The sequence below is a fragment of the Methanoculleus sp. genome (assembly GCF_035363275.1).
Taxonomy (GTDB): domain Archaea; phylum Halobacteriota; class Methanomicrobia; order Methanomicrobiales; family Methanoculleaceae; genus Methanoculleus.
The window spans coordinates 1-43,606 of record NZ_DAOSET010000022.1 but is presented as its reverse complement, the minus strand read 5'-3'; the positions used below and the strand labels follow the sequence as shown (position 1 = coordinate 43,606).

At 59.7% G+C, this 43,606-nt stretch carries 49 protein-coding genes and 2 tRNA genes; 13 read left to right on the top strand and 38 right to left on the bottom strand.

The window, feature by feature from the left end; all coding sequences use genetic code 11:
- From pstC to PLN84_RS06505, 3 genes are all read right to left on the bottom strand, one after another.
- Positions 1-799 (bottom strand): phosphate ABC transporter permease subunit PstC (pstC, locus tag PLN84_RS06515; RefSeq protein WP_348531975.1); only part of this gene is annotated, 799 nt, incomplete at its 3' end.
- 49 nt (positions 800-848) lie between these two features.
- Positions 849-1,724 carry a phosphate ABC transporter substrate-binding protein gene (locus PLN84_RS06510; protein WP_292383818.1) on the bottom strand — a complete coding sequence of 292 codons (876 nt, stop codon included), beginning with the start codon at positions 1,722-1,724 and terminating at the stop codon, positions 849-851.
- A 313-nt stretch (positions 1,725-2,037) separates the two neighbouring features.
- Positions 2,038-2,877: a class I SAM-dependent methyltransferase gene (locus PLN84_RS06505; RefSeq protein WP_292383820.1), complete on the bottom strand. Its 840-nt coding sequence runs from the start codon at positions 2,875-2,877 to the stop codon at positions 2,038-2,040.
- Positions 2,878-3,010: 133 nt separating this feature from the next.
- Between PLN84_RS06505 and PLN84_RS06500 the strand changes: the two genes are divergently transcribed.
- Positions 3,011-3,667, top strand: coding sequence for a hypothetical protein (locus tag PLN84_RS06500; protein WP_292383822.1), 657 nt, complete (start codon positions 3,011-3,013; stop codon positions 3,665-3,667).
- A gap of 296 nt (positions 3,668-3,963) precedes the next feature.
- Positions 3,964-4,995, top strand: a complete 1,032-nt coding sequence (locus PLN84_RS06495; RefSeq protein WP_292383823.1) for an inorganic phosphate transporter — start codon at positions 3,964-3,966, stop codon at positions 4,993-4,995.
- Positions 4,996-5,240: 245 nt separating this feature from the next.
- On the opposite strand, the gene PLN84_RS06490 is transcribed toward PLN84_RS06495, so the two are convergent.
- From PLN84_RS06490 to PLN84_RS06465, 6 genes are all read right to left on the bottom strand, one after another.
- A complete protein-coding gene (locus tag PLN84_RS06490) occupies positions 5,241-5,963 on the bottom strand; it encodes a 2-thiouracil desulfurase family protein (RefSeq protein WP_292558532.1) in 723 nt (240 codons plus the stop codon).
- Between the two features lie 107 nt (positions 5,964-6,070).
- Positions 6,071-6,535 (bottom strand): hypothetical protein, encoded by a 465-nt coding sequence (locus tag PLN84_RS06485; protein ID WP_292383827.1) that lies wholly within the window; start codon positions 6,533-6,535, stop codon positions 6,071-6,073.
- Between the two features lie 44 nt (positions 6,536-6,579).
- Positions 6,580-7,113: a DUF6125 family protein gene (locus PLN84_RS06480; RefSeq protein ID WP_292383828.1), complete on the bottom strand. Its 534-nt coding sequence runs from the start codon at positions 7,111-7,113 to the stop codon at positions 6,580-6,582.
- Positions 7,091-7,531 carry a PaaI family thioesterase gene (locus tag PLN84_RS06475; RefSeq protein WP_292383830.1) on the bottom strand — a complete coding sequence of 147 codons (441 nt, stop codon included), beginning with the start codon at positions 7,529-7,531 and terminating at the stop codon, positions 7,091-7,093. Before PLN84_RS06475 ends, PLN84_RS06480 begins: the two co-directional genes overlap by 23 nt.
- Before the next feature lie 85 nt (positions 7,532-7,616).
- Positions 7,617-8,981: a PFL family protein gene (locus PLN84_RS06470; protein ID WP_292383832.1), complete on the bottom strand. Its 1,365-nt coding sequence runs from the start codon at positions 8,979-8,981 to the stop codon at positions 7,617-7,619.
- Positions 8,982-8,989: 8 nt separating this feature from the next.
- Positions 8,990-9,262, bottom strand: a complete 273-nt coding sequence (locus tag PLN84_RS06465) for an ACT domain-containing protein (RefSeq protein WP_292383834.1) — start codon at positions 9,260-9,262, stop codon at positions 8,990-8,992.
- 187 nt (positions 9,263-9,449) lie between these two features.
- Here PLN84_RS06465 and PLN84_RS06460 point away from each other — a divergent pair, with 187 nt between their 5' ends.
- On the top strand, positions 9,450-10,295 hold the full coding sequence (locus PLN84_RS06460; protein WP_292558533.1) for a GNAT family N-acetyltransferase: 846 nt from the start codon (positions 9,450-9,452) through the stop codon (positions 10,293-10,295).
- On the opposite strand, the gene PLN84_RS06455 is transcribed toward PLN84_RS06460, so the two are convergent.
- From PLN84_RS06455 to PLN84_RS06445, 3 genes are all read right to left on the bottom strand, one after another.
- Positions 10,273-11,124 (bottom strand): alpha/beta hydrolase, encoded by an 852-nt coding sequence (locus PLN84_RS06455; protein WP_292383838.1) that lies wholly within the window; start codon positions 11,122-11,124, stop codon positions 10,273-10,275. The two genes, PLN84_RS06460 and PLN84_RS06455, sit on opposite strands and share 23 nt — an antisense overlap.
- Positions 11,125-11,225: 101 nt before the next feature.
- Positions 11,226-12,050, bottom strand: a complete 825-nt coding sequence (locus PLN84_RS06450; protein ID WP_292383839.1) for an alpha/beta hydrolase — start codon at positions 12,048-12,050, stop codon at positions 11,226-11,228.
- A 220-nt stretch (positions 12,051-12,270) separates the two neighbouring features.
- Positions 12,271-12,942, bottom strand: coding sequence for a hypothetical protein (locus PLN84_RS06445; RefSeq protein WP_292383841.1), 672 nt, complete (start codon positions 12,940-12,942; stop codon positions 12,271-12,273).
- Positions 12,943-13,158: 216 nt separating this feature from the next.
- On the opposite strand from PLN84_RS06445, the gene PLN84_RS06440 reads away from it, so the two are divergent.
- Positions 13,159-13,650: a putative immunity protein gene (locus tag PLN84_RS06440; protein WP_292558534.1), complete on the top strand. Its 492-nt coding sequence runs from the start codon at positions 13,159-13,161 to the stop codon at positions 13,648-13,650.
- A 4-nt stretch (positions 13,651-13,654) separates the two neighbouring features.
- On the opposite strand, the gene PLN84_RS06435 is transcribed toward PLN84_RS06440, so the two are convergent.
- From PLN84_RS06435 to PLN84_RS06415, 5 genes are all read right to left on the bottom strand, one after another.
- Positions 13,655-14,356 (bottom strand): alpha/beta hydrolase, encoded by a 702-nt coding sequence (locus PLN84_RS06435; RefSeq protein ID WP_292383845.1) that lies wholly within the window; start codon positions 14,354-14,356, stop codon positions 13,655-13,657.
- A gap of 221 nt (positions 14,357-14,577) precedes the next feature.
- Positions 14,578-14,940 carry a hypothetical protein gene (locus PLN84_RS06430; protein ID WP_292383846.1) on the bottom strand — a complete coding sequence of 121 codons (363 nt, stop codon included), beginning with the start codon at positions 14,938-14,940 and terminating at the stop codon, positions 14,578-14,580.
- A 58-nt stretch (positions 14,941-14,998) separates the two neighbouring features.
- Positions 14,999-16,420, bottom strand: coding sequence for a hypothetical protein (locus PLN84_RS06425; RefSeq protein ID WP_292383848.1), 1,422 nt, complete (start codon positions 16,418-16,420; stop codon positions 14,999-15,001).
- A 454-nt stretch (positions 16,421-16,874) separates the two neighbouring features.
- Complete coding sequence (locus tag PLN84_RS06420; RefSeq protein WP_292383849.1) at positions 16,875-17,717, bottom strand: flavodoxin family protein; 843 nt, start codon at positions 17,715-17,717, stop codon at positions 16,875-16,877.
- A 378-nt stretch (positions 17,718-18,095) separates the two neighbouring features.
- On the bottom strand, positions 18,096-18,500 hold the full coding sequence (locus PLN84_RS06415; RefSeq protein WP_292383851.1) for a cupin domain-containing protein: 405 nt from the start codon (positions 18,498-18,500) through the stop codon (positions 18,096-18,098).
- Between the two features lie 265 nt (positions 18,501-18,765).
- On the opposite strand from PLN84_RS06415, the gene PLN84_RS06410 reads away from it, so the two are divergent.
- Together PLN84_RS06410 and PLN84_RS06405 are read left to right on the top strand one after the other, a co-directional pair.
- The gene (locus tag PLN84_RS06410) at positions 18,766-19,266 is read left to right on the top strand and encodes a shikimate kinase (protein WP_292383853.1); all 501 of its coding nucleotides are present in this window, start codon (positions 18,766-18,768) and stop codon (positions 19,264-19,266) included.
- Between the two features lie 195 nt (positions 19,267-19,461).
- On the top strand, positions 19,462-20,016 hold the full coding sequence (locus tag PLN84_RS06405; RefSeq protein WP_292383855.1) for a DUF3795 domain-containing protein: 555 nt from the start codon (positions 19,462-19,464) through the stop codon (positions 20,014-20,016).
- Between the two features lie 241 nt (positions 20,017-20,257).
- On the opposite strand, the gene PLN84_RS06400 is transcribed toward PLN84_RS06405, so the two are convergent.
- Positions 20,258-20,893, bottom strand: a complete 636-nt coding sequence (locus tag PLN84_RS06400; RefSeq protein ID WP_292383856.1) for a hypothetical protein — start codon at positions 20,891-20,893, stop codon at positions 20,258-20,260.
- Between the two features lie 291 nt (positions 20,894-21,184).
- A complete protein-coding gene (locus PLN84_RS06395; RefSeq protein WP_292383858.1) occupies positions 21,185-21,628 on the bottom strand; it encodes an SRPBCC family protein in 444 nt (147 codons plus the stop codon).
- A gap of 330 nt (positions 21,629-21,958) precedes the next feature.
- On the opposite strand from PLN84_RS06395, the gene PLN84_RS06390 reads away from it, so the two are divergent.
- Both PLN84_RS06390 and PLN84_RS06385 read left to right on the top strand, forming a co-directional pair.
- Positions 21,959-22,267, top strand: coding sequence for a hypothetical protein (locus PLN84_RS06390; RefSeq protein WP_292558536.1), 309 nt, complete (start codon positions 21,959-21,961; stop codon positions 22,265-22,267).
- Between the two features lie 69 nt (positions 22,268-22,336).
- A complete protein-coding gene (locus tag PLN84_RS06385; RefSeq protein ID WP_292383861.1) occupies positions 22,337-23,191 on the top strand; it encodes a hypothetical protein in 855 nt (284 codons plus the stop codon).
- On the opposite strand, the gene PLN84_RS06380 is transcribed toward PLN84_RS06385, so the two are convergent.
- From PLN84_RS06380 to htpX, 5 genes are all read right to left on the bottom strand, one after another.
- Positions 23,178-23,251: transfer RNA gene (locus tag PLN84_RS06380), tRNA-Val, on the bottom strand. The two genes, PLN84_RS06385 and PLN84_RS06380, sit on opposite strands and share 14 nt — an antisense overlap.
- 2 nt (positions 23,252-23,253) lie before the next feature.
- A tRNA-Gly gene (locus PLN84_RS06375) sits at positions 23,254-23,324 on the bottom strand.
- A gap of 144 nt (positions 23,325-23,468) precedes the next feature.
- On the bottom strand, positions 23,469-24,806 hold the full coding sequence (locus tag PLN84_RS06370; RefSeq protein WP_292383863.1) for a hypothetical protein: 1,338 nt from the start codon (positions 24,804-24,806) through the stop codon (positions 23,469-23,471).
- A 113-nt stretch (positions 24,807-24,919) separates the two neighbouring features.
- Positions 24,920-26,074 (bottom strand): fasciclin domain-containing protein, encoded by a 1,155-nt coding sequence (locus PLN84_RS06365; RefSeq protein WP_292383865.1) that lies wholly within the window; start codon positions 26,072-26,074, stop codon positions 24,920-24,922.
- A gap of 377 nt (positions 26,075-26,451) precedes the next feature.
- Positions 26,452-27,327, bottom strand: coding sequence for a zinc metalloprotease HtpX (htpX, locus tag PLN84_RS06360; protein ID WP_292383866.1), 876 nt, complete (start codon positions 27,325-27,327; stop codon positions 26,452-26,454).
- Positions 27,328-27,466: 139 nt separating this feature from the next.
- On the opposite strand from htpX, the gene PLN84_RS06355 reads away from it, so the two are divergent.
- The 3 genes from PLN84_RS06355 (at position 27,467) to PLN84_RS06345 (ending at position 30,463) form a co-directional block, all read left to right on the top strand.
- Positions 27,467-28,231 carry a sulfide-dependent adenosine diphosphate thiazole synthase gene (locus tag PLN84_RS06355; protein ID WP_292383868.1) on the top strand — a complete coding sequence of 255 codons (765 nt, stop codon included), beginning with the start codon at positions 27,467-27,469 and terminating at the stop codon, positions 28,229-28,231.
- 43 nt (positions 28,232-28,274) lie between these two features.
- A complete protein-coding gene (locus PLN84_RS06350; protein ID WP_292383869.1) occupies positions 28,275-28,925 on the top strand; it encodes a putative phosphothreonine lyase domain-containg protein in 651 nt (216 codons plus the stop codon).
- 383 nt (positions 28,926-29,308) lie between these two features.
- Positions 29,309-30,463 carry a transposase gene (locus PLN84_RS06345; RefSeq protein WP_348531974.1) on the top strand — a complete coding sequence of 385 codons (1,155 nt, stop codon included), beginning with the start codon at positions 29,309-29,311 and terminating at the stop codon, positions 30,461-30,463.
- Between the two features lie 93 nt (positions 30,464-30,556).
- On the opposite strand, the gene PLN84_RS06340 is transcribed toward PLN84_RS06345, so the two are convergent.
- From PLN84_RS06340 to PLN84_RS06295, 10 genes are all read right to left on the bottom strand, one after another.
- Positions 30,557-30,703 carry a 50S ribosomal protein L40e gene (locus PLN84_RS06340; RefSeq protein ID WP_292383874.1) on the bottom strand — a complete coding sequence of 49 codons (147 nt, stop codon included), beginning with the start codon at positions 30,701-30,703 and terminating at the stop codon, positions 30,557-30,559.
- A gap of 59 nt (positions 30,704-30,762) precedes the next feature.
- Positions 30,763-31,311: an RdgB/HAM1 family non-canonical purine NTP pyrophosphatase gene (gene rdgB, locus PLN84_RS06335; RefSeq protein WP_292383875.1), complete on the bottom strand. Its 549-nt coding sequence runs from the start codon at positions 31,309-31,311 to the stop codon at positions 30,763-30,765.
- Complete coding sequence (locus PLN84_RS06330; RefSeq protein ID WP_292383876.1) at positions 31,308-32,894, bottom strand: bifunctional N(6)-L-threonylcarbamoyladenine synthase/serine/threonine protein kinase; 1,587 nt, start codon at positions 32,892-32,894, stop codon at positions 31,308-31,310. Before PLN84_RS06330 ends, rdgB begins: the two co-directional genes overlap by 4 nt.
- 111 nt (positions 32,895-33,005) lie before the next feature.
- Positions 33,006-33,185, bottom strand: coding sequence for a 30S ribosomal protein S27ae (locus PLN84_RS06325; RefSeq protein ID WP_292383878.1), 180 nt, complete (start codon positions 33,183-33,185; stop codon positions 33,006-33,008).
- A 3-nt stretch (positions 33,186-33,188) separates the two neighbouring features.
- On the bottom strand, positions 33,189-33,482 hold the full coding sequence (locus PLN84_RS06320) for a 30S ribosomal protein S24e (protein WP_292383881.1): 294 nt from the start codon (positions 33,480-33,482) through the stop codon (positions 33,189-33,191).
- Between the two features lie 78 nt (positions 33,483-33,560).
- Complete coding sequence (locus PLN84_RS06315) at positions 33,561-34,046, bottom strand: GTP-dependent dephospho-CoA kinase family protein (protein ID WP_292383883.1); 486 nt, start codon at positions 34,044-34,046, stop codon at positions 33,561-33,563.
- Positions 34,046-34,246, bottom strand: coding sequence for a transcription elongation factor subunit Spt4 (gene spt4 / locus PLN84_RS06310; protein WP_292383885.1), 201 nt, complete (start codon positions 34,244-34,246; stop codon positions 34,046-34,048). The genes PLN84_RS06315 and spt4 overlap by 1 nt, the downstream gene beginning before the upstream one ends.
- A gap of 3 nt (positions 34,247-34,249) precedes the next feature.
- Positions 34,250-34,819: a DNA-directed RNA polymerase gene (locus PLN84_RS06305; protein WP_292383886.1), complete on the bottom strand. Its 570-nt coding sequence runs from the start codon at positions 34,817-34,819 to the stop codon at positions 34,250-34,252.
- A 10-nt stretch (positions 34,820-34,829) separates the two neighbouring features.
- Positions 34,830-35,210: a PIN domain-containing protein gene (locus PLN84_RS06300; RefSeq protein WP_299952471.1), complete on the bottom strand. Its 381-nt coding sequence runs from the start codon at positions 35,208-35,210 to the stop codon at positions 34,830-34,832.
- Complete coding sequence (locus PLN84_RS06295; RefSeq protein WP_292383889.1) at positions 35,207-36,442, bottom strand: translation initiation factor IF-2 subunit gamma; 1,236 nt, start codon at positions 36,440-36,442, stop codon at positions 35,207-35,209. The genes PLN84_RS06300 and PLN84_RS06295 overlap by 4 nt, the downstream gene beginning before the upstream one ends.
- Positions 36,443-36,655: 213 nt before the next feature.
- On the opposite strand from PLN84_RS06295, the gene nikR reads away from it, so the two are divergent.
- A complete protein-coding gene (nikR, locus tag PLN84_RS06290; protein WP_292384026.1) occupies positions 36,656-37,078 on the top strand; it encodes a nickel-responsive transcriptional regulator NikR in 423 nt (140 codons plus the stop codon).
- Here nikR and PLN84_RS06285 read toward each other — a convergent pair.
- Positions 37,075-37,365, bottom strand: a complete 291-nt coding sequence (locus tag PLN84_RS06285; RefSeq protein ID WP_292383891.1) for a DUF2098 domain-containing protein — start codon at positions 37,363-37,365, stop codon at positions 37,075-37,077. The two genes, nikR and PLN84_RS06285, sit on opposite strands and share 4 nt — an antisense overlap.
- 55 nt (positions 37,366-37,420) lie before the next feature.
- Here PLN84_RS06285 and PLN84_RS06280 point away from each other — a divergent pair, with 55 nt between their 5' ends.
- Positions 37,421-38,596, top strand: coding sequence for a YcaO-related McrA-glycine thioamidation protein (locus tag PLN84_RS06280; protein ID WP_292383893.1), 1,176 nt, complete (start codon positions 37,421-37,423; stop codon positions 38,594-38,596).
- A gap of 101 nt (positions 38,597-38,697) precedes the next feature.
- Here the strand turns inward: PLN84_RS06280 and PLN84_RS06275 are convergent, their stop codons facing one another.
- From PLN84_RS06275 to PLN84_RS06265, 3 genes are all read right to left on the bottom strand, one after another.
- On the bottom strand, positions 38,698-39,666 hold the full coding sequence (locus PLN84_RS06275; protein ID WP_292383895.1) for a histone deacetylase: 969 nt from the start codon (positions 39,664-39,666) through the stop codon (positions 38,698-38,700).
- Between the two features lie 6 nt (positions 39,667-39,672).
- A complete protein-coding gene (locus tag PLN84_RS06270; RefSeq protein WP_292383896.1) occupies positions 39,673-42,330 on the bottom strand; it encodes an oligosaccharyl transferase, archaeosortase A system-associated in 2,658 nt (885 codons plus the stop codon).
- 84 nt (positions 42,331-42,414) lie between these two features.
- Positions 42,415-43,557: a glycosyltransferase gene (locus PLN84_RS06265; protein ID WP_292383897.1), complete on the bottom strand. Its 1,143-nt coding sequence runs from the start codon at positions 43,555-43,557 to the stop codon at positions 42,415-42,417.
- Between the last annotated feature and the right edge of the window lie 49 nt (positions 43,558-43,606).

The window sequence follows — 43,606 nt, the reverse complement described above, 5'->3', positions numbered from 1 at the left end:
GGTCCGGGATGACGGCGGCGTTCCCCGTGACCATGAGCACCGCCATCGTCTCGCCGATGGCGCGCCCCATCCCGAGGATGACCGCCGCGCTGATACCGGAGAGCGCACCGGGGACGATGACGTTCTTGATCGTCTGCCAGTGGTTTGCTCCGAGAGCGAGGCTGCCCTCCCTGAACTCGCGGGGGACCGAACTGATGGCGTCCTCGGCGACGCTCGTGATCGTCGGTATGGCCATGATCGCGAGGAGGATCGAGCCTGCAAGCCAGCTGGACCCCGACGGCTGGTCGAAGGCGATGCGTATCCAGTCGGTCAGGAGGATCAGGCCGAAGAACCCGTATACGACGGAGGGGATGCCGGCCAGGAGCTCGATGGCCGGCTTGACGACCGTCTTTATACGGGGGCCGGCGATCTCCGCGATGAAGATGGCGCTCCCGATACTCAGCGGGACGGCGATGACCATCGCGAGCGCCGTCACCAGGACCGTCCCGGTGATGAGCGGAAGCACCCCGTAGGCCGGGTGCCGGCCGGCCGGGTTCCAGTCCTGGCCGGCCAGGAAGTTCCATATGCCGACCTCAAAGAATACCTGGTAGCCGTCGCGGAGCAGGAAGACGATGATGAACAGAACGGTGACGATCGCGAATAACGCAACAAAAAAAAGCAGCTTGCCGGTGACCTGATCGACAAACCGCCTGTTTGGTCCAGCTGAAGGTCGATCGATCGCTGAAGAGGCCCCTTCCCCGGGGTCTCGCAGCCACCGAAAGTCCTGGAATCGGGCCCGTGTACCGCATTTCTTCGCCATCAGCACGCCGCCGTTGTAGCATTCCGGGGGATCGAGAGCGTTGGCCCGATCAACTCTGCACCGGGATGTAATCGGCGCTCGCCACGATCTCCTGCCCTTCCGCGCTCATGATGAAGTCGAGATACTCTCGCATAAGGCCGTCAGGCTCTCCGTTCGTCAGCATGAAGAGCGGCCGGCTGACCGGGTACGTCCCGTCCGTGATGTTCTCGAGTGTGGGCTCGACGGCGGTCCCGTCGACGTCCAGCAAGAGCACCTTCACGCCCTCGGTGTAGCCGAGGCCGACGTAGCCGATCGCGCCGGGGGTCCGGGAGACCTTCTGCTGAATCCCGCCGTTCGAGTTGAACTCCTCCTGCATTCTGGTGAAGTCCTCTTTTGCGAGCACGTACTCGGAGAAGAACTCCCGTGTCCCCGATGCGCTGTCTCTCCCCACGACAACGATTGGCCGGGCGGACCCGCCGACCTGGTCCCAGGTCGTGTAGGTGCCGTTGTAGATGCCCCGGACCTGATCGAGCGTGAGGTGGTTAACGGTGTTCTCCGGATGGACAATGAGAAGGATCGCATCATCGGCGATGTGGTGCCTGACGAGGTCGGGGTAGCCTGCGACCTCCTCGGGTTTGAGGTCCCGCGAGGTCATGCCGATGTCCGCGGTGCCCTCGCCGACGGCTTTGATCCCGACGCTCGAGCCCCCTCCGCTCACCAGGATGCTGGCGGAGGTCTGTGTCGCTTCGAACGCTTCCCTTGCTTTCTCGGCGATAGGGAGCACCGTTGTCGATCCCGTCACCGTGATCTGCTGCGACGGGGATACCGGGGCACCGGACGATTGATCGCCGAGACATCCTGTTGCCATCAGAACGACCACAACGATGCCGGCAACGGCAACCGTGATCAGACTCCTCAGGCTCCCTGATGGACTCTTTTCTGTCATTATACAGGTAGAAGATGCGAAAAAATATATTGGTTTTCGACATTTAATATAGTTAACTCCATAACGACAATAGGTATATTGATCTCGTTCGAGCTCATCGACGCCGACCGCACCATGGCCATGGTCAACGACCTTACAGAGATAACCGGCGACATCAGCGCTCTCGCAGACCAGAAACAGGGCGACCCTGCCCTCTCGATCGGTTATATCGCGGAGCGATCCTGTGAGCCAGGATATTCCCCGGCGATATCTCCGAAGCGATCATCAATCAACTCGTTCGCAAGTGAGGACGGTAAGCGAGGATACCGTCCTCTTACCTCTCCTCCTTCTCCCACCAGACCGCTGCGGTCGGCCGGACGGCTGTCTCGACGTATTGCCCGGCCTCGGTCCGGCGGAGCATCCGCGCGAAGTAATCCTGGACCGCCGAGAGGTCCTCCATCTCCGGGTTGTGCATTGCCGCCCAGGTCCGGGCGGCATCCTCGGGGGAGTCATAGACCGTGTCCCAGACGGCACGGATGATCCGGGTATTCGGGTAGATCCCGCCGTCATGGAGGATATTGACGGGGTAGATGTAGTCCGGGTAGCCCTTTCCGGCAGCTGCTTCCTCCCCGAAGACCGCTTTATACAGCGCCATCTCGTCGGGGCTCCGCCACTCACCCGCATGCCAGAAGAGGTAGACCGCCCGGAGGGCCGCGGCGTCGAGTTTTTCGAGGGCGGCGGCAAGGTCGTAGAAGCCAAGCGAGAATGCCGCGATGGCGACGTCGTGCGGTTCGATATCCCTGCCGATGACGGTGTCTTCCCAGCGCATCGTGACCGTGGAGTAGTTCGTCCGCCCCTCAGCGGCCATCTGCTCACGGAGGATGGCAAGCATCCCTTCCGAGGGATCGAGAGCCGTGACGTGGGCGGCGGTCCGGGCAATCGGCACGGCAAGCCTTCCCGTCCCCGCACCCATATCCAGCACGGTATCCTCCGGCCGGAGGTCCAGGACGGCGAGTTCCCGCTCCGTCGCCCGTGTCTCGCCGTGGGTGGCCCGCCGGTAAGCGGCGGCGCGTTTGTTCCAGACCGCGGCGGGATCGCGGTCTTTCTCGACACGTGCGGGCGAACTTGCGTGGATTGCCTTCCAGAGCTCGTTCCAGTCGATGATCCGGTGCATACAGGCTCCTCGCCCTGTGATGGTATAAGCGCTCGCCCGCGGCGGTGCCGGGAGCCGGGACTGCACCGCTCCGTGCGGTTCCGGGAGTATATTCATATCGGATGACGGTATTCTGTCGGGCAAAGGACCGCGTATGCCCCTCGCAGACTATATCGGGAGGTACTGGACGGGTGCCGAGGTCATGTACGGTGTGATCATCGCCATGACCTTCACCAGCGTGCTGCGGGGCTATCCGGAGATCTCCGGACTCATCGTCGGGAGAGTCGTCGCTACAGCCCTCTTCTGCTGCATCGCCTGGGGTATCGCGGACGGGATGTTCTACATCTGGGAGCGGAGTTACCTCATCCGGCAGGAGAACCGGATCATCGAATATTCGCGTTCCGGGGAGCAGAGGGGGTCCGCCCTCTCCCTCATCGGAGAGCAGCTCGACGACACGGTCCTCCGGCATATACCCGAAGGTGACAGGCTCCAGTTATACGAGAGGCTCTCCCGCTTCCTGTCCGGCGTGGAGAGCCGGAAGAAGATGTCTCCGCGTGAGGCGGCAACGATCATCCTCGGCACCTTCCTCCTCTCCGCGGGGGCCGGCGTGATCGTCGTCCTGCCGTTCCCTGTCATGGGTGACGTCGGCCAGGCCCTGATAGTCTCGAACCTTGCGGGGATTGCCCTGCTCTTTGGTATCGGCTACATGAGGGCGCTTGACAGGAACATCTTCTTGAGAGTGCTGTACGGGTTCGGGTCGTCGTTCGTCGGGATCATCATCACGGTGATAACGGTTGTGTTAGGTGGCTAGCCCTGCCGCCGATCGTCCCCCGCGACCAGGTTTACGGTCTTCGACACCGTGCCCGGGGTGCGTTGTGCCGCCGGTTCCCGGCATCCCCGTCCGCGAGCGGCATGTTCGCGGTGTCATCTATAGGAGGTATGGCGAGAACCACACTTTAGGGTATGTAACTATATTAGAATATCCTCACTATAGTTTATCCCGGGCGCCTGAAAAGACTGGCAGAAATATAGAGTTTCTATATATGACTATACTTTACGTCGTGAAATGCTATCCTCTGGCAGAACTACCAATACTCACCCGGTACCATGCTCGATCTCACCCTGCTTCTCATCGTCGGCATCATCATCCTCGCACTCATCTTCGATTTCACAAACGGTTTTCACGACTCGGCCAACTCCATATCGACCGTCATCTCGACGAAGGTCCTCTCCCCGAGAAACGCCGTGGCATTCGCTGCGTTCTTCAATTTCATCGCGGCTTTCGGGTTCGGCGTCGCGGTCGCGAGCACCATCAGCAAGATCATCAACCTCGATCACGTCGAAACCTCTGTCGTTCCCTTCATCATCCTCTCCGGCCTCGTCGGGGCGATCGCCTGGAACATCATCACGTGGTACTTCGGCCTCCCGACGTCCTCATCGCATGCGCTCATCGGCGGCCTGATAGGCAGCGGCCTCGCGGCAGCCGGGATTGCGGCAATCAAGATATCGACCGTCGAGACCATCGTTCTCTTCATGGTCCTCTCGCCCATCGTCGGGCTCCTCGTCGGTCTGCTCTTTATGACCGGGGTGATACGGCTCTCCAGGGGCATCCCGCGGCATACAGCCGATCAACGTTTCAGGCGTCTGCAGCTGTTGTCGGCGGCGGCGTACAGTTTCAGCCACGGGACCAACGATGCACAGAAGACGATGGGGATCATCACCCCGCTCCTCTTCTCTATCGGTTACTTCGGGGCGGGCGTCGACCCGAACAACCTGCCGGTCCCGCTCTGGGTGATCCTCGCCGCACACGCGGCGATCGCGCTCGGCACATTCTTCGGGGGATGGCGGATCGTGAAGACGATGGGATACGGAATCACCAGGCTCCGCCCGGTCCATGGGTTCTCGGCGGAGACGGCAGGCTCCGCGACGATCATCGGGGCCTCCCTCCTGGGCATCCCCGTGAGCACGACGCACATCATCTCTTCCTCAATCATGGGCGTCGGCGTCACCAAAGGGGCGAGGTTCGTGAAGTGGGGTGTTGCGCGCCGGATCGTCACGGCGTGGATCCTCACGCTGCCGCTCAGCGCGCTGATCGGGTTTCTCGCATTCTCGGCGCTCCGCCTGATGGGATGGGCCTGAGGTTACAAGCGCCGGGTTTCAGGCATGGGCGGCCGGGAGCAGCACACAAGGGTTTTACCTCTTTACATCTATGGTCGCCGCCGGGGCCATCGGCTACTCGCTCATCGCGGTCGCGGCCGTGGTCTTCCTGTGGGGAGAGACGCTGGCCTGGTTCAGGTGTGCCCGCCAGGCGGGATAAGTACGCTATGCGGCCCGCAGGCGGGGGACTCCCGGACGCGACGCCGCTATCGCGAAAAAAGGTGGGTTTATCCGGAGCTTGAGTTGGAAACGGGGGCATCGGCCCCGGTTGCCTCGGAGAGGTAGACCCCCGCGCCGAGCCACCAGGCATCGTCGACCTTCTCAACGTAACTCATCTTGGGCTCAAGGGCCATGTTGTGGGCAGGGTTCGGGTAGTGGTAGAAGACGAACCCGCCGCCGTGCTGCGCGAGGAGGATCTCGACCCGGGTGTAGTTGACCCCGAAGGGGTCCTGAAGCCCCGAGAGATCGGTCCCGATCAACTGAGGCTGATGGGGGAGCGCCAGGGTCGTTCCGTTGTAATCGAAGGCGTAGATGTAGAGGCTGTCGCGGACGAACGTGCCGTTCCGGTCGTTGAACTCCCGTAACGCCTCATCCGTTCCCTCTGTTCGGGCATACGTAACCGCCTCTCCGACAAAGGATTTCAGGATAAACCCGTCGATCTGGGGCAGGGAGTCGAGATACCCGGCTGCAAAAGCGGACATCTCCTCCGTAACGTCCCGCCCGGTGGCCGGCTGCATGAGGTGATCGGCACCGTCTATCCTGACGATCCTGACGGTCGCCCGCGGGATCCCGAGCCCGATCTCGACCTCCGGGCAGACCGGGATGCAGTCGGCATACTCCCGCAGGCGTGCCACCGTGGGGGAGGGAATCTTTGAGCCGTCGTAGCGGCACGGGTCGAACTCGATGCAGCGGCTGACGACGAGACGGGGGCGGGGGTATTCCCGGACCATGGGGCTCATGATACGGCGGGGTGGATATGAACCCTTGGATCCTGGTTGAGGAAGGGGCGTGCACCACCTTCATGGCCCGGCGGTAAAAAAGGAGCGGGTTGCCCCGCTCAGTTCTTCTTCAGCGAGTCGATCGCGATGCTGAAGGAGTCTCTCCCGTCCGCGTAGATGATCTCCATCTCGCCGGGAGCGACCAGTGAGCCGGAAGAATACCCTCCCTCGTTCTCGATGATGGTGATCTCCTTGCCGTCGCGGCCGATCACGCCGGCACAGGGGGTGACGCCCCAGACCGGGGTGCCGTTCGGGGCCGTGAAGGAGACCTCTCCCGAGAAGACCCGGTCCTGCTGCTCGATGACCGCGAGGGTCATGGTGTAGCCGGCGTAGTCGTTGAATCCCTCTCCGTAGTCGTAGCCTTTCATCGTGCCGGTCCAGTTCCCGATGAGGTTGGGGACGACGAGGTTGGGGATCTCGGGGGTGGCAACGGCAACAGTGTTCTGAGCGTTGGTGGTCGTGCACCCGCAGATCAGCACGGCGAGGATGAGGATGCCCGCACATACGATGCTCTCGATTCTCATAAATCAAGATGCAGTCCTGGAATTGATATGTCTGCTCTTTTGCGTCACGAACCGGGGCTTCGCCCCTCCTCCTTCAGGTAAAACCGCCACCTGCAGAAGGTATCCGCGGGATGCGGGTCGGGGGGAGCGAAGAGGCACTCGACGCAGATCCGCTCGTCGATCTGCCGTGCGAACCCCGTGAATTCCGCCCGGTGCATCTCGCGGCAGACGTATTCGCCGAGGCCGCGCCGCAGCCGGGCTTCCTGGCTCGGGCACGAGGGGACGGTAATGATGACCTCGTCGTCCTTCTCCTCGATATCGTAGTTCACGATGATCGCCCAGGGGAAGAGTTTCAGCGCTTTTACGAAACCCTTCAGTCCCTTTTCCCGGATACCGAACCTGGCGACCAGGTCTTTTGCTGCCATCGGGGCGACGCGGCCCCAGACGCGTTCGTTGACCGCCTCCGCGGCCGGTTGGCCGAATTCCCCGGCGATATTGATGAACCAGAACGCGTCCACCACCCGGTAATGCCAGAGGAGGAACGCGAGGTATTCCCGGAGCTCCTCCGGGGCCATTCTATCGAAGATCTCGCTGTTCATCGTGATTTCTCCGCCCGTCAGCCGCGCCGGGGCGTCTTGCGGTAGACCATCCCCTGGAAGATGGCGATCTTCTCCGCGTCGTCGTTATCCTGACGGTGTAGGAGGCCAGTTTCAGCTTCGCGGCGTACTCCTCTGCCTCGGCATAGAGGGGGCCGGACGTTGCGGCCGTGAGGTAGGAGATCTGGGCGTTTATCGCCGCCGCCGGGATCCCGTGGGAGTTCGATGCGAGCGCGAAGGCCGTATCGGCGAGGGTGAAGAGCGCTCCCCCGTGGACGGTCCCGTGGCTGTTTAAGTGATAATCCCGGACTTCCATCTTCACCACCGCTCTGCCGGGTGCGACCTCAACGCACTCCATTCCGTTGTGCCGGGCGAAGGCGTCGGCGGCGAAGAACCGGGCCGAATCTGCAGGTGCGACCATATACGGTGATCTCTTTCCGGCGGCCGTAATAAGCCTATCAGTCCGCCCCGGGACTCAGAAAAAGGGGACCGGATCTCCCCGCCGATCAGTTCTTGAAACTATGAACCGGTGCGGGAATCCGCCCGCCGCGGTTGATGAAGTCGGCGCAGCAAAACCTGTTCACCTCCTGGACCGGCGCGTGGCCTAAAAGGCCGCCGAACTCGACAGTCTCGCCGACATCCTTTCCGATCACCGGGATCAGCCGGACAGCGGTCGTCTTGTTGTTGATCATCCCGATTGCCGCCTCGTCCGCGATGATACCCGATATCGTCGAGGCGGGCGTGTCGCCCGGGATCGCGATCATATCGAGGCCGACCGAGCAGACGCAGGTCATCGCCTCGAGCTTCTCGATGGTGAGGGCGCCGCGGTTCACCGCGTCGATCATCCCCTGGTCCTCGCTGACCGGGATGAACGCCCCCGAGAGCCCGCCGACAAACGAGCTCGCCATGATCCCGCCCTTCTTCACCTGGTCGTTTAAGAGGGCAAGAGCGGCCGTCGTCCCCGGTGCACCGACCGATTCGAGCCCCATCGCCTCGAGGATCCCGGCGACACTGTCTCCGACGGAGGGTGTGGGGGCGAGAGAGAGGTCCACGATCCCGAACGGGATCCCGAGCCTCTCCGAGGCCTCCTGGGCGACGAGCTGCCCGGCACGGGTGACCTTGAAGGCCGTCTTCTTGACCGTCTCGCAGAGAACCTCGAAGTTCTCGCCCCGGACGCCCTCGAGCGCGTGCTTGATGACGCCCGGCCCGCTGACGCCGACGTTGATGACCGCATCGGCCTCGGAGACGCCGTGAAACGCCCCTGCCATGAACGGGTTGTCGTCGGGGGCGTTGCAGAGGACGACCAGTTTCGCACAGCCAAGGGAGTTATTCTCCTTCGTCGCCTCGGCTGTCTCCCGTACAATCTCTCCCATCAGTTTTACGGCGTCCATGTTGATCCCGGTCTTCGTCGAGCCGATGTTCACCGAGCTGCAGACCCTCTCGGTCGCGGCGAGGGCTGCCGGGATTGAACGGATGAGCGCTTCCTCGTTCGGGGTCATGCCCTTTGAGACGATCGCCGAGTATCCCCCGATGAAGTTGACCCCCATGTCCCGTGCGGCCTTATCAAGCGTCTTTGCAACCTCGACAAAATCCTCCGGGGACCTGCAGGCCCGCCCGCCGACGAGCGCGATGGGGGTTACGGATATTCTCTTGTTGACGATCGGGATCCCGTACTCGAGTTCGATCTCTCTCCCGGTCGAGACGAGGTCTTTTGCGAGCCGGGTGATCTTGTCGTAGATATTCCGGTTTAAGGCATCGAGATCGGCGTCGCAGCAGTCAAGAAGGCTGATGCCGAGCGTGATGGTCCGGACATCGAGCTTCTCCTGCTCGATCATCTTGTTCGTCTCGTTTACCTCGAGAATATTGATCATGGAACCCCTCAGATACGGTGCATCTTCGTAAAGATGTCTTCCCGCTGGCACCGGATCCGAACCCCGATCGCGTCGCCGAGGTCGTCAAGTTCGGTCACCATCTCGGCATACGGTTTTGTTGATCCGCTGGTATCGACGATCATCATCATATTGAAGTATCCCTGCACGATCGTCTGCGAGATATCCTCGACGTTGACCTGGTTATCGGCAAGATACGTGCAGACCTTCGCGATGATGCCGACAGTATCCTTTCCGACGACGGTAATAATTGTCTTGCTCATGCCCTCTTCCGTTCCTGTATCTTGTTGGCTCTCCTCCGGGATTAATCCGATTCGAACAGTCCAGGGAGGAACGTTGTTGCAGGGGACCGTGAGAGGCATCCTGTGAGCGATATGCCGGGATCCGGTCACCGCCGGAGCGGAATCGGTTCAAAACCTTCATCCCTTGCCGGGATGTACGCATAGTACTATGGCTGCATCAGGTGAGATCACGATTCGGCCGATGACGAAGACCGAAGTCGGGATTGCGGTCGACTGGGCGGAACGGGAGGGCTGGAATCCCGGTCTCTCCGACGGGGAATGCTACTACGCGGTCGACCCAAAGACGTTCTTTGCGGTGCTCCTCGATGGCCGCCTGGTCGGGTCATTCTCGATCATGGTCTACCCGGGCGGGTTTGCCTTCGGCGGGTTTTACATCCTGGACCCCGAATACCGGGGGCAGGGCATCGGCCTTGCGATTATGGAGCGCATCGACCGGCTCGCCGGGCCCTACAACTTCGGGATCGACGGGGTCTTTGAGATGCAGGACCGTTATGCCGCCCACGGGTTCCTCTTCTCGCACCGGAACATCCGGTATGAGGGTCTCGGCGGGGGCACCCGCCCTCCGGGCCTCACGGACGTTCGCGGCGTTCCCTTCGACGCCCTCGTCCGCTACGACGCACGCCATTTCCCGGCAGAACGGCCGGGGTTCCTCCGCCGATGGCTGGCGCAGCCCGGCGCGACGGCGCTGGCCGTCCTCGATAACGGGGAGGTCCGCGGCTACGGGCAGGTGCGGCCGTGCCGCCGGGGCGCTAAGATCGGCCCGCTCTTTGCCGACACCCCGGAGACTGCCGGGCGGATCTACTGCGGCCTCGCGGCGGCGGTGCCCGGTCAGCCGCTCTTCCTCGATGTGCCGGAGCCGAACGCCGCCGGTGTTCTGCTCGCAGAGCGGCACGGGATGGTCCCGGTCTTCGGCACGGCACGGATGTACTCAAAGGAGATCCCTGACCTCCCGCTTGATCAGTGCTACGGCGTCACGAGTTTCGAGACCGGGTGAGGGGTTCTTCGCTCCGGAGCGGGTGGCGTGCCCAGAAGTCCGCGAGCGCCCAGGCCATGCCGCGGGCGTTCTGCATCTGCATCCCGTGCGCAGCCCCCGGAAGAACGAAACCCCGGACATCCGGGAACCACTCGAGGAGCAGCCGGTGCGTCTCCCCAAAACGTGCCCCGAGCTCGGTGCTTCCGCTGCCGATGACGGCGAGAACCGGCTGTGTGATACGCTTCGCCTCAGCCTCGCCGAACCTCCATTCCAGCAGTGCCGGTACTTCCAGCTCGAACGAGGTCCCGGCATCGGCAACGGCCTGCTCAAACACTCCCGGCACCATCCGGTCGAGCGAAGCGCGATACCCGGCTCCAAAGCGCGCCTGAAGAAACTCGTCCACGAGCTGCTCCGGAGGCTCCTTCCTATACCGCTCCCGGCCTCGCAACAGACTGTCCCGGTAGGCCGGGCCGCTGGACCCGACGATGAGGGCCGGTTCCAGCAGGGCCAGCGACCGGACGACGTCCGGGGCGTCGAGTGCAAACTGCATGGCGATACAGGCACCTGAGGAGTGTCCCACGATATGCGCCCGCTCGACGCCGAGATGGCGGAGCAGTGCCCGGCAGTCGGCGGCCTGCCGGACGATACCCGCTGGACCACCGCTGTGGCTGCTGCCCGCGTAGCCCCGCCGGTGGTACAGGATGAGCCTGTAGTGCCGGGTGAGAGCCGGTTCGAACATCAGTGGTTTGAACGAGTCTGCGATGAGAGCACCGTGAATAAAGATCGCGGGCTCACCGCTCCCTGATACATCATACTCAAGCGCGACACCATCTACAGCCACTGTCTCCATACATCCTCCGTTCCGCCCCCCTTATCTGAATCAGGGGGAGGCATGAGGGATATCCTGCATGCACATAAGTATAATCCCTGCGGCCCGCACCCCTCCCGGTGCTACCCTCTTTGTCCGCCAATCATCCTCACCCGCACCGATTCGGCCGGGCTCAGCAGGAATTCGATGACCAGCCGCGCAAACAGTTCCGGTGCCGTGCTTATCGCAATGTGTTGCTGTCCGGGCATGACGACAATCCTGCTGTTCGGCAACGCCGCGTGCACCGCCTCCGTGGCTGCCTTGAGATAATCGGGACTGTTCTCGCCCTGCAGGAGCAGGATAGGGACATCCAGATTCTTAAAGCGCGAGGGCTCGAAGATGTAGCCCTCATCTGAAAATTCCCGCGGTATGGTGCGCGCCGCTGCCACCCGAGCCGCCCAGGCAGGCTCCTTTCGCAGCACAGCGATCTGATGCTCCGGGATCTCGACGACGTCGCGATAAAATGCGAGCAGAACCCCCTCCCGGTCCCCTGCATCAAGGAGCGCCTGGATTTTGGCCCGTGCACCGGGCGGATAGATCGGCATTCCCACCGGTATCGAGGGCTCGTACAGAACGAGCCTGTTGAGGTTCGTGACACGGAGCGCCGCTTCCAGACATATCAGTGCTCCGTACGAGTGGCCCAGGAGGTTCACCGGCTCGGGGATGGAACTCACGACAGCCGCGATATCGTCATACTCACGTTCGAGAGAGTAGGCTGTCGAGTCGCCGCTCTGGCCGCGGCCGCGCCGGTCGACGGCATACACGGTGAATTGTTGTTGCAGCATGGGGAGGACGGGCTGCCAGCGGGTGTGGTCCGCTGTTGTCCCATGCACCAGGACCAGGGCCGGCCCGGTCCCGTTTCGCTCATAGACGATGGGCGTTCCATCGTTCGACCTGACTGTATCCATAGGCATCTCCTTGCCCCGAGAGTTAACTCAGGCAATGGGTGCGGTTGGATCCGCTCTTCCTGATAATACCTTTACCTCCCGGTGGCGGCAGGTCTGTTCCCTACACGCGGTCTTTTCAATCCGGTGGGGCGTCTCCGTGAAGGTGTTCGTCACAGACTCGGGCTCGACAACCCTGCCGTGCGGACTGTATAGCCGCAGACTCCCTGCCTGTGACCGGACCTCAGCCGGTCTCTTCCGGTGCCTGCCGGGCACGCCCGAAGACGACCGCGAGCAGGGGGAACACCACCAGACTGACCCCGACGTAGCCCAGGATGCCGATATTCCGGATACTCATGTCGGCAAGCGGCACGCCGATGAGCCCCGCGAGACTCAGTACGCCGCCGGCGATCATGAGGACCCTAACCGTCTTCTCCAGCCGGCCGGTCCAGAACACTGGTGCGGCAAAGAGCATCGAGAGGGCAAAGAAAACATCCCACGCGAGGATGTCGAGGGCATACACGACAGACGGCCACTCGAAGGAGAAAAAGTACGGTGCCCACGGGAGTCCCGCGGACGCGATCTGGCGGCTGACCGTGAGGATGACGAAGTGGACGCCGGCGGTTATCCCTGCCATCATGACCATGAAGGCAAGCGCCGGAAGGCTGTACGCCCTGGCCCCCGGGGAGGCGTAGGCGTGGACCGCAACCATGACGATGACCATCAGCGGCGCCATCGCGATGATGAGCAGTTCCAGCAGAGAGAAGTACGGATCGCCGATCGGGTCCGCCGGCGACTGGAGCGAGAGGAGTCCGAGGGTCAGCGTAACCGTGTATGCGACGAGAAGGAAGAAGACGGCCCAGGCTGCCGTTTTTCCGAGTCGGCGGTGGTGCCGGGTGAAATCTTCGTGTGCCATCCTTCGACTCCTTTGCTGCCCTGTCGGCCTTGGGGTCCGGGTGCCCGTTAGGTGGACCTATCTGTTCTACGTTGCGGTGCTCGTGGGTGAGGCGGGTCCGTGTAAGTCAACTTGCGTTGACTTAGAAGAGGTGTGTCGGTGCTATGTCAACCTGAGTTGACGTATCCGTCCATGCAGATTAAGAAACAAGATATTGAACGTCGATAGAGACTGTTCGTGAAGAAATACAGCAGAGAGGATCAGATGACGATGGCAACCTGGGCCGCGGACTGCGCCGAACGAGTGCTCCCGCTCTTTGAGGAGGCATACCCGGAGGACAACCGGCCGCGAAACGCTATCGAGGCGTGCCGGGCCTGGGTCAGGACGGGCGTGTTCAGGATGGCTGAGATCCGTGGAGCCTCTCTTGCCGCCCATGCCGCCGCCCGCGATGCGAAAAAGAATGACGCGGCCTGCTTTGCGGCGCGTGCCGCAGGCCAGGCGGTGGCGACCGCTCACGTTCCCCAGCACGCCTATGGGGCGGCCTACTATGCCCTCAAGGCCGTCGCGGCGGTGGATATGGTGAATGCCGTGATGAATGTTATCCGGGAGCGGGAGTGGCAGGCGGAGCGGCTTCCGGAGAGGTTAAGGGAGGAGATCATGGAGAGGATTGTCGTTCAGGAACCTCGGAGTGGGGTTTCTATTAAATTGAAGAAGGGCGAGGGGTTTTGATAATTCATTTTTGAAGGCACGTTTCGGTCCAGGTATCTAAGATATCTAATTGTTCCGGGGTATGAAACCAGTGTTCCCCATCTTCCATAACAGTTAGATTGCAATAAAAACGCTGGACAAACTCTTCTACAACACTCCGATCCGTAAGTTCGTCTTGCCCACCATACAATATCTCTGTTGGAACCTTCCATTTTGTTATCGGATGTTCGTGGGCATAGAGTAGATATTCCCACGAAAGAGTTTGTCCAGAGGAAGTGGGGATAGTACGTTCACGCTCAAGTTGCGTTTCTGATACATTGGCCCGGAGCATCATGTTGGAGATGAGCTGTTTCATATCGAGGATAGGGGAAATAAAAATGCTTTTTTCCAACGGTTCGTTTTCGAAACTCAACATCCCGAACCATGCCCCAATGCTATTGGCAAATAGAGAAATTTGCGTCCACTGGCCTTTGATATAGTCCATAACCTGGAGCAGTTCCGGCACGACATGCCACGGGTCAAATGAATTTGCTTCTCCTTTGCGTTCTCCGTGTTCGGGCAGGTCGATGCTCAACACTTGCCACGCATAACGACAGGCTATCCTGGCAAACGCTTCCGCTTCTTCTTTGCGCCCGGCCTGTCCGTGTATGTAGAGATATACTTTATTTGAACGAGACCCCCAGAGAATTGCTGGAATCCCTTGAATCTGGAAGTATTTCTTTTCCATAATCGTCCCCTATTCTGTTTGCTATTTGGATGTGTCTTAATACCGGTTTAATCCCCATGACGAATTGATGTCCACGCCGGAGCAACGCCTGCCTCTCCGAGGAATTCCGTGAGTCATGCCACACCCCGTGGTAACCCCTTCCCACCTTCTGTATCTACTCTGTATGACTATTGATCTGGTTCTGGAAAGAGTATTGGGGTCAGGCTCACTGGGATGAGCGGTTAAACCTCTATTTGAATAAATTTCCCTAAGCCGCTTTTATTGGGATCTAATTGATGATTGAAAGTGGAATCGTCGATATATTGGAACGATTGTGGCGCAACAAAGGTCGGGTTAAGTTTTTTGGGATCTATAGGCTCTTCAAACAATTCGAAATTAATTATTTCTATGGCGTATCCTTTGTCTTTTTCAGAGAAGTACGCATAGAAGTCCTTCTGGGTTAGTCCGGAATACTCACGCAATTGTTCCCACAAATTCTCTGGACGATCCTCAAAGATCTTCCCAACCTTAAATCTGCCGATAATTCTCTTCACAGGAGACGTTGAATAGACGTAAATCTCACAAACTGACCGATCTTTGAACATTACCTTGCGAAATTCATATCTCTTTGTTCCATTGATAATTTTCCGAATGTGCTTCGGTCTAATGGACAGTATAACTCTCATTAATTCCACCTTGCAGCTTTACCCATGTGTACTTCGTATTATCGATTTCGGTGATTGATTGTGGTGCCCCTGAGAGGGCATTAGATCTTCTTAGTTCGCTGATTGTTACGCTGTGTGGCAGATGGAAATGATGCCTAAATAGAATGATAGTCAACGGCTTATTAGATCTTTCTATCGCGGTGTGAGAGTAAACACTTCTTTTCCCTATTATTCGAATGACCTCATCGGTATCTGAGACATCCGGAAAGAAGTCGTCAACGACACCTACTGATGTTACTGCTTTCGTGTCACGTGATCGATAGAATAGAATGATATCTCCGGGTTCTATCTTTTTGATCCGGCTGTGAGTCAGGTAAGCTTTTCGAATAGTATTTCCTTCTACAACAAACTCTCCAGAATGCTCGTAGAGTTTTGTTTGTCTTCCTTTTGAGAAATCAGTGAATAATAGATCATGGTATTCTGGTTGAATGGGAATAACGAATTTTTTCACCAAATCTCCATCGTAAAAGCTTGGGTAGTAGATCTGTGATATCGTGACCGGCAAAAGAGCTGAGACATCATGTCCTCGGGCGCAGAGATTTTTCACATAAACGTCTTCCATTCTGTTTACACGCTTGAGGACGCTTGCTTTATGGAAACCATATTCTGAAATGAGATCGACGAGGCGATCCTCCTTAGGCTGAGTGAAGTGAGTGAGGTAGATCTCAGTGATACCGTTTTTTAGCGCAATATCTATCGAGACTTTCAAGAGCAGTTCACCGATCTTATACCCCACATGTTCAACCTTCATCGTTGCAATTTTCAAACGTTTCTTTTTTGCGAGGGGTGGAGTCGATGGGATAGGCTCACTCTCAACCTTATAAATAAGGATAGCTCCTATGCTCCCATCGGTTCGTCTATAGGCATAGCATTCCCTCCCCTCCTGAGCCTTTCCTATGAACCATTCATCGAACCCGGGATAGTCTGCTCTCAATGAGTCGAAGATTGGATCCCGTAGATCCAGGTTGTGCATACTGTCTTTTACAAGTGCAGGAGGCGTGGGAATGATCTCTTGTGAGGGTAGGCATCTATTGAAATCATACAGTGCTTCAGAGATGAGGAATACACGTTCTCCAACCCCGATTTTATGTGCCTTTTTGTGAATTTCCCGATCCTCGGTGATGAAAAATTCAACTGCATTTTTATATATAGCGTATAGGAGAGCATTATCGACGTCATCATGCGAATTTTTTGCAGGTCCGACGAGCTCACGAAACGATGCATCGTTGTTAGGATCTGGTGGTCGCTCTAGATGAGAGTATGCCTCAATTTTCGAGAGGTTCACTTCTCTGCGCCTGAGATCTGAATCCCTTCGTAATTCTGAAGCTGAGAGGGGGTGAATTAAGAGTTCTGCCCTCAATTTGTTGAGTATTTGGAGCAGTTTAGCTAAATCACGTAGAAGACATGATCTTGTTCACGATAAATGAAGATATTGGTATCAAGTAATATCCTCATCTGTCACCAACGAAGGTTTAAGAATTAGGTCATTAATAATCCTTCTTTATCACTTCAGATTTCTAAGAACTGCCTAAGTGCCCTTATCGCACTCGTATGGCCCAATTTAATCGTATTCGATCTTGAGCCCATCAGATCTAAATTACCTGAAGTCACTAAGGGGATCAAATGGAGCGCACCTCTAATGAAAAAGATATAGGGGTTTCATGAAAGGTTCATTTCCTCTGCGCGCTGGGGACCTCCAGATCTGTAAGCATATCTTACTGGTGCTTTTGGCCGGCTGAACGCAGGAAATCTGCATCAAATCCCAAAATCGTTCGACTGGAATTGTTCTTGGTGACCGAACCCTTTGTACCCCTCTACCCACTTCTGCACCCGCGCCCGCTCTTCACCCCCATCTCCCGCAGATCCCTCCGTACCCGCCGCCGCTGGTACCACTCCGCCACCGTACCCAGCGCATGGTACACCGGATTGACCGGCACGTCCACGTAGTAGCGCCTTCCCTTGTCGAACCACCCCTTCCCGGCCCAGTAGGCATGATCCGCGGGACTCCGTTCGCCAAGTTCGTCGCAGGGCGCCCTCCCGATGTGGAACGCCATCACGTCGAAGAGCCCGGGCCTCCTCGGCGTTTCTCTCCGGAGTGCGGCGAGGAAAGCCTTTGCCGCCGCCTGTAGTTTCTCTTCGTTCTCCCGCAACCGGTAGGCGGGAAGGGGTCCCATCGTCGCGTGGGAGACGACCCCCGCCCGTCCGGCAACCTCAAAACCCCAGATGCGGGCCACCGCGTTGAGGTAATCCAGCACGTCTTTATCTCCCATCACCCCGACGGTGGTGAGGAGGAGTGCCTTCTGCCGGAAGAACCGGGGCCGGTGAAAGATGTAGGAGTGGCGGTCGATGAAGACCTTCATCAGCCCCGAAACCTGGAACCCGTATACCGGGGTGGCGAAGATCACCCCGTCCGCGTCGTGCATCTTCTGTTCAAGGAGGGCTGAATCGTCCTTGATGGGGCAGTGCTCCTCCCCCCGTTCAAAACAGGTGTAGCATCCGCGGCACTGCTCCAGGCCGACGTCCTTGAGCATGACGTATTCCCAGTCCACCGGTGCGTTCTCCTGGAGGATCTCGCGGATCCGTTCGGCTGCACGGTAAGTATTCGCCTTCCGGGCGCTGCCCATGATGGCGAGGACCTTTATGGGCCGATCTTCCATGCGGGAATAAAGGTATCTCTCTTACATAGGTTTTCCCCCCGGTACTGACAACCGCGTGCGGCTACACAGGAAAAGGAGAGAATAAAAGCACGATAAGGCGCGTACAAATGATCTGGCCGGTCAGGTGCGTCTGAATCCGACCCGGCCAGAAACCCCTGCATGGCAAGTCCGGCTCTACCAGGAGCCCGGCGGCCAGACAGACAACCAGTTCCGGTGCCGTGCTCATCGCAACGTGCTGCTGCAGGCCCCTCTCCCGGTCCCTTGCATCAAGGGGGGCCCGGACGGAGTGCATGGGTTACGCGGGCTGGAGATGGGGAGTTGCCCATCTCAACTTGTATTATGCTACAAAAGGGGGTGATGAGGAGTCGGTATCCCCGCTCAGGCCGTGGGGGTGGGGACCACGAGGAACGCGGCATACCCGTCGCCGACGTTCCTCGTCACGTGGCCCCTGCTCGAGGTGTCCTCCAGCAGGACCAGATCGCCGGGGCCGAGCCGCCTGACCGTCCCGTCCGTCGTCTCCATCTCCACCTCGCCCGAGAGGAGGGCGAGGAACTGCCGGGCGGGGGCCGGGTGGAGTTCGCCTATCCAGCCGGGCTCGAAGGTATAGAAGCGATACTTCGACGCGGGTCCGTCTTCGGAGACGTAGAACGGAGCCGCGGGTGGGGCTGCAGGGGCAAGGCTCTGTTCGACCGTCACGGTATCGAAGTGGGAGTCGCCCTGCGCATCCGTGTAGATCCGGTGATACGTTACCCGGTTCAGGTTGGGGGAGGCTGTTTTTGTCATGGTATCCTCGGTGCGGTCTGCGGGTCGGGATGACCTTCGCACTTGGACAACATACTTGGTCGGGAATGGATAAAGGTTGCGGCGGACCTCCGGCAATGGGGCCTGGTTATCCGTCTCCGGGGGAGCAAACCGCGTGTTCCTTGTTTTACGACAGGGCGGGGGATCCTGCGCATGGTGCGGATAGGCAGTTGGGCTATTCTACCAGACAACCTTCATCTCCCCGGAAATCCCACTAAAGTATCAACAGAGGGTTCCGGGAAGCAGTATGGATCACCACAACAACATCATCCTCATCGGCATGCCCGGTGCGGGGAAGAGCACCGTGGGCGTCATCCTTGCAAAAACGCTTGGCATGCAGTTCATCGATACGGATATCCTGATCCAGGAGCGGGCCGGGAGGATACTCCAGGAGATTCTCGACGGGGAGGGGCCGGATGCATTCAAGCGGATCGAGGAGGAGACGATCCTCTCCCTGAATCCCCGCAATGCGGTGATCGCGACGGGTGGCAGCGTGGTCTGCAGCGAGGCTGCGATGGCGCACCTGAAGGCGGTGGGGGTAGTCGTATACCTGGAGATCTCGTATGCAGAGATGGAGGAGAGGCTCAAGAACATCACGACCCGGGGGATACTCCTCCTTCCGGGCCAGAGCCTCCGCGAGATGTACGACGAGCGCCTCCCGCTTTACGAGAAGTATGCCGATCTCACCGTCGCGTGTTCGGGTGAGGACCTCGAGTCCGTGGTCGGGAACGTGATCGAATCGCTGTAAGGTGTCCGGATGGTGGTCGGGGATGTATGCAGGGACACCGGCCGGACTATCGGGTGTCGCCCGACCGGATCGATTTCAGAACTTCGGGTTTCGCACAGGGGAATCCGGAGTCCCGGATGCCCCCTTCGAGCACCGCGAACGGGTTCACGGTACCATAAGAGATATCTGGAGAGGTCTCGCACATAACAACGATCAATGCGCATCGAGTATCCTGATATTGGCATCTGCGGGCTCTCCTGTCGACTCTGCCCTATGTATAATACCGACGCAGAGAGCAGATGTTCGGGATGCAAGAGTTCGAGCAGAATGGCCGTCGGTTGCCCGTTTATTACATGTGCCGTTAAGAAAAAGGGGATCGAGTTCTGCTGGGAGTGCGAAGAGAACGATACGTGCGAACGATGGAAAAAACACCGGGATGCCGGTAAAGAACACGATTCTTTTAAATGTTACCAGACCCTTGAGGAGGATCTCTCGCTTATATCTCAGCATGGAATATCCGCATTCCAGAAGTTACAGGAACACCGGGAGTTCTTACTCAGGGAGATGTTGAACAACTTCAACGAAGGCCGCTCAAAGAGTTACTACTGTATCGCTGCAACTGTCCTGGAACTTGAAGAACTTGAGGAAGCGCTCTCCCGGGCAGGGGAAGAGTCCGGGGAGCTTGACGTCAGGGCAAGGTCGAAGGCTCTTCACCGGGTTTTTGATGAGATTGCTTCAAGGAAGCACTATCACTTAAAATTAAGGAGGTAAGCACGATAGCGATTCTTCATGCAGGGAATACACGCATCGCCGCAGGTGGGCGTTATGCAAATGCCCGGTGCTGCCGGAACGCGACGGGAGATCGTCGAGAGCCTGCAGGGCTAATATCGAGGGAGAGCCCGATATCCCCGGCCGGTGAGGCGCTCTTTCACACACTGTCTTCATGTGCAGCATGAGAACCGTTTTGAGGTGATGGAAGATCCCCCGGAGGCCGGAAGAGTCCCGTTCACCGCTATCCCGCCTCCACGACCAGGAATCGTCCCTCCTCGTCTTCGGCGAAGCGTACCGTGAGCATCTCCCCTTCATGCACGCCGAAGTCCGAATAGGGTTCGTTCAGGAGTGTCCCCTGAAACGACGCGCCGTCGGCCGACTGCTCTTCCAGGCGGACCCAGACTCCTTCAGGGATCGTCTCGCCGTCTTTTGAGAAGAGGATCACCGATACGTCGTCAAAATACCCGGGAGCCCTGAACCTGTCGAGGTCGGTCCTGTTTCGGATCGTGCGGAGCGATTCCGGTTCATAATAGATGCGCCATCTCTGCTCTTCGAGCAGCGAGAGTCTGTTTGCCTCATCGTTTGAGAGGAGCGTGTACGCCCCGATTTCATCGGATGGAAGTATGAGACCCTCGCCGTGATCCTCGAAGTTCGCGATGATCTCCGGCGACCTTCCGGGTTCGAGCCGGCAGAGGGTATGGATACGGAAGGTGATACCCTCCTCGTGGTCCACGTAGAAGAAGCCGATGCACCTGTTTGCGGCCGGGTGCATAACACCCTTCTCCGAGAGGATACGGGAGATGCCGGGATTGATCTCAGCAACCGCCCACCTGTTGATGATCTCCCGGTCTGAGTAGCGTGTCGTTCCATCGTTCATGGTATGTGATACAGGGTCTTTCTGCAGCGTGAAAGAGGTTTTGAAATGTTATGGCAAGCTATTGATTTATTGGGTTTGTCAACCTGGAGTATTGTGGTTCATGAGCACGAGCGGGGACCATCGCAACCGCAATCGTCGCGAACTACCAGGCTCTAAGCTAAGTGGTGATCAGCATCAGTACCGGTAAGTACACACTCCTCGTTTGCACCTCCTCATACGTTTTCGGAGAGTTCCCGTAGTGATTAGAACTGAACGTATCCCGGCAGAGACACCTTACCTCTCATCCTACATTCATAGTCTTGATTCGGACTCAAGAATTTGTTTCAAGTTGATCAGGCTTTTCCGGAGTTCTTTCCGCATTGAGTTGACCATCATGGGAGTCAGGACTTTCAGGAACCCGTTCATAGTCATGTCGTAGGTAAGGGTAAATTTCATCCCGCCCGTGGTGGGAGTGTAGGTGTTGTGCTGTTCGATGAGCAATGGTCCTGAGGTAATGTTTTTCCCAAATTTCCCCGGTGGCTTGCATTCGGTTGCCCTGGCAGTCCATTGCATGGTGCGACCCATCAGGTGGCTGGCACCTTTGAACGTCGTGCCGACACCGACAGGTCCCTGAGAGGTCTGCTCCGCCTCCAGTATGACGGTCTGCCATGTATTCCAACTCCCTGCATCGGTCGTAAAGGCGTATGCCTTCTCGACCGGACAGCGAATTTCTATGCCCTCCTCAATTCTTGGCATTTGAATCCCCTCCTTAGGCATATGCTGGATAAAGGATTCTACCCCATTGCGGTCAGCCGCCGGTGAAAAAACTGCCAAGGCTTCCGCAACAAGAGCAGAACGCCTGGTTCTGGCGATGTTTCCATCACCCGATCCTTCGTAAGGGAGGATCAGTATTTCAATGTTCTGGCATTATTTTCGCTGAGGCCGCTCATTATCGCTACCTCCTTTTATGCCACAACGACTGAAAACAGGCCGTGGTGTGGATGCAATCCGCCAGATGCGGGAAGGGTAGAAAGATCTGAAGATGCCGTAAAAATTCTAAAAAATGCAGGCAATAATGCTTCTAAAGTGATAGAAGTGCCTGTTTCAGAGACGTGCGCAGAATCGAGGCGCATTAAAGTATTGAATCTCCAGCAGAAAGGTTTATTGAAGTTAGAAAAAGATATGCAGGAGGCAAGGATCACTAAATTGGAATTGACCGGGCAAAGATGCGGCTTCTGGAAAGAACCAGATCCAGAAGGCTCAGTTTTTAGAGAAAACATGGTTAAGGAAATGGATAAGAATGACATTGCGACGACAAGAGCACTACTCGAAATAATGCCATTAAATCTAACTGGAATCGAAAATGCGGTTATTGAAGAGGCAGAGAACGCTTAATATAATTGTTAGCCGCTGTGTCAGCCCCTTGAACATCTACAGCTGGCCTGGAAAGGGAGTATTTATTGTATGAACATAGGCAAACGGGTAACAATTGTAGCCATTGTCGTGATTTGCGTACTACTCGATATCGCCCTTCACCTTGTTACAAACGCATACAGTACTATGCCTGAGAATCCGGACTACAGCATAGTGGCAGAGTTGCTCGGGACAGAGATTACCGTCTCTCTCTGGGCGCTGCTCGCTTTTTCCGGTGCTGCCTATGTCTATTGCCGCATCAGAGATGTGATTCCGGGAGAGGGAGTAGAAAAAGGGGTGCGGTACGGGTCTGCAATAGCGCTGATCTGGCTTTTTGCCATGCTGGAGGGGGTATCCCTCTTTGGCAATCCGATCATCAACGAATTTGTGGTCGGCCTCAGTGATGCAATACCTGTTTTTTTAATGGCAATTCTATTGAGTTTGCTAACTGCTGGGAAAGGAGAGAATGCTTCGGGACAGCCATTTACTCTTCGATGGAAGATGACGGCCGTATCCGTATTCGCCGGGATATTCTTAGTTGGACGATATGCCGCATACTTCACAGGAGTGATCCTATCTGGATACCAGACAAGCCCGTTATATACATTCTTCTGGACGCTCCTTATGGGTGCCTGTATCGGGGTAGTCTGTATGTTGCTTGGGAATATCGGAAACACGTTGTCCCTGAAACGCAGAGCGGCGAAATTTGGATTCCTGATCTTTGGCGTTAACTGGGCTACGTTCCTTCTTTTTATGCCCTTATTGTTTTCCGGCTATTTGACCGATGTGTTGTCCAGAATCATTATAGACACCCTGCTTGTAACGATCGGATATTATTTGATGTTTGGTCCCGGAATTGAGGTAACACCTGAATTAAAAGCGAGCAGAAAAATGGGCTCGTCGTGATTCGAACACGAGATCTTCGCCGTGTGAAGGCGACGTCATGACCAGCTAGACCACGAGCCCCATGCATCGACCGGGAATTGAACCCGGGCTATTGGCTTGGAAGGCCAAAGTCATACCACTAGACCATCGATGCGTACTGGTACGTCTATACATTTCTGGCGTAATGAGATATTAACGTATCCCCGGCGACCGGGGCGGAGCGGGGCGCCCACCGGACCCGGTGCCTCTTCCTGCCCGCCTCACGGTATGGCCGGCCTCGATCCGGGCACGGTCCCCGTCAGCCCGGAGAACCGGCAGCGGTCCGGTTCTCCCCGCTCTCCGCGACTGTCAGGACGACCTCTCCACGGTCGCCGAGGGGCGAGACGACGATGACCGCCTCTCCGTTCCGGTTGACCACCTTCTCCATCCAGAAGTCCTGGGTGTTCTCGTACGCGACCGCGTCCGGGTCGTCCGCACCGACCTCGTAGTAGGCCGCGGACCAGGGCAGGAGATCCGCCGCCGGGAACGAATGCACCCCCCCGACCTCTCCGGTGAGGTCGATGTGGCCGGCCACCTGCGGGTACCGGGTGAGGTTGATCCCGGCATACCCGGACGGCGGGTCGCTCCCTTCGGCGTCGAGGTAGTTCGCGACCACCCAGCGCTTGAAGACGTCCTCGAACGACTCCGGGTAGCCGTGTGTGGCAAGCGTCGCGTCGATCCCGGCAAGACCGGTCCGGTTCTCCGCCACGAGATCCGCGAAGAACGCCCGCCTCCCCGGGTCTCCCGAACGGTCCCCGAAGTTCTCCGCAAGGTAGAGCGTCCAGAGGAAGCTCGCGCCGTAGTGGGCCTGGTTGATCTCGCCCTCCGAACGGGCCCACCGGCCGTCGGTCACCACAAGGGGCGTCCCGGGATGGCGGTTGAAGGCGCGGACCTTCGCCCGGTTCTCGCTCGCGAAACAGAGGTACTCCGCGTACCCGCTGCACCCCTCATCGACCCACGTCCTCTCATGGGGGTCGTGCGAGTGGTGGACGAGGTGCTGGAACTCATGAGCAAGCGTCGAGCTCATCTCGCTCTCCCGTGCATCGGCGTCGAGAAAGATGACATCCAGGTTGTTTTCGACGCTGCCGTCGAAATACCCAACGATAGAGAGGTCCGTTACGTTGCCCCCCGGACCGTCGCGGATGTCGAGGAGCAGGATGAACACCCGGGGATCCTCGTCGATCCCGGTCTCGTTGCCGAACGTCCCCGTGATCGTGGGGTGTACGACGTGGTCGAAGGTCTCCGTGAGGTCCCGGATCTCGCTCTCTGCAACCGTCCTGTTCTCCTCGACAAACAGGTAGCAGTGCTCCCCGGTTGCCCTGCAGGTGGCGTTGACGGTATACTCCTCCCCGGTTGCGAAGTCGGTGCAGACGAATGACTTCACATCCCCCGGGGTGAAGTTGCCCGTGGTGTATGCTTTCCTGCCGCCCCCTTCCGTTATATCCCCGAACCGGCCGCCCGGCTCCTCGTGGATGGCGTGGAGAAAGGGGATCCCGGCAATCCACACGTAACTGCCCGGATCGGCGCCTCCTGGTGCCGGATCGCTCCCGGATACGGTCCCGACCGTGCAAAGCGCCAGAACAACAACTGCAACCACGAGATTCCTGGTGCCGATCAATCGTTCATCCCACCAGTAACGGTCGTGCTTTCCCCTGGAGCCCGGGGGCGGCTGCAGGCCCGTGGAGGCCCGCCGACCGCTCCGGGGCCGGATTATATGACCCCCATCGGCAGTTCGGTCATGTTCACGATCGGATTCACTATTGGGGTCACGTTCACCGCCGGGGTCATATTCTCGACCGGGGCCACGGTCTCCACCGGGGTTACATTCGCCGGCGGGACCAGCACCCTGTCAATGGTATGGACAACACCGTTGCTCGCGTTGACCTCCGGCCCGCTGATCGTGGCGCTATCGATCATCAGCACGCTCCCGTTCACCGAGACCGTCAGGTTCACCCCGGCGAGTGTCGTGAGGTTTGTTGCGTTGCCGCCCTCCGTCATGTTCAGGAGCTCGGCAGCCGTATAACTGCCGTTGACCACGTGATTCGAGAGCACCCGGGTCCGCTCGTTCTCGTCGGTGAGAATACCGGTGAAGACCTCGGGCGAGAGGTTGCCGAACGCATCGTTCTGGGGTGCAAACACCGTGTACGGCCCATCGCCCTGGAGCGTGGCCGCGAGGTCCGTCGCGTTGAGCAGACTTGCCATGAAGGAGAGGTTGCCGTCGCTACGGATCACCTCGACCAGACCGTCCTGCTCACCGGGAACCGTCGGCGTGGGTGTCACGTTCCCTTCACCGAACGTAACCGTGATCGACAGCCCCGCAACCGCCCGTTCGATGACCTGTTCACGAACCGGGTCGTAATCGGAGAGATCGCAGTAGATGAACCAGAACGTCTCGCCGTCGGAGAGGTTGTGCGCCAGAGCATCGGTGTTCGTCTCGTAGAACGTCTCATTGAGGTCATTGAGGACGAGCCAGAACTGCTCGTCCTGGTACAGGTACTCGTTGATGCTGTCGACGGCCAGCCGCTGGCTGATCGTGTAGTAGTAGGTCGTATAGTTCAGAGCCGTAGCGTTCACCCCGCCCGACCGGGAGGCCGCATCGAGTGCCCCTACCGGTGTATCCCTCCTCACCTCGAGGGGGGCGTCGAGGTTGATGGGTTCGACCGTGAAGTTCTCCGCCGGATCGATCGTGACGTTATACTCTCCTATGACCTCCATGGTGTCTATCGGCAACTCCAGCTCGAGATCGGCGCCGAGCGGCTGAGCCGAGACCGCAAGACCGGTCCCGGTCAGGGTAAGAAGACACAGAATGGTAAGAATGCCGGAAACTTTTCTTAAAACCAATTTGATCACCTGTCTCTGTTGCACCCGGGTGCTCCTGACTGAAGAGGGGCTCTCGTGTTCGGTATGGTGAAAGCGGGTTTTTTCGTCGCGTGGCCGGGCTGCTTCTGCGTGGTGCAGATACAGCGCTGGATGCTGGAAAGCCCGACTGAGTGCCGGAGCATTCTGAGTCGGGCCATTTGACTGACAGAGCGGGTATCTGGAGGTCTCCAGGTTATATATATTTTTTTAAATAAAAATTTGGAGCCCTGAATGCGCATGTTGACCGCTTATCGCCCGATTCACGTTCTGGAGATCGCTGAGGTAACTATCCGGTTGCGGCGCGGCTGGTACCCTCGTCCGGGGATGAACGACGGCGACGTGTCACCGCTCTCGAGCCGTGCGAAAAAAAGTTGTCTTTTGGGTTACCGGATCCCGGTGGCCAGCTCTTCGAGAGCGGCGACCCGCTTCTCCAGCGACGGGTGCGTGGAGAAGAGCTCCATCAGGGTGTTTCCGGAGAGGGCCGGGATGATGAAGAAGGCATTTGCGCCCTCCACTTCCTGTTTCTTCTCGGCCGGGACGTAGTCCATCCGCCCGCTGATCTTCTGGAGCGCCGATATCAGCGCCCGCGGGTTGTCCGTCAGGGCGGCGCTGCCCCTGTCCGCGGCGAACTCCCGGTAGCGGGAGAGCGCACGGGTGAGCAGGGTGCTCACGATCCAGACCAGGATCGAGACGATGTAGACCAGGATCAGCGCGCCCATGTTGTTGTCGCGGTTGTTGAAGAGCCCGATGAAGAACCAGTTCCGCATGATCAGGAAGGCGAGCATCGATATGAAACTCGCCATCGTCAGGGTCAGCATGTCCCGGTTCTTCACGTGCGACATTTCATGGGCAAGCACCGCCTCCAGTTCTTCGCGGTTAAGCGTCCGCATGATCGAGTCGGTGACCGCCACCACGGCGCTCTTCGGACCCCGTCCGGTTGCAAACGCGTTCGGCACCGGCGAAGCCATGATCCCGATCTTCGGCTTCGGGAGGTCGGCTTTGGCGGCGAGGCTCTCGATCATCCGGTGCAGCTCCGGGTACTCGTCTTCCTCGACGAGCCGGGTGCCGGTGCTCCAGAGCACCAGTTTGTCAGAGAAGAAATACTGGGCGAACGCCATCACGGCGGCCGCGAGCAGGAGGAACCCGAAAGAAAATCCCAGGGCGGAAAGGACGCCCAGGAAGATCAGGTAGACTATGAGGAGCAGAAACGACGTTAAAGCCATCCTCATCGTCAGACCGAAGTCGCGCGTCCACTTCATGACAGAGATCTATTGGGCTGGATGCTATTAAGATATATGCCGGACCCTCTCCGGGCGCTCACGTCTGAACCGGTCTCCGGCGTATCCGGCACCACGTGCCGGTGCTCTTATCTCGTCGAGGTGAAATATTAGTGATTGGATGACGCTCAACGAAGTGACCATCAGCAGGGCTATCCTTGCGGAGCAGCACAGGACATTCATCGATTACCTCGATATGGACGCTGCCGTCATCGGCGGCGGGCCGTCGGGGCTCGCCTGTGCAGCGCTCCTCGGGGAGAGGGATGTTCGGTGTGCACTCATCGAGAAGAAACTCAGTGTCGGCGGCGGGATGTGGGGCGGCGGGATGATGTTCCCGCGGATCGTCGTCCAGGAAGAAGCACGGCGGCTCCTCGACCGGTTCGGAATCGCTTACCGGGAGTTCGAGCCGGGCTACTACGTCGCAAAATCGGTCGAAGCAGTCGCCAAACTCACCGCGGCGGCCTGCGACGCCGGGGTCGAGTTCTTTAACCTCACCACCGTCGAGGACGTCATGATCCGGGGCGACGGCAGGGTCGGCGGCCTCGTCATCAACTGGACGCCGGTCGATATGGCCGGGCTGCACGTCGACCCGCTCACCGTGGCCTGCACCTGCACCGTCGACGCGACCGGCCACGACGCCATGGTTGCCCGCATGATCGAGCGGAAAGGCGGCAGACTCCAGGTCAAGGGCGAGAGTTTCATGTGGGCCGAGCGCGCTGAGTCGCAGATCCTCGATCACACAAAAGAAGTCTTCCCCGGGCTCTTCGTCACCGGGATGGCGGCAAACGCCGTTGCTGGGGAGTGCCGCATGGGACCGATCTTCGGCGGGATGCTCCTCTCCGGGGAGCGGGCCGCAGAACTTGTTGCGGAGAGGCTTGGCCGGTAACACTTCAAAATTCTTTTTACTCTCCCGGCGGTTACCATTAGGTATGGAAACGATCGATCCGGAGGCCCTTGCCGAGGTCGCGTACGGGATCTTTGAGATCTACCTCAACCGCGAACTCCGTGCCCGGGGCCCGTACCTGTTCGAACTCGTCGAGCAGGGGACCGATTTTGAAGAAGACGCTCGTGAGATCTTTGAGCGGTTCCGGGAGGACTACCCGGAGCTCGCCGGGGCGCTTCTCCGGCGGTTCGGCGAGATCAACGCGTTCTACGTTCCGATCCGGGCGGGCGAAGGCGTTCTCCCCTCCAAGACGACCAGAATATACTGGATTGTCCAGGACGCCCCCGGGCCCGCGACGAGGGGCCTCGATGACGAGCAGGTGGGAAAATGGCTCATCTTCGTCCCCGGGGAGGAGGTTGACGAGGCGTGGCGGAAGGTCCGGGACGAAACGGCGAAGGGAACTCTCGGGATATCCGCAAAAGTCAGCACCGCCAAACCGAACCCCGACTCACGTGACGAGCGGTACGTCGTCTACGTCTACACCTGTGACTGGGCGGACGAGGCCGACGTGATGCGGGTCCGTGAGCGGCTCCGCGACCTCGGTTTTGTGGAACGGATCGGTTACAAGCGCAACATCGAGACGTACCGGGGCGAGTACAGCGAAGAGGGCAGAAGAGTCACCTACTACAGCGCGTGAAGACCGGACCCGGCAACCACTTCCTGTTGTTGAGGTTGTCCCAAAACACCTTTGCCGGGAGGGGGTGTCCCCCTCCCGGTCCCTCCCCCACGTGGCGATACCCTATGGAAAGCCGTTTCACCATTTTTGCCCTGGATCTGGTTCAGGTGGTAGAAACTTTGGATGCAAGCGCTCCGATCAGGGTGTACCGAAGGTTCATAGATCTTTTTGGGACGACCTCGTTATCCCCGGGTTGTGCCTGACAGAGAATCCGGGGTTCAAGGGGCACAAACAAGCCCCCGGCTTGAGCCGTGGGGAGAAGTGCGCCCCTTGGTCCGTCCACTTTCACCCCGCAGGAGCTACCTTATAGCCGGCTGAATACCCACGGTTATCTGGAGTCTGGAATGCGGCACGTCACCCGGTACCGGATCTACCCCTCGCAGAAGGTGGAGGGACGGCTGTTCACCGGGTTTGCACGATGTACCTTTGTTCGGAACTGGTGCCTTGAAAACCGGGTGTATGTAGATTCCTGTCTCCCCGACCTCAAAGCCGAGTACCCCGAACTGAAAGAGGTCCAGAGCCATGTTCTCCAGAAAGTGATCCACCGGATTGTTGCCAGCCTTCGCGCCCTGAGAGCAATGAAAGCGAAGGGGAGGAAGGTCGGCAAACTCCGAAAGAAGTGGGTTCACTCGATGGAGTATGATTCGACCGGGTTCCGGCTCACGGGCAACCGCCTCCGGCTGAGTAAGATCGGGGAGCTGCGAATCGAGCTCAGCCGCCCGGTACCGGGAAGGATCAAGCAGATCGTGATCAAGCACACCCCGGCCCACAAGTGGTTCGTGGCGATCATCTCCGAAACCCCTGACACCCCGGTACCGACGACCGGCACCCGGACGGTCGGGATCGACCTGAACCTGGAGAACTTCTCCACCGACACCGACGGTAGGGTCTTCCCGCACCCGCATAACGTCAGGAAGGCCGCACAACGGCTCCGCCGGGCCCAGAGAAAACTCTCCCGGGCCGTGGAGGGGAGCCGGAACCGCCGGAAGCAGCGGGTCCGGGTTGCCCGGATCCACGAGCAGGTCGAGAACCGGAGAAACGACTTCCTGCACAAGTGGAGCCGATACTACGTTGATCGCTACGATCTGATCGCTCTGGAACACCTGACCATCAGACCGATGGTCGAATCGCTGGATGCAAAACTTCGCGGCAGATCCCAGTCTATTCTCGATGCCGCGTGGTACAAGGCAAGAGAGTTCATACGCTACAAAGCTGCGAATGCTGGTAAGTATGTGCATCTGATCGAGCCGGCCTACACGACGCAGGACTGTTTCCTCTGCGGGCACCGGGAGAAGAAGGACCTCTGGCAGCGAACCCATGCCTGCCCGATCTGCGGCTACACGGTTCCCCGGGATCTGAACGCCGCACAAAATATCTTGAAACGAGCATCCGTAGGGTGGGGCACACCCGAATCGACGCTTGTGGAGATCAGGACCGCTACACCGCCAATTCCAGCGGTGCAAGTCCCGGTCGACGAAACAAGAATCTCCCGGCTCTAGCCGTGGAGAGTGTCAAAAAAGAGTATATCCGGCTCCCGGCCCGCCGTGACCGGAAGCACCCGGAACGCCATCCGCGCAAGCGCTACAGCTGCGTTACGCCTTCCGTTCCTTGGACTTGGGCCGGAGTTCTTCCGAGCCGCATTTGCGGCAGCGGGTCGCGCGGAGTGCGTTCCGGGCATTGCATTTCATACAGATCTTTACGTTGAGCAGACGTGCTTCAGCTTCGGGAAATCTTGCCATGTTGAAAACACCACTTGTCAGATTGGTACTATGCGTTCTTGGTCCTATTAACAGTTCTGTCAGGATGCGTCTTCCCGCTCGATCCATGTACGGAACGCCTCGAGTGCCCGCGCCCGGTGGGATATCAGGCTCTTCTCGGCGAGCGGCATCTGGGCGAGCGTTTGTCCGCCGTGGGAAAAGATCGGGTCGTAGCCGAACCCGCCCTCTCCCCGGGGAGCGACGATCGTCCCCGGGAGGACTCCCCGGAAGATCCGGATGCCGTCCTCCCGGGCGAACGCGATCGCCGTCTCGAAGTGAGCGCTCCGGTCTTCGACGCCCTCCATGAGTTTCAAGATTCCTGCGTTCCCGATGGTGTCGTGGACGTAAGCGGCGCACGCGCCCGGAAACCCCTTGAGCGCGTCGATGAAGAGACCGGTATCGTCCACGATCAGCGGACGGGCGAGCACCCGGTAGGCGTATTCCGCCTTGCCCCGGGCGATCTCCCCGACGTCGACGTGGCGGAACTCCGGGCACTCGATCGCGACGTGCTCGACCTCCAGCACCCCCGCAAAGGACGCGGCCACTTCCCGCGCCTTGTTGACGTTGCTCGTCACCACGAGAAGCCTCACAGGTAGCGCCCCCGCAGTTCCACCTCATGCTCCCGGGAGAGGACCTCCTCCGCCCCCCCAAATGCCCCGGCATACCCCTCGACGAAGGCCGCCTTCAACTCCTCGAAGTTCTCCGTGGTGCTCTTGAGCGTCTGGAAGAAGACGTGGAGGTCGACCCCCCGTGCCTCAACCTCCGGCGACGTGGACGCAAGCCCGAAGTCGATCAGGACGCACTGACCGTCGCGGACGATCATGTTGCTCGTCGTCAGGTCGCCGTGGACGATCCCCGCGCCGTGCAGCCTCCCGACCGCCTCGCCCGCAAGGCGGATATTCTCCGGCCTCGTGACGTATTTCAGCACCTCGCCTTCGACCCGCTCCATAACGATCGTATCCGCCGTAACATCGCGTATCACCGGGGTGGGGACGCCTGCCCGCCGGGCATGCGCGATCAGGCGGGCCTCGGCCCGGGTCCGCTCCGTGATCAACCGCCGATCAAGCGCCGGGTTCCGGTAGTGTTTGCTGGTACGGTGTTTGATCACCTCAGCCTCCCGGATCTTCACGACCGCCTCCGCGCCCCGGGCGACACCCCCGTCATGCGGCCCGGCGGCAAAGATCTCGCCGGGCTCTTCCTCACGCCAGACGACCTCCACCTCGTCCGCCCGAAAGCCCGGCCGGATCTGCGACTCATCGAGAGTGAGCGTGACCCCGTGCTCCAGCATGACCTTACCCGTGTAGGCGATCATCGCACCGTTGTCGCCGAGGAACGTCCGCTCCGGGACGGCGAACGCCGCTCCCCGGTCCTCGCACATGATCCGGAGCATCTCCTGCAACCGTGCATTCGCCCCGACGCCGCCCACAAGCAGCACCTCGTCCTTCCCGGCATGGGCGAGCGCGCGCTCGGTCACCTCGACGCACATCGCAAACGCCGTCTCTTGCAGCCCGGCGCAGGCATTCTCGAGTTTCGCCGCGCTCTCCTGGGCGGCGCTGACGAGCCCGGAGAAGGCGAGGTCCATCCCCTTCACCGTATAGGGAAGATCGATGTAGTCGCCCTCCCGGGCAAGCTGCTCGATGATCGGGCCGCCCGGGTGCGGGAGGTCGTGACCCCGGGCGAACTTATCGAGCGCGTTCCCCAGGCCGATATCCAGCGTCTCCCCGAATATCCGGTAGCGGCCGTTTAAGTACCCGAGTACCTGCGTATTCGCGCCGCTCGCATACAGGACGATCGGATCGGAGAATCCGGTTGCCCATCGCCCGATCTCGACGTGCGCCACGCAGTGGTTGACGCCGACGAGTGGCACGCCGAGCGCGATCGAGAGCGCCCTCGCGGCGGTTGCCACCGTCCGGAGCGAGGGGCCGAGACCGGGTCCCTGGGAGAAGGCGACCGCCCGGACCCGGTCCGGTTCCGTGAGCACCCGGGAGACGATCTCCTTCATCATCGAGGCGTGATGCTGCGCGGCCTCTCTGGGGTGGATCCCGCCTTTCGGGGGGACATATGGCGCCGAATGGAGGGCGACAAGGTCGTCTCCGAAGAGGGCGGCACTGAGGTTCCACGCGGTCCCTTCAAGCCCCAGCACGAGCCCTTCGTCGGGCGTTCCATCAGGCATAAAACAGGTATCTCTCCGTTATGGTGTGAAAAAGACCGACCGCGGCCGCGACCTGCAGGGGGAGCAGGTGAAGTGCGGCCGGGGCCGTATGTTATATCAGAAGGTGAGGACCTACTTGCGGAACTCGGTGTAGCCGCACTTGCCGCAGGCTGCCCGGTCCTTGTGCTCGGCCATCAGCACGCCGGGGCCGCATCGGGGGCAGTGCCGCTTCTGCAGGACTACCTTGTCGCCCTTGACCTCGTAGCACTCGTGTCTCTTGACCTTGGTCGATTCCTGCTTTTTGGCTGCCATGCTTTATGCCTCGCTCTCAGCCTTCGGCTCGCCGCGCTTGAGCAGGTACTCCCGCTCTGTCGACGTCTTGCTCTCCTCGTCGTCGTAGATCCGGGCACGGCCGAGGAGTTCCATCTTTCCAAACCGGGTCCGTGCAAGGTCCAGCACGAGGAGGTTCTCATTCTTGTTCAGCATCGCAGCGAGCTTCTCCTGAATGCTCTTCCGCGAGGGTGTCGGGCCGTCAAAGGTGAGGGTAAACGAGAGTTCCCTCCGGTTCAACAACTCGTTCCTCAGGTCATGGGTAATTTCGAAGTCCATCGATATCCCTAAAATATTGTTGGCGGATTTATTTATACTCTGGGATGAGAGGCCCCGGGGCGGGTTTCGCCGCACGGCTCACTCACGCACGAAACGGTTCAGCATGGACGCGGCCTCCCGTTTCGCCGGCGCATCGACGATCCGGAGGACGACGCCTTCTCGCGGCTGGCCGTAGAGGACGGCGGCCCCGATCGGGACAGCGAGGACGAGCGGGATGACCGCAAGGTCTTCCTCGCCGTCGACGACGATCACCACGGGAGGATCGCGGACCGCCGTATCGATCGCGTCGACGAGGTCGTCGGTGATCGTGCCCGCGGGGTTCGTTGCCGTCAACTTCCGCGCCTGGAGCAGGGGGGAATGGGTGCAGGGTAAGCGCATCGTGTAACCGTCGATGATGGCAACATCCGGGACGACGCCTGCGGCGAGGAGGTTATGGGTCACCACATCCCCGACGGCGTAGACCGCCCGGCCTTCGAGCCGGGCGAGCAGTTCGTCGATACTCCCATACAGGGTGCCGAACGGTTTTTTAAAGAGATCCCGGTGCGCTTCGGGAAGTCGGAGCATCAACGGACCTTCAGTGCATACCTGCCGGCCATGGTGATGTTCATCTTCTTTGCTATATCCGAATGCTCGGGATCGATGATCACGACGTAGCCTGCCCAATCTTCGCTCAGGTTGGTCGTGCTGCAGACCACACAGGCCTCTCCTTCGACGACCCGGTGGCATTCGCGGCAGACCCTGATCACTTTCTTACGGACGACCATTGGTTATGCCGCTCCTTTTGCCTTCTCGCGTTCGAGTTCCTCTTCCAGCCAGAGCATGGTGCCGAGGCCGGACTGCCGCATGGTGAGGCCGATCTTGCTCTCCCGGGGTTCGCGCTCGTTCAGCGAGAGCGCAACGACCCGGGCCCGGACGCCGTCGCCGACAGCGATATACCGCTTCGAGTCCTGGCAGATCAACCGGCCGTTCTTCTCGTCGTAGTTGATATACTCATCCGATATCTGGCTCACGTGAAGCATGGCATCGATGGGCCCGAGGCTGATGAACGCACCGAAACTCGTCGTCTCCACCACCTCGCCCTCGATCACTTCCTGAAGCGCCAGGCGGAGCACCGCCGCCTCGAACCTGACATCGTAGTAGACGGCACCGTCCCCGGGGATCAGTTCTCCCTCGCCGATCTCGAGGATCTTCGTGACCGCGATGAAGATCCCGATCTCCTTGGTGATGCTGCCTTCCAGTTGCTCCTGCAGTACATTGAGGATGACCTTCTCGAGGTCTTCCCCGAGGCGGTGGGGCGGAACCCGCACCTTGTCCTCCAGCGTCATTTTGTAATACATGTTACCTCACCTATCCCCTCAACAGTTCCAATGTCCTCGTTCTTCGCATCGAAACAACGTCAATCCCCTCACGGAGGAGAGCATTTCTGAGTTCCCGGTCGTTCGTCACCACAACGCACCCCTCCCGACGGGCATACTCGATCATCCGGTCGTCCACACGCTCCGCGGCACTCCCACTCGGCACGACCCTCGAACGCCGGGCCATCGCGAGGCCCACACGGGCCGCCGCCGCATCGCGACCGCGGCCCCGGGCGAGCCCGCGGAGTTCCCCGGTCACCTCTTCAAGCGTGATCGGCTCGAAGTCACCGAAGAGACCCATGAGTTCGTCGTATAGGTCAATCCCAAATTGGGCCGGCATCAAGAGGGCGTTCGTGTCGAGGAGCACCCTCACTCGACTAGAATCCCCATGCCGATCAGCCGCCATCGCCCGCCGACCTGCCTGCTGATGGCAATCCGTGCACCGATCTCCGCGCAGACCGCCCGCTTCAGCTGGACTTCTATCTGGTTCTTCTTCGTGTTCACGATCACCCCGACGGTGACGGCGGTGCCGACCGAGAGCATCAGCGGCTCTTTATGCTTCAAGGGCTCGATGATCTGCTCGCTGTCCGCACCGACCACGCGGTCCATGAGCGTGACGTCGAATTTCAGGCGTTCCCAGACCGGCGGCAGTTTCCCCACGAGCCCGGCCACCTGCCCGGCGAGGGCGTCGCTCTTCGTCAGTGCCGGGTCGAGTTTCGTCCCGACACCGAGGAGGCCTCCGGGCGCTGCCTCGGTCACCTTGATGTGACCGGCGTTAATGGAGGTGATCTTCGTCTCGATCGGTTCCCACTTCGTCCGGTTCTCTACCTGAACCTGTCGGCCGGGCCGGATCTCGATATCGTCTCCCTCATGCAGGATTCCCCGGATGAGCGAGCCGCCGATGACGCCGCCTTTCACGTCCCGCCAGCTGCAGCCGGGTTTGTTGATATCAAACGACCGGGCGACGAGCAGCAACGGGTCGATCTCCGGGTTACGGTCGGGCTCCGGGATGACCGTATCAAGGGTCTGGATCAGGGCAGCGATATTGATTCCTTTCTGCGCGGAGACCGGTATGATGGGCGCGTTCTCGGCGATGGTGCCCTTGATGAACCGCTTGATCTGCTTATAATGCTCAACCGCCTCGGCCTGGGTGACTACGTCGATCTTGTTCTGAACGATGACGATCTTCTTGATGCCGATCAGTTCGAGCGCCATCAGGTGTTCTTTGGTCTGGGGCTGCGGGCAGACCTCGTTTGCAGCGATAACGAGCATCGCCCCGTCCATCAGGGCGGAGCCGGAGAGCATCGTTGCCATCAGTGTCTCGTGGCCGGGGGCGTCGACGAATGAGACCGTCCGGAACGGGACCGCCTTCCCTCCGCATTTCGGGCATTCGGGATGGGGAGAATAGGCCGCCGCACCCTCGCACTCCTCACATTTGTAGAACGTTGTATCCGCGTAGCCAAGGCGGATGGAGATGCCGCGCTTGATCTCCTCGCTGTGCCTGTCCGTCCAGGTACCGGTCAGCGCGCTGACCAGAGTGGTCTTGCCGTGATCGACATGACCCACGAGCCCAATATTGACACCGGGAATGAATGCATCTCGCAAAAGTTTTCGAACCTCCTTATCCTATATAGAGTGACACTACTTATACATAATCGGTCGGGATTGTGTATCTCTTTCATCTCGTCTTTGTAGGACATACTCCGGGTATCCTCCCACCTGCTGTCCTCTCTTCTGGCATACGAAGTATGAAGAATACCCCCTGATCTTAGCGAAAATTTATACCCCATGAAGAGAGATATGGAGACTGATTGCAACATGTCAGGTGATACCGAACTTTCACGTATCGGGATCTCTCTACCTAAGAACCTACTCGATAAGTTCGATGAGATCCTGAGCCTCCGGGGGTACTCCTCCCGTTCCGAAGGGATACGGGATTCGATACGGAGTTACATAACCCATTATCAGTGGATATCCGATGTAAAAGGAGAGCGTCAGGGCGTCATCACCATGGTGTACGACCATGACCAGCGGGGGCTGCTCCAGACGCTCACCGAGATCCAGCACCAGCACGCCCATAACATCCAGGCATCCCTTCACTCGCATGTGACCCCGAACAAGTGCCTCGAGGTGATCCTGATCCGCGGGGATGGCGGGATACTGAAGGATATCACGGAACAGTTGATGGCGCAGAAGGGCGTTGAGGCGGTGAAACTCACCACCATACCGATCGAGAGTTAGCCGCCGCCTTCGCAGCTCCGGTCGGTGCCCTTCTCCCACACCTCTTCGAGCTGGGTTTTGAGTTCCTCATGCTCTTTTACGTAGTCCTCAAGCGAACGCTCTTTTCTCTCCACGTTGCCGGTCGTACGGTCGGCACTGATGAGCTCGTCAACCCGGTAGTAGAGTCCGGTGCTGTCGAGTTCGGCATACTTCCAGCCGTCGATCTCCTCGACCCGCACGACCTTGCCGGTTGTGCCGGTGCGGGGGTACCGGACGACCGCGCCCACTGCTACGTCATCCGCGCTCATACACGGTAGGGTACATCTGCCATACTATTAAGGTATCACCTCCAAGGGATCTTGAATGGCAATCACGATTCACCCGGTAGAGAAGGTGTGCTTCGATGGGACGCACCGTTCCCGGTCTCCTGAGGAGACCCATGCCGCCGTAGAGCCGCTGATGAAGGAGATCGGCGTCGTCGAGATCGTCGACGCGACTCTCCTGGACCGTCTCGGGATCCCCGTATTCATCGCGTTCCGGCCTAAAGCCGCCCGGCTGGGAACCCGCGTCCACGGCGGCATGGGGAGAGAGCCGATCCATGCCAGGGTCTCGGCGATGATGGGGGCGTTAGAGCGGTACAGCGCCGAGTACCGGGGCGACCGGATGGAGTATGCGACCTACGAGGAGATCGGCCCGGGACGGGCGGTGCATCCCGAGGACCTGATCCTCTCGCGGGAACTCGAGCAGGGGGAGATGATCCACTGGACGCCGGTGTGGGATATCCTGAACGAAGAGGAGGTCTACATGCCGAGCAACGCTATCTTCCACCCCTACGATTCGCTCGGCATGGCCGTGCCCCTCTTCCGGAGCGACCCGAACGGGCTTGCGTCGGGAAACGTCATGGAGGAGGCGATCCTCACCGCTCTCTTCGAGGTGATCGAACGGGACGCGCTCAGCCTCGCCGACCAGAACCATGACCCCGGCCGCCGTCTCACCATCGAGAAGGAATGCGCTGCACGCGAGGTCCTCGACCGGTTCAAAGAGAACGGGATCGATATCCACCTCTGGCTGCTCGCCGGGAGGACCGGCATCCCCACGGTCGCTGCCGCCGCGGACGACACCGTCACGAAGGACCCGGCGATGATCGTCATCGGGTCGGGGACGCACACCAGCCCGGAGATTGCAGCGCTCCGCGCCCTGACCGAGGTTGCCCGGCTCCGGGCGAGTTACCTTCATGGCGGCCCGAGCGACCCCCGCCGGGAGATGGTCATCAGGAAGGCGGGATACGACCGGCTGAAACGGATCAACCGGATGTGGTTTGCCGGTGGAGATGCCGTCGATATCGCCGATGTGCCCGACATGAGCACCGACCGGTTCGACCTGGATATCCGGCGGGTGCTCGATGAGGTCGCGCCCTATACGGATCGGGTCTGCGTCTGCGACCTCTCAAGGACCCCGGTGCCGGTGGTGCGGGTCATCGTCCCCGGGTTTGAGATCACCTACATGGACCCTGACCGGAAGCGGTTGGCGCAGGGGTGAGATCCTTCCGATCCGGCCCCGAAGCCCAAAGGGTTTTGGGCCGGTCGCAACTCGAAACCGCTTCGCGTTTTCTCAAGCTCCGGTTCTACGAACCGTCGTATTCAACAGAACCGGACCTTCTTTAAGATCTCCACAACCCTTCTCGTGCTCCCATGCAGGGGCCTCTCCGCGGGGGCCGGACGCTCCCCGGCGAGAGCGCGGAATATCGCGGCGACGGCCTTCCCGAGCGACGGGCCGTATCCGCCCTCGAGCGTCAGCGCGAGCGGGAGGTCGGCACCGTCGATCAGCATCCCGGTGAGCACGCCGTAATCCTCGGGCACCAGGTTCATTCGCCCGTGCTCGTCGTCGGCGAGGCCGTCCTGCCCGGCTGAGACGATCAGGGCGTCGGGCCGGAACCGGACAAGCGCCGGGATGAAGATCTCGTCAAAAACATAGCGGTAGTCGGCGATGGTCGATCCCGCCGCAAGCGGGGCGTTGAGGGTGTAGCCCCGGCCCGCCCCGGTACCTATCTCGTCCACCCACCCGGTCTTCGGGAAACTATTCTCCTCGTGTACCGAGCAATAAAGCACCCGGTCGCTCCCGTAAAATGCCGTCTGGGTGCCGTTGCCGTGGTGCAGGTCCCAGTCGAGAATCGCCACGCGGTCGACCGACTCGAGCGCTTTCGCCGCCGCGACGGCGGCGTTATTGAATATGCAGAACCCCATCGCCCGGTCTGGTTCGGCATGGTGCCCCGGCGGGCGGACCAGGGCGAAGAGGTGTTCGCCGTCGAGTGTCCTTTCCACCGCTGCAAAGGTCGATCCGGCGGCGTATGCCGCCGCTTCGAAGGAATGGCAGGTTACGTAGGTGTTCACGTCAAGAAAACAGGTTCCCCGGGCGATCTCCTGTACCCACCGGATATATTGCGGGAGGTGGACCCGCTCCAGGTCTTCCTCGGTGGCCCGGATCGGGGGGCGCCACTTCACGCTCTCAGGAACCCCGGAGAGGGCCGCCCGTAACCGGGCGGCCGACTCGGGGTGGGCCTCCATATCGTGCCGGGTAAAGATGTCGCTGTAGATGACCGAAGAACGCATCCTCGTTCAGTTAATGATGTGTCCCTGCTGGATATCCTCTTCGGTGACGTCGAAGACCTGGCCGGTGCCTGCGATCCGGTACTGCCCCGTCGCCTTCACGTCGCCTGTCCATCCGGACGTCGCGTACGGGACGATGAACGTGCCGTTCACGCTCTCCTGCCGGTAGGTGAACTCCCGGCCGGCATTCGTCGTGACCGGCACCTCGATGATCCCTTCACCCTTGATTGTGGCCCCGGGAACGTACTCGAATATCTTGACTGCTTTGAGGTCGGGCCCGGTCGCGCCGACGTTTCCGAAGATATTCTGGGGCGTCTCATGGACGAGCCGATAGTGCTGGAGGGCCGGTACCCGCTCGACCGGCTGGAGGATCGCGTCCCCCCGGTACTGGTACCAGTAGTTCAGGAGCGTCGCGTGAGATCCGGCCGGCGCGCCCCTGTTATAGGCGTCCACCGCGGCCGCTCCCTCGGTGACGTTCATCTGCTCGGTACGCGTGATGACGGGAAGCGAGGTGTTCGCTGTCTCCGCGTCACGGTACTCGGCATAGATCACCTGTGACGTCGGATCGGCCATGGACCCATCAAAGTTGTGGAGGCGGGAGACCATCGTCTGGTAGTACTCCTGGTTGTAGAACGGCACCGCCTGGTAACTTGTCGAGCCCGCGCTGGCGGGGAGGAGGAACTGCGGTTCGAAACGGGTGTTCCCCACCTCGGGGTCGGCCCATGTCGCCGGGGCGTGGAATTTAGAGGTATCAAGCATGATATCAGTGACGACGTAGCGAGTGCCGATGGCATCAAGGACCCGGTTTGCAGCCTCCTCGGATGTCGAGACAAAGTACGTGGCAGAACCGTTCGGCCCGGCAACCCCGTGCTGGAAGGGGTTGTTGTTCGGAATCCGCTGCGAGACGAAGGTGATCCAGTGACCGTAGTCCCACCAGGACATGACGCCGTAGGACTCCTCCGGGTAGGTAAAGGTGTTCTGGTCGTGGATGGCGTAGTAATCGACACCGGGGTCGGGGGTGTTTGCGCCCATCCACTCCAGGGCCTCCATCCACTGCGAGTCGATCCCCCCGTATTTGGCGTTGTTCGCCAGGGCAAGGTTCGTCTGGAGAGAAGATCCCACGAAGAGGAGCGTGACGACGACGACCGCGGCGAAGGCTCCTACTTTGATGTAGTCCGGCTGGTCCCTCGAGGAGGTCTTCGACTTCCGGGCATCCGGGGCTCTTGCTCCCTTCTTCCCCTTCCGCGCCGGCTCCCCCTGCTTTTCGCCGGTCCTGGTGGTAGAGGGAGTCGTACTGCTCTCCGTCCCGAGGAGACGGGCAGTGTCCTTCCAGCCCAGGTTCAGAACTGCTCCTACAAAGACCGCGGAGAGCAGGGCGATGTTTGCGGCGAGGTAGTATTCGTACCGGACGTGCGCGGCGGTCGACGCGAGGATGACCGCCGTCCAGATCAGGACAAAGACATGGGCCGGGTTCACCTTCTCGCGGCTCCACCAGAGGAGGGCGGCAACGCCGCCGGCTGCAAGCAGGATGCCCCAGTGGAACGTCATCCAGGCCGCATCGAACGTCCAGGCCCGAGCCTCCTGAACGGTCGTGGTGACCGGCGCTTCGCCGAAGAAGGCGAAGAGGCTTGAGATCAGGAGATTATAGACGTCCGGGAGGGCGACAAAGAGTAACGCAATAGCGGCGATCGCGATTCCGGCGATCGCAGCCGGGAAGTAGTACTTCGGGCGTCCCTTCAGGTAGACCGAGAGCCCGTAGAGCGCGAGCGTCCCTCCGATGAGGACGGCATACGCGACGACGTGCCCGACGGTGTACCGGGAGAGATCGAGGCCGGGATGCGGGAAGCCGAATGCCGCGATCCCGATGATCACCACGGCGAAGGTGACCAGGTTTACGAGGACCAGGTAGTCGCTCGTCTTGTCCTGGAAGAAGTCCAGGAGGAACTGGACCAGGGTGAACCCTGCCACGATGAGCGCGAAGAGGATCATCGTCGGCATGTTGAAGAAGCCGAGGAGGTACGCGATACCGGCGAGCGCCGCCGCCAGCACCGGTGCCTTCAGCGTCTCGACATTCAGGGTGTCGCGGTTCGCGAGGGAGAACGGGCGGTCGCGGGTGGCGAGCAGTGCCGCAACGTAGGCGAGAACAAAGAGCGTCGAGAAGAGCGTCTCCGCGATGTGATGATCGACGAAACCGAAGAGGGAGCGGTAGGCATAATTCCCGCCGATGGCCGCGATGAGGCCCGCCGCGATGATCCCGGTCTTCCAGTCGGTGATCTTCTTTGCCAGCAGATAGGTGACCGGCACCATCGCCGCGGCCATCAACGGCGGGACCCAGGATGCCACCACCATGATCTCGGGCCGTGTCGTTGCGCCGACGAGGACGCAGAGCACGGATATGACCTGGATGAAGAGCGGCCCCCAGTAGACGACGTCACCGTTCGGGTAGAGCGTCATGGGGTCGAACCAGGCGTAGCCGGGGAAGTTCGCGACGGTCTGTTCGACCTGGCGGAGGCTGTACCAGGGATCGTTGCCGAGGAGATTGACACCTTCGGCGGTCACCAGACCTTCTGCAGGGATACCCCGCGTCCAGAGCGTGAGCAGGGTGAACAGGACGATAAAACCAATGATAATATACGGTCGATACTTTTTGAGATCCACGTGAGCCATCGGACCCTCCTTGTTACCAACCTGTTTTCTTTCGAACCATTATAACCTTGGCGTATCCGTGATGCCGGAAAAAAAGAGTAAATTTCAGTGTTTCCCCGTCAGTCGCGTAAAGATCTCCTCAAACGCCTCCATCTTCTTCTTCCAGTCGTGCTCCTCCATTCCGGCAGGTTCTCGCCCCGGAGTGAGCGCCAGTTCGTCGACCTTCTCAATGAACTCCTCCCGATCGCGGTAGACGGAGATCTGGTCGCCGCCCATCCGGAGCATATCGGGAATGGGAGTGGAGAGGATCGGTTTCCCGCACGCCGAGTACTCGAAGTACTTGTTGGGGAGAGCGATATCGACCCAGTGCGGGGGGGAGAGGGGGATGAGGCAGAGGTCCATCGGGGCGATGTAGCCGGGGAGGGCGCGGTAATCGACGGCGCCGGTAAAGTGCACCCGGCCGGCGACCCCGAGCCGGGCCGCGAGAGCCTGTAGTTCGTCCCGGTAGCCGGTGAAGAGTGAGCCGCCGACGATCAGGAGTTCTGCGTTCGCGTGTCGTTTCCGGATCTCCGCGAACGCCCGGATCACATCGTCGAGGGCATACCATCGTTCGACGGCACCGGCAAACCCGAGAACGAAGGCGTCGGGGGAGATCCCGAGGGTGGATCGCATGGTTCCGCCGTCCATGGGGCGGAAGAGGTCGGTGTTGACGCCGTTCGTGATCAGTTCCGCCTCGTAGCCGTAATTATGGAGTTTCCTGACGAGTCCGGGGGAGACCGTCGTGATAACATCGCTGTGGTCCAGGTTGTACCGGGTGATGGCGAGGACGCCTTCCCGCAGCAGCCGCTTCACGGCGGGGTTCGTGTAGTAGGCGGCGGCAGAGTCGGGGAACCAGTCTTTCAGATCGAAGACCACCGGCACATCGAACTTCTTCGCCGCACGGACCATCGCCGTCCCCGCGAGGACATGGGCGCCGACGACGACGTCGATGTCGTGGTCGCGGATAATCTCGCAGATGACCCGGTAGTGGCGGGGTGCGTTTAAGGTGTAGTGGAGGAAGGGGCTCTCGATGGGGAACCGCGTCGCCTCGTGGACGTGAAGAAGGGTCTCGCGCTCCTTTCCCCTGCTGACGTGGAAGTGCGGCACGTGGACCTCGTGCCGTGTCGCAAGCTCCTCGAAGATGTTGTGGTGCCTTGAGGGGATCGGGTGGTGGATGTAGTCCTGGGTGGAGACGAGGAGGATTCTCATTGGTCTTGCACCCTTGCGATCGATTAGAAACAGTTAAAGATGATCCCCC

What these genes read in the sequence shown, in the direction of transcription:
- PLN84_RS06395 (WP_292383858.1), bottom strand. Translation starts at nt 21,628, where the DNA reads ATGCCAAGAATTGAGGAGGGCATAGAAATTCGCTGTCCGGTCGAGAAG.
- PLN84_RS06325 (WP_292383878.1), bottom strand. Translation starts at nt 33,185, where the DNA reads ATGGCAGCCAAAAAGCAGGAATCGACCAAGGTCAAGAGACACGAGTGC.
- PLN84_RS06340 (WP_292383874.1), bottom strand. Translation starts at nt 30,703, where the DNA reads ATGGCAAGATTTCCCGAAGCTGAAGCACGTCTGCTCAACGTAAAGATC.
- PLN84_RS06465 (WP_292383834.1), bottom strand. Translation starts at nt 9,262, where the DNA reads ATGAGCAAGACAATTATTACCGTCGTCGGAAAGGATACTGTCGGCATC.
- nikR (WP_292384026.1), top strand. Translation starts at nt 36,656, where the DNA reads ATGTCAGGTGATACCGAACTTTCACGTATCGGGATCTCTCTACCTAAG.
- PLN84_RS06490 (WP_292558532.1), bottom strand. Translation starts at nt 5,963, where the DNA reads ATGGTCCGGGAATACCCCCGCCCCCGTCTCGTCGTCAGCCGCTGCATC.
- PLN84_RS06420 (WP_292383849.1), bottom strand. Translation starts at nt 17,717, where the DNA reads ATGGAAGATCGGCCCATAAAGGTCCTCGCCATCATGGGCAGCGCCCGG.
- PLN84_RS06450 (WP_292383839.1), bottom strand. Translation starts at nt 12,050, where the DNA reads ATGGATACAGTCAGGTCGAACGATGGAACGCCCATCGTCTATGAGCGA.
- PLN84_RS06270 (WP_292383896.1), bottom strand. Translation starts at nt 42,330, where the DNA reads ATGGCTCACGTGGATCTCAAAAAGTATCGACCGTATATTATCATTGGT.
- PLN84_RS06280 (WP_292383893.1), top strand. Translation starts at nt 37,421, where the DNA reads ATGGCAATCACGATTCACCCGGTAGAGAAGGTGTGCTTCGATGGGACG.
- PLN84_RS06430 (WP_292383846.1), bottom strand. Translation starts at nt 14,940, where the DNA reads ATGTTCAAAGATCGGTCAGTTTGTGAGATTTACGTCTATTCAACGTCT.
- PLN84_RS06355 (WP_292383868.1), top strand. Translation starts at nt 27,467, where the DNA reads ATGACGCTCAACGAAGTGACCATCAGCAGGGCTATCCTTGCGGAGCAG.
- PLN84_RS06445 (WP_292383841.1), bottom strand. Translation starts at nt 12,942, where the DNA reads ATGGCACACGAAGATTTCACCCGGCACCACCGCCGACTCGGAAAAACG.
- spt4 (WP_292383885.1), bottom strand. Translation starts at nt 34,246, where the DNA reads ATGGTCGTCCGTAAGAAAGTGATCAGGGTCTGCCGCGAATGCCACCGG.
- PLN84_RS06330 (WP_292383876.1), bottom strand. Translation starts at nt 32,894, where the DNA reads ATGCCTGATGGAACGCCCGACGAAGGGCTCGTGCTGGGGCTTGAAGGG.
- PLN84_RS06405 (WP_292383855.1), top strand. Translation starts at nt 19,462, where the DNA reads ATGCGCATCGAGTATCCTGATATTGGCATCTGCGGGCTCTCCTGTCGA.
- PLN84_RS06505 (WP_292383820.1), bottom strand. Translation starts at nt 2,877, where the DNA reads ATGCACCGGATCATCGACTGGAACGAGCTCTGGAAGGCAATCCACGCA.
- htpX (WP_292383866.1), bottom strand. Translation starts at nt 27,327, where the DNA reads ATGAAGTGGACGCGCGACTTCGGTCTGACGATGAGGATGGCTTTAACG.
- PLN84_RS06500 (WP_292383822.1), top strand. Translation starts at nt 3,011, where the DNA reads ATGCCCCTCGCAGACTATATCGGGAGGTACTGGACGGGTGCCGAGGTC.
- PLN84_RS06315 (WP_292383883.1), bottom strand. Translation starts at nt 34,046, where the DNA reads ATGCTCCGACTTCCCGAAGCGCACCGGGATCTCTTTAAAAAACCGTTC.
- PLN84_RS06460 (WP_292558533.1), top strand. Translation starts at nt 9,450, where the DNA reads ATGGCTGCATCAGGTGAGATCACGATTCGGCCGATGACGAAGACCGAA.
- PLN84_RS06400 (WP_292383856.1), bottom strand. Translation starts at nt 20,893, where the DNA reads ATGAACGATGGAACGACACGCTACTCAGACCGGGAGATCATCAACAGG.
- PLN84_RS06345 (WP_348531974.1), top strand. Translation starts at nt 29,309, where the DNA reads ATGCGGCACGTCACCCGGTACCGGATCTACCCCTCGCAGAAGGTGGAG.
- PLN84_RS06285 (WP_292383891.1), bottom strand. Translation starts at nt 37,365, where the DNA reads ATGAGCGCGGATGACGTAGCAGTGGGCGCGGTCGTCCGGTACCCCCGC.
- PLN84_RS06510 (WP_292383818.1), bottom strand. Translation starts at nt 1,724, where the DNA reads ATGACAGAAAAGAGTCCATCAGGGAGCCTGAGGAGTCTGATCACGGTT.
- PLN84_RS06435 (WP_292383845.1), bottom strand. Translation starts at nt 14,356, where the DNA reads ATGGAAAAGAAATACTTCCAGATTCAAGGGATTCCAGCAATTCTCTGG.
- PLN84_RS06415 (WP_292383851.1), bottom strand. Translation starts at nt 18,500, where the DNA reads ATGACAAAAACAGCCTCCCCCAACCTGAACCGGGTAACGTATCACCGG.
- PLN84_RS06485 (WP_292383827.1), bottom strand. Translation starts at nt 6,535, where the DNA reads ATGAGAATCGAGAGCATCGTATGTGCGGGCATCCTCATCCTCGCCGTG.
- PLN84_RS06350 (WP_292383869.1), top strand. Translation starts at nt 28,275, where the DNA reads ATGGAAACGATCGATCCGGAGGCCCTTGCCGAGGTCGCGTACGGGATC.
- PLN84_RS06470 (WP_292383832.1), bottom strand. Translation starts at nt 8,981, where the DNA reads ATGATCAATATTCTCGAGGTAAACGAGACGAACAAGATGATCGAGCAG.
- PLN84_RS06320 (WP_292383881.1), bottom strand. Translation starts at nt 33,482, where the DNA reads ATGGACTTCGAAATTACCCATGACCTGAGGAACGAGTTGTTGAACCGG.
- PLN84_RS06275 (WP_292383895.1), bottom strand. Translation starts at nt 39,666, where the DNA reads ATGCGTTCTTCGGTCATCTACAGCGACATCTTTACCCGGCACGATATG.
- PLN84_RS06495 (WP_292383823.1), top strand. Translation starts at nt 3,964, where the DNA reads ATGCTCGATCTCACCCTGCTTCTCATCGTCGGCATCATCATCCTCGCA.
- PLN84_RS06410 (WP_292383853.1), top strand. Translation starts at nt 18,766, where the DNA reads ATGGATCACCACAACAACATCATCCTCATCGGCATGCCCGGTGCGGGG.
- PLN84_RS06385 (WP_292383861.1), top strand. Translation starts at nt 22,337, where the DNA reads ATGAACATAGGCAAACGGGTAACAATTGTAGCCATTGTCGTGATTTGC.
- PLN84_RS06265 (WP_292383897.1), bottom strand. Translation starts at nt 43,557, where the DNA reads ATGAGAATCCTCCTCGTCTCCACCCAGGACTACATCCACCACCCGATC.
- PLN84_RS06305 (WP_292383886.1), bottom strand. Translation starts at nt 34,819, where the DNA reads ATGTATTACAAAATGACGCTGGAGGACAAGGTGCGGGTTCCGCCCCAC.
- PLN84_RS06480 (WP_292383828.1), bottom strand. Translation starts at nt 7,113, where the DNA reads ATGAACAGCGAGATCTTCGATAGAATGGCCCCGGAGGAGCTCCGGGAA.
- PLN84_RS06455 (WP_292383838.1), bottom strand. Translation starts at nt 11,124, where the DNA reads ATGGAGACAGTGGCTGTAGATGGTGTCGCGCTTGAGTATGATGTATCA.
- PLN84_RS06475 (WP_292383830.1), bottom strand. Translation starts at nt 7,531, where the DNA reads ATGGTCGCACCTGCAGATTCGGCCCGGTTCTTCGCCGCCGACGCCTTC.